The organism is Acinetobacter sp. V89_4 (assembly GCF_029967875.1).
GTDB classification, from domain to species: domain Bacteria; phylum Pseudomonadota; class Gammaproteobacteria; order Pseudomonadales; family Moraxellaceae; genus Acinetobacter; species Acinetobacter oleivorans.
In genome coordinates this window covers 57,672-115,342 of the sequence record NZ_JASCAI010000019.1, presented here as the reverse complement: position 1 = coordinate 115,342, position 57,671 = coordinate 57,672, and the positions used below count along the sequence as shown (strand labels likewise).

Annotated in this window: 51 protein-coding genes and 1 pseudogene (1 of these 52 only partly in view); 38 read left to right on the top strand and 14 right to left on the bottom strand. The window is 37.9% G+C overall.

Annotated elements, in window-relative coordinates:
- Window positions 1–28: 28 nt before the first annotated feature.
- The 3 genes from QLG01_RS07420 to ubiG form a co-directional block, all read right to left on the bottom strand.
- Entirely contained in the window at window positions 29–775 is a 747-nt protein-coding gene (locus QLG01_RS07420; RefSeq protein WP_004795498.1) for a YciK family oxidoreductase, read from the bottom strand.
- Between the two features lie 68 nt (window positions 776–843).
- Entirely contained in the window at window positions 844–1,545 is a 702-nt protein-coding gene (locus tag QLG01_RS07415; RefSeq protein ID WP_282496150.1) for an HAD-IA family hydrolase, read from the bottom strand.
- Window positions 1,542–2,255 (bottom strand): bifunctional 2-polyprenyl-6-hydroxyphenol methylase/3-demethylubiquinol 3-O-methyltransferase UbiG, encoded by a 714-nt coding sequence (ubiG, locus tag QLG01_RS07410; protein WP_282496149.1) that lies wholly within the window; start codon window positions 2,253–2,255, stop codon window positions 1,542–1,544. Before ubiG ends, QLG01_RS07415 begins: the two co-directional genes overlap by 4 nt.
- Before the next feature lie 180 nt (window positions 2,256–2,435).
- Between ubiG and QLG01_RS07405 the strand changes: the two genes are divergently transcribed.
- Window positions 2,436–3,053 (top strand): thiol:disulfide interchange protein DsbA/DsbL, encoded by a 618-nt coding sequence (locus QLG01_RS07405; RefSeq protein ID WP_013199277.1) that lies wholly within the window; start codon window positions 2,436–2,438, stop codon window positions 3,051–3,053.
- A gap of 80 nt (window positions 3,054–3,133) precedes the next feature.
- Here QLG01_RS07405 and QLG01_RS07400 read toward each other — a convergent pair whose 3' ends face one another.
- Together QLG01_RS07400 and QLG01_RS07395 are read right to left on the bottom strand one after the other, a co-directional pair.
- A complete protein-coding gene (locus QLG01_RS07400; RefSeq protein ID WP_005308928.1) occupies window positions 3,134–3,781 on the bottom strand; it encodes a TetR/AcrR family transcriptional regulator in 648 nt (215 codons plus the stop codon).
- 137 nt (window positions 3,782–3,918) lie between these two features.
- The gene (locus QLG01_RS07395) at window positions 3,919–4,557 is read right to left on the bottom strand and encodes a TetR family transcriptional regulator (protein ID WP_005308931.1); all 639 of its coding nucleotides are present in this window, start codon (window positions 4,555–4,557) and stop codon (window positions 3,919–3,921) included.
- Between the two features lie 173 nt (window positions 4,558–4,730).
- On the opposite strand from QLG01_RS07395, the gene QLG01_RS07390 reads away from it, so the two are divergent.
- From QLG01_RS07390 to QLG01_RS07365, 6 genes are all read left to right on the top strand, one after another.
- Entirely contained in the window at window positions 4,731–5,756 is a 1,026-nt protein-coding gene (locus tag QLG01_RS07390; RefSeq protein ID WP_282496148.1) for a ferredoxin reductase, read from the top strand.
- A gap of 33 nt (window positions 5,757–5,789) precedes the next feature.
- Complete coding sequence (locus tag QLG01_RS07385; RefSeq protein WP_013199275.1) at window positions 5,790–6,953, top strand: acyl-CoA desaturase; 1,164 nt, start codon at window positions 5,790–5,792, stop codon at window positions 6,951–6,953.
- 124 nt (window positions 6,954–7,077) lie between these two features.
- Window positions 7,078–7,794, top strand: a complete 717-nt coding sequence (gene rph / locus QLG01_RS07380; protein ID WP_004795487.1) for a ribonuclease PH — start codon at window positions 7,078–7,080, stop codon at window positions 7,792–7,794.
- Window positions 7,795–7,926: 132 nt separating this feature from the next.
- A complete protein-coding gene (locus QLG01_RS07375; protein ID WP_262409250.1) occupies window positions 7,927–8,061 on the top strand; it encodes a hypothetical protein in 135 nt (44 codons plus the stop codon).
- A 21-nt stretch (window positions 8,062–8,082) separates the two neighbouring features.
- Window positions 8,083–10,251, top strand: coding sequence for a phospholipase C, phosphocholine-specific (locus tag QLG01_RS07370; RefSeq protein ID WP_151827659.1), 2,169 nt, complete (start codon window positions 8,083–8,085; stop codon window positions 10,249–10,251).
- A 177-nt stretch (window positions 10,252–10,428) separates the two neighbouring features.
- Window positions 10,429–10,596 carry a hypothetical protein gene (locus tag QLG01_RS07365; protein ID WP_004640355.1) on the top strand — a complete coding sequence of 56 codons (168 nt, stop codon included), beginning with the start codon at window positions 10,429–10,431 and terminating at the stop codon, window positions 10,594–10,596.
- Here the strand turns inward: QLG01_RS07365 and nadC are convergent.
- Window positions 10,593–11,438 (bottom strand): carboxylating nicotinate-nucleotide diphosphorylase, encoded by an 846-nt coding sequence (gene nadC, locus QLG01_RS07360; RefSeq protein WP_282496147.1) that lies wholly within the window; start codon window positions 11,436–11,438, stop codon window positions 10,593–10,595. The two genes, QLG01_RS07365 and nadC, sit on opposite strands and share 4 nt — an antisense overlap.
- Before the next feature lie 171 nt (window positions 11,439–11,609).
- On the opposite strand from nadC, the gene ampD reads away from it, so the two are divergent.
- Window positions 11,610–12,179 carry a 1,6-anhydro-N-acetylmuramyl-L-alanine amidase AmpD gene (gene ampD, locus QLG01_RS07355; protein WP_282496146.1) on the top strand — a complete coding sequence of 190 codons (570 nt, stop codon included), beginning with the start codon at window positions 11,610–11,612 and terminating at the stop codon, window positions 12,177–12,179.
- A 72-nt stretch (window positions 12,180–12,251) separates the two neighbouring features.
- Window positions 12,252–13,802, top strand: a complete 1,551-nt coding sequence (gene murJ / locus QLG01_RS07350) for a murein biosynthesis integral membrane protein MurJ (RefSeq protein WP_171056862.1) — start codon at window positions 12,252–12,254, stop codon at window positions 13,800–13,802.
- Window positions 13,803–13,849: 47 nt separating this feature from the next.
- Here murJ and QLG01_RS07345 read toward each other — a convergent pair whose 3' ends face one another.
- The 5 genes from QLG01_RS07345 to QLG01_RS07325 all read right to left on the bottom strand — a co-directional run bounded on the left by QLG01_RS07345 (window position 13,850) and on the right by QLG01_RS07325 (window position 19,245).
- Window positions 13,850–14,545 (bottom strand): FKBP-type peptidyl-prolyl cis-trans isomerase, encoded by a 696-nt coding sequence (locus QLG01_RS07345; protein ID WP_005308951.1) that lies wholly within the window; start codon window positions 14,543–14,545, stop codon window positions 13,850–13,852.
- A gap of 47 nt (window positions 14,546–14,592) precedes the next feature.
- Window positions 14,593–15,318: an FKBP-type peptidyl-prolyl cis-trans isomerase gene (locus QLG01_RS07340; RefSeq protein WP_049838324.1), complete on the bottom strand. Its 726-nt coding sequence runs from the start codon at window positions 15,316–15,318 to the stop codon at window positions 14,593–14,595.
- A 191-nt stretch (window positions 15,319–15,509) separates the two neighbouring features.
- The gene (locus QLG01_RS07335; RefSeq protein ID WP_282496145.1) at window positions 15,510–17,693 is read right to left on the bottom strand and encodes a polysaccharide biosynthesis tyrosine autokinase; all 2,184 of its coding nucleotides are present in this window, start codon (window positions 17,691–17,693) and stop codon (window positions 15,510–15,512) included.
- An 18-nt stretch (window positions 17,694–17,711) separates the two neighbouring features.
- Window positions 17,712–18,140: a low molecular weight protein-tyrosine-phosphatase gene (locus QLG01_RS07330; protein WP_282496144.1), complete on the bottom strand. Its 429-nt coding sequence runs from the start codon at window positions 18,138–18,140 to the stop codon at window positions 17,712–17,714.
- Window positions 18,141–18,144: 4 nt separating this feature from the next.
- Entirely contained in the window at window positions 18,145–19,245 is a 1,101-nt protein-coding gene (locus QLG01_RS07325) for a polysaccharide biosynthesis/export family protein (protein ID WP_282496143.1), read from the bottom strand.
- A 338-nt stretch (window positions 19,246–19,583) separates the two neighbouring features.
- On the opposite strand from QLG01_RS07325, the gene tviB reads away from it, so the two are divergent.
- From tviB to galE, 19 genes are all read left to right on the top strand, one after another.
- Window positions 19,584–20,858 carry a Vi polysaccharide biosynthesis UDP-N-acetylglucosamine C-6 dehydrogenase TviB gene (tviB, locus tag QLG01_RS07320; protein WP_282496142.1) on the top strand — a complete coding sequence of 425 codons (1,275 nt, stop codon included), beginning with the start codon at window positions 19,584–19,586 and terminating at the stop codon, window positions 20,856–20,858.
- 18 nt (window positions 20,859–20,876) lie between these two features.
- The gene (locus QLG01_RS07315; protein ID WP_282496141.1) at window positions 20,877–21,902 is read left to right on the top strand and encodes an NAD-dependent epimerase/dehydratase family protein; all 1,026 of its coding nucleotides are present in this window, start codon (window positions 20,877–20,879) and stop codon (window positions 21,900–21,902) included.
- On the top strand, window positions 21,895–23,085 hold the full coding sequence (locus tag QLG01_RS07310; protein ID WP_282496140.1) for an oligosaccharide flippase family protein: 1,191 nt from the start codon (window positions 21,895–21,897) through the stop codon (window positions 23,083–23,085). The genes QLG01_RS07315 and QLG01_RS07310 overlap by 8 nt, the downstream gene beginning before the upstream one ends.
- Window positions 23,082–24,377, top strand: coding sequence for an O-antigen ligase family protein (locus QLG01_RS07305; protein WP_282496139.1), 1,296 nt, complete (start codon window positions 23,082–23,084; stop codon window positions 24,375–24,377). Before QLG01_RS07310 ends, QLG01_RS07305 begins: the two co-directional genes overlap by 4 nt.
- On the top strand, window positions 24,370–24,906 hold the full coding sequence (locus tag QLG01_RS07300; protein ID WP_282496138.1) for an acyltransferase: 537 nt from the start codon (window positions 24,370–24,372) through the stop codon (window positions 24,904–24,906). The genes QLG01_RS07305 and QLG01_RS07300 overlap by 8 nt, the downstream gene beginning before the upstream one ends.
- The gene (locus QLG01_RS07295) at window positions 24,903–26,057 is read left to right on the top strand and encodes a glycosyltransferase (protein ID WP_282496137.1); all 1,155 of its coding nucleotides are present in this window, start codon (window positions 24,903–24,905) and stop codon (window positions 26,055–26,057) included. Before QLG01_RS07300 ends, QLG01_RS07295 begins: the two co-directional genes overlap by 4 nt.
- Before the next feature lie 11 nt (window positions 26,058–26,068).
- Complete coding sequence (locus tag QLG01_RS07290) at window positions 26,069–27,166, top strand: glycosyltransferase family 4 protein (RefSeq protein ID WP_282496136.1); 1,098 nt, start codon at window positions 26,069–26,071, stop codon at window positions 27,164–27,166.
- Complete coding sequence (locus QLG01_RS07285) at window positions 27,166–28,200, top strand: polysaccharide biosynthesis protein (RefSeq protein ID WP_282496135.1); 1,035 nt, start codon at window positions 27,166–27,168, stop codon at window positions 28,198–28,200. The genes QLG01_RS07290 and QLG01_RS07285 overlap by 1 nt, the downstream gene beginning before the upstream one ends.
- Before the next feature lie 2 nt (window positions 28,201–28,202).
- Window positions 28,203–29,312: an NAD-dependent epimerase/dehydratase family protein gene (locus tag QLG01_RS07280; protein ID WP_282496134.1), complete on the top strand. Its 1,110-nt coding sequence runs from the start codon at window positions 28,203–28,205 to the stop codon at window positions 29,310–29,312.
- A 12-nt stretch (window positions 29,313–29,324) separates the two neighbouring features.
- A complete protein-coding gene (gene wecB / locus QLG01_RS07275; protein WP_282496133.1) occupies window positions 29,325–30,455 on the top strand; it encodes a UDP-N-acetylglucosamine 2-epimerase (non-hydrolyzing) in 1,131 nt (376 codons plus the stop codon).
- Window positions 30,456–30,458: 3 nt separating this feature from the next.
- A complete protein-coding gene (locus QLG01_RS07270) occupies window positions 30,459–31,676 on the top strand; it encodes a glycosyltransferase family 4 protein (protein ID WP_206219200.1) in 1,218 nt (405 codons plus the stop codon).
- Window positions 31,669–32,283, top strand: coding sequence for a sugar transferase (locus QLG01_RS07265; protein WP_282496132.1), 615 nt, complete (start codon window positions 31,669–31,671; stop codon window positions 32,281–32,283). The genes QLG01_RS07270 and QLG01_RS07265 overlap by 8 nt, the downstream gene beginning before the upstream one ends.
- A complete protein-coding gene (locus tag QLG01_RS07260) occupies window positions 32,280–32,930 on the top strand; it encodes an acetyltransferase (protein WP_282496131.1) in 651 nt (216 codons plus the stop codon). Before QLG01_RS07265 ends, QLG01_RS07260 begins: the two co-directional genes overlap by 4 nt.
- Before the next feature lie 25 nt (window positions 32,931–32,955).
- A complete protein-coding gene (locus QLG01_RS07255) occupies window positions 32,956–34,131 on the top strand; it encodes a DegT/DnrJ/EryC1/StrS aminotransferase family protein (protein ID WP_282496130.1) in 1,176 nt (391 codons plus the stop codon).
- A 141-nt stretch (window positions 34,132–34,272) separates the two neighbouring features.
- Entirely contained in the window at window positions 34,273–36,147 is a 1,875-nt protein-coding gene (locus QLG01_RS07250; protein ID WP_282496129.1) for a nucleoside-diphosphate sugar epimerase/dehydratase, read from the top strand.
- An 11-nt stretch (window positions 36,148–36,158) separates the two neighbouring features.
- Window positions 36,159–37,034, top strand: a complete 876-nt coding sequence (gene galU, locus QLG01_RS07245; protein WP_282496128.1) for a UTP--glucose-1-phosphate uridylyltransferase GalU — start codon at window positions 36,159–36,161, stop codon at window positions 37,032–37,034.
- A 117-nt stretch (window positions 37,035–37,151) separates the two neighbouring features.
- The gene (locus QLG01_RS07240) at window positions 37,152–38,414 is read left to right on the top strand and encodes a nucleotide sugar dehydrogenase (protein WP_282496127.1); all 1,263 of its coding nucleotides are present in this window, start codon (window positions 37,152–37,154) and stop codon (window positions 38,412–38,414) included.
- Window positions 38,411–40,081: a glucose-6-phosphate isomerase gene (gene pgi / locus QLG01_RS07235; RefSeq protein WP_282496126.1), complete on the top strand. Its 1,671-nt coding sequence runs from the start codon at window positions 38,411–38,413 to the stop codon at window positions 40,079–40,081. Before QLG01_RS07240 ends, pgi begins: the two co-directional genes overlap by 4 nt.
- Entirely contained in the window at window positions 40,074–41,090 is a 1,017-nt protein-coding gene (gene galE / locus QLG01_RS07230; protein WP_282496125.1) for a UDP-glucose 4-epimerase GalE, read from the top strand. Before pgi ends, galE begins: the two co-directional genes overlap by 8 nt.
- A gap of 43 nt (window positions 41,091–41,133) precedes the next feature.
- On the opposite strand, the gene QLG01_RS07225 is transcribed toward galE, so the two are convergent.
- Window positions 41,134–42,504 carry a phosphomannomutase CpsG gene (locus QLG01_RS07225; protein ID WP_282496124.1) on the bottom strand — a complete coding sequence of 457 codons (1,371 nt, stop codon included), beginning with the start codon at window positions 42,502–42,504 and terminating at the stop codon, window positions 41,134–41,136.
- Between the two features lie 373 nt (window positions 42,505–42,877).
- Between QLG01_RS07225 and lldP the strand changes: the two genes are divergently transcribed.
- From lldP to dld, 4 genes are all read left to right on the top strand, one after another.
- Complete coding sequence (gene lldP, locus QLG01_RS07220; protein ID WP_171056861.1) at window positions 42,878–44,545, top strand: L-lactate permease; 1,668 nt, start codon at window positions 42,878–42,880, stop codon at window positions 44,543–44,545.
- A gap of 19 nt (window positions 44,546–44,564) precedes the next feature.
- Window positions 44,565–45,317, top strand: coding sequence for a transcriptional regulator LldR (gene lldR, locus QLG01_RS07215; RefSeq protein ID WP_002120807.1), 753 nt, complete (start codon window positions 44,565–44,567; stop codon window positions 45,315–45,317).
- On the top strand, window positions 45,314–46,459 hold the full coding sequence (gene lldD, locus QLG01_RS07210) for an FMN-dependent L-lactate dehydrogenase LldD (protein ID WP_002050500.1): 1,146 nt from the start codon (window positions 45,314–45,316) through the stop codon (window positions 46,457–46,459). The genes lldR and lldD overlap by 4 nt, the downstream gene beginning before the upstream one ends.
- Before the next feature lie 460 nt (window positions 46,460–46,919).
- Window positions 46,920–48,626 (top strand): D-lactate dehydrogenase, encoded by a 1,707-nt coding sequence (gene dld / locus QLG01_RS07205; protein WP_282496123.1) that lies wholly within the window; start codon window positions 46,920–46,922, stop codon window positions 48,624–48,626.
- Window positions 48,627–48,674: 48 nt separating this feature from the next.
- Here the strand turns inward: dld and QLG01_RS07200 are convergent, their stop codons facing one another.
- On the bottom strand, window positions 48,675–49,889 hold the full coding sequence (locus tag QLG01_RS07200; protein ID WP_013199242.1) for an amino acid aminotransferase: 1,215 nt from the start codon (window positions 49,887–49,889) through the stop codon (window positions 48,675–48,677).
- A gap of 335 nt (window positions 49,890–50,224) precedes the next feature.
- Window positions 50,225–50,359, bottom strand: a pseudogene (locus QLG01_RS07195) (hypothetical protein).
- Between the two features lie 45 nt (window positions 50,360–50,404).
- On the opposite strand from QLG01_RS07195, the gene QLG01_RS07190 reads away from it, so the two are divergent.
- From QLG01_RS07190 to QLG01_RS07165, 6 genes are all read left to right on the top strand, one after another.
- The gene (locus QLG01_RS07190; protein ID WP_001153627.1) at window positions 50,405–51,115 is read left to right on the top strand and encodes a GntR family transcriptional regulator; all 711 of its coding nucleotides are present in this window, start codon (window positions 50,405–50,407) and stop codon (window positions 51,113–51,115) included.
- Window positions 51,108–51,992, top strand: a complete 885-nt coding sequence (gene prpB, locus QLG01_RS07185) for a methylisocitrate lyase (RefSeq protein WP_282496122.1) — start codon at window positions 51,108–51,110, stop codon at window positions 51,990–51,992. Before QLG01_RS07190 ends, prpB begins: the two co-directional genes overlap by 8 nt.
- A gap of 66 nt (window positions 51,993–52,058) precedes the next feature.
- Entirely contained in the window at window positions 52,059–53,216 is a 1,158-nt protein-coding gene (prpC, locus tag QLG01_RS07180) for a 2-methylcitrate synthase (protein WP_282496121.1), read from the top strand.
- Entirely contained in the window at window positions 53,216–55,822 is a 2,607-nt protein-coding gene (gene acnD / locus QLG01_RS07175; RefSeq protein ID WP_282496120.1) for a Fe/S-dependent 2-methylisocitrate dehydratase AcnD, read from the top strand. Before prpC ends, acnD begins: the two co-directional genes overlap by 1 nt.
- Window positions 55,823–55,898: 76 nt before the next feature.
- Complete coding sequence (locus QLG01_RS07170) at window positions 55,899–56,822, top strand: DUF1837 domain-containing protein (protein WP_282496119.1); 924 nt, start codon at window positions 55,899–55,901, stop codon at window positions 56,820–56,822.
- Window positions 56,822–57,671 carry the 5' end (the start) of a DEAD/DEAH box helicase gene (locus QLG01_RS07165; RefSeq protein WP_282496118.1) on the top strand. 1,235 nt of this gene lie beyond the right edge of the window, so 850 of the gene's 2,085 nt are visible here — the first part of the coding sequence; it begins with the start codon at window positions 56,822–56,824; its stop codon lies beyond the right edge, outside the window. Before QLG01_RS07170 ends, QLG01_RS07165 begins: the two co-directional genes overlap by 1 nt.

Sequence of the window (57,671 nt, the reverse complement as noted above, 5' to 3'; positions counted from 1 at the left end):
ATTTTCTTTAGCTTTTCATCTTTAACTTTTAATCCTGTGCATCAATACTTTGACCATTGAGCGCCAAGCTATCTTCACCCATTAAATAGAGGTAAGCAGGCAAGATCGACTCTGGCGTAGGTAGTGTTTTCGGATCTTCTTGTGGATAGGCTTTAGCACGCATTGCTGTACGCGTTGCACCTGGATTAATGCAGTTAAAACGGATATTAGGATAAGTATGTTCCGCTGCAAAAATTTTGCTCACTGCTTCAATTGCAATTTTTGAAACAGAATATGCGCCCCATAAAGCACGTGCTTCACGGCCTACACCCGAACTGGTAAATACAACAGAGGCATTTTCTGATTTTTGCAAAAGTGGTAATAATGCTTGAGTTAAAGCAAAAGGCGCGCGTAGGTTAACTGCCATGACATCATCCCAAGTTTCGGTTGGATAATGTGCTAGCTCTACGCGTTCACCTAAAATACCTGCATTATGCAAAATACCGTCTAGACGTCCAAACTGCTTTTCGAGCGTATCGACTAAAAAGTCATAATCACGGTCAGAAGCACTCGAAAGTTGTAATGGTAAAATTGCTGGTTGCGGTGCACCCAGACTTTCAATTTCATCATAAATAACTTCAAGTTTATTTAAGGTTCTACCATGCAGTACAACGGTTGCACCATGTAGGGCATAAGTCAGAGCGGCAGCTCGCCCAATTCCATCGCCAGCACCGGTGATTAAAATAATTCGATCTTTGAGTAGATCCGGACGAGGTTGGTATTCTGAATATTTCATTGGTAAACCTCCTTCTTTTTATATTGATAAAACAAACAACTGTTAAAAAAGCCTATAAAACTCTTAGCTTAACTTATCATACGCTGATTTTCCTGTAGAGCAGGAAGCTTTTGACGTAACATATGGTGTAATTCTGTCACCGTATTTACAATCGAGTCGGCCTGCCATGCAGCGAGATCATCACGATGTTCGATTGGTAAATAGCCATATGCAGCCAAAATAGTATACATATTGGCATTGCGACCAGCATCAATATCACGTGGATGGTCACCCACATAAATAATTTCATTTGCTGGGATATTCAGCTGTTTAGCCGCCAAATACATTGGTTCTGGATCTGGCTTGGTTTTACTGACATCTTCAGGACACACTAAAACCGCACAGCGTTCGGTCAGATTTAACTTTTCTAAAAGAGATTCACTTAATCCGCGTGGTTTATTGGTCACAATACCCCACGGAACTTGCTGAGCTTCTAACTCTTCTAAAAGTGGATACATACCTTCAAACAGGTCTGTATCAACCACAATATTATTGCCGTAAATATCTAAAAAGTTTTGACGATGTGCCAAGAAAATTGGATTGGCGACATCCAGCTCTGGATAGACCAATTTAACCATCGCACGTGCACCTTCAGAAACCTGAGTGCGAATGAGGTCGGCATCAACAATTGGGCGTCTTTCATCACGGCACATTTGCTGAATAATACGAATGAAGTCGGCAGCCGTATCGATAAGAGTACCGTCTAAATCAAATAAAACAGCTTTCATCATGCACCTGTATTTATCGTGTGAACCATATAATTAACGTCAACATTTGGCGCTAACCAGTAATGCTTGGTCAGTGGGTTGTAGTGCAGTCCTGTCATTTCTTTTAGAGTAAGACCTGCATTACGAATGTCATGTGCCATTTCAGATGGTCGAATAAATTTATGATAATCATGTGTACCTTTTGGCAACATGCGTAGTACGTATTCTGCGCCAATAATGGCAAATAAATAAGATTTTGGGTTACGGTTAATGGTTGAGAAGAACACATGGCCACCCGGTTTAACCAAAGCCTGACAAGCTCTTACAATAGATGCTGGATCTGGAACATGTTCCATCATTTCCATGCAAGTGACCACATCGTATTGACCCGCTTGTTCTTGTGCTAATTCTTCTACAGGAATTTGGCGATATTCAATATTTTGAATATTGTCTTGCTGAGCATGCAAACGGCCAACAGCTAGCGGTGCTTCACCCATATCAATACCAAGTACATCTGCTCCTCGACGTGCCATGCTCTCTGCCAAAATACCGCCACCACAACCGACATCAAGTACTTTTTTACCAGCAAGGCCGCCTGCACGCTCATCAATCCAGTTTAAACGTAGTGGATTAATTTGATGAAGTGGGCGAAATTCAGAATGTTGATCCCACCATTTGGCAGCAAGTGCTTCAAACTTTGCGATTTCTTGTAAATCAACATTCAATTGCGACATGGTGCTACCTCTAAACTTGGGTTATCTTTTTGGATATAGTTCGCCGTTAGTGTAGCGATTATTGGGAAAAAAGCGATAAACCCAATAAAAAACTTCACAGAAGCAAAACGAATTTAGCATATTTGTTTTATATTTAGAGCATAAGCTAATGCATAACAACTTAGAGGAAAAGCTGTAGCAATGAAAAAATTGGTTTTGGGTGGTTTAAGCGCAGCAATTATGGCCGTATCGGGTAGTGCAATGGCAGCAGATTTTGTTGCTGGTAAAGACTACACCGTGATTGCCAATCCAGGCAAAGTGGAAGTTCCGGGGAAAATCGAAGTTCGAGAGTTCTTTTGGTATGGATGTCCACACTGTTTTAAACTTGAACCGCATATGCAAACGTGGTTAAAACAGATTCCTAACGATGTGCGTTTTGTACGTACACCAGCTGCAATGAATAAAATGTGGGAGCAAGGGGCGCGTACCTATTATACATCTGAGGCATTAGGTGTACGTAAACGCACGCATTTACCGTTGTTCCATGCGATTCAGGTGAATGGTCAGCAAATTTTTGATCAGGCTTCTGCGGCGAAGTTCTTTACTCGTTATGGCGTGCCTGAACAGAAGTTTAATAGCACTTACAACTCATTTGCCGTGACTGCAAAAGTTGCCGAGTCAAATAAACTTGCTCAACAGTACCAATTAACAGGTGTTCCTGCGGTTGTCGTTAATGGTAAATATGTTGTACAGGGTGAAGATGGTAAAGTTACTCAAGTTCTTAATTATTTAATTGAGAAAGAACGTAAAGCAAAATAAGTTGTTTAGGCTTTACTTCAAAAATGGGCTTCATATGAAGCCCATTTTTATATTGAGTTAATTATCACGAAATATTTCAATTAATTTTGCTTATTTTCATCTTCAATTTGAAAATTTAAAACATCAAAATTAACAGTTTGAGTTGGCAGCGATAATGCCTGATTAATATATAAATTAATTAATTTTTGGCGAGAACCGATAGAGCGCTGATAATACGTAGAATTTAAAAGCAGTGATGCACCATAAGTCAGTGACCAGATATAAGACAAATAATCACGAATTGACATGTCGTAATTTAATGATTTTAAATAATTTTCTGTAATATCTTTAATTGCTAAAATACGCTGTTGGCGGATTTCATAAAGCTCTTCGAAAAGATGCTTCAACTTAGACTCTGTCATTGTCAGATTTTCTTCAAGTTGATGCAATAAAATGGTTTTTCCAGGTGTAAGCAAATGGTGAAGCATGTAATGAGGGGCATACTCTTTGAAATCTGTATTATATTTTTTAGAAATTTCTAAAATTTGCTTTTCATTTTGAATAATGAGCTCAAGTAGAAGCTCATTTTTGCTTCTAAAGTGTTTATAAAGTGTGCCTTTAGCAATATCTAGCTCGGCCACTAACTCATCTAGAGTAATTTCCTGATTGTTTTCTAGTAACAACTTTTCTGCCACGCTCAGAATTTTTTCTTTGCGCATCAAAAACTGTGTATGACGATCAAGATTCATAGGTATTCCCACACCAGTTTGGCCTAACTAATAATTTACTTCCTGTAAAAAGAAAAAGACTTTTCTCGAAATTTTTAGCCTTTTTCTTTCTCTCTTTACGTATTACCACATAACCTGTTTTTTGTCATTTGCCGCTTCTACCGTTCCCAGTTTGCAATCCCTCTAAACAGTAAGCGAACTTGTGTAGAAGCATTTTCAATAAAGGCAGTTTGTTGCAGCTTGAGTTGTTCACCTTGATATTGTTTTGATAGGTTGAGCCACGTCATTGCCCATGTAAATGACATGTTGGTCAAAATAGTGGATAGGACATTTAAGTCTTGAGGTTGTTGAATATGTTTAAAATTTTCGAGTTTAGTCAGATCAGTTGTTAGATCTTCAATTAGAAATTCGATTTCTCTAGCAATGGCTGCCCGAACCGTTTCTGAACCGCCCCAACGCTCGGAAATCATAAATTGCCACTGCTTAGGGCTATGATTTACCGCCTGAACAAATAGCTCAATGCTGGTCTGTGTTTTGGTCGATTTATGTTGTAAATAACTTTGACCCAATTGATGTAAAACACTTTTTAAATGTAGGGCAACTTGGTCAACCAATTCCTTACCGAGTTCATCCATGTCTTGAAAATGACGATAGAACGCTGTCGGTACTAAACCAACTTCACGTGCAACTTCACGCAAACTGATACTACTGAACGAACGCCCAGACGTGCTCAGATGCAAGGCTGCATCTAGAAGTGCCTGACGACTTTGCTGTTTTCGTTCATCCCGTATCGACATTAAAAGAACCTATTTAAACCGTGAGCCAGAGTCTAACAAAAAAGAGCAAACTTTCATAAAAAAAATAGTGAACAAGTGTTGACTGAGTGAACAGTTATAAATATAGTGTACATATGTTCACTATACGAACATGTGTTCACTCAAATAAATAGCCAGATACAAAAGAGGAACGTATGAACGCAACACTCAGTTATCAGCCACATTTGGTTCGAGAAGATTTCGTTGATTTTGTTTTGCAGAAAATTAACGTGACTTGGGCTTGGAAACGTGTACTTGCAGAAGTTATCGCAGTTCAGTCTCTACATACTGATATGGTGCTTATTAAGCTTAAACCGAATCGTAATTTTAAGTTCGATCAGGTACGTGCTGGGCAAAGCATTCTATTAACGCTACTTATTGATGGAGTTTACCAACAGCGCAGTTATTCAATTATTAAAGTAACTCCTCAAGGTGAAATCTCTTTAGGTATTAAAGTACAAGGCTTGGTGTCTAGTGCAGCTCAACGATTGCATGTTGGGGAGTGCATTGAGATTTCACAGCCACAAGGTGAGTTTACTTTGCACCAAGGCCAGCAACCCGCGATTTTAATTGCGTCAGGTAGTGGTATTACTGCAATTTATTCACTTTTGCAGCAAGCTTTGAAGCAGCAGCTTAAACAGATTCATGTCATTTATTTTAATCGTGCAGAAATTTTTCATGCTGAACTAAAAGCTTTGGCAGAAAAGCATCCAGAGCTTCACTATCATTTTTTTAATACCGCCGAGCAAAAGCAGCATTTAACTGAAGACCTATTGCAAAAGTTGGTTCCTGATTACGCACAGACCGCAACGTATGTGTGTGGACACCATGGCATGATGCAACAGGCAAATGAAATTTATGCGCAGCAAAGTGCTCAGTCGCAGCTTCATCAAGAGTTTTTCATGCCTGTTCAAGTCGAACAGTCTAATGAAGCACAACCCATCGTATTTCGTCGCTCGCAACAAAACTTTATTGCCACGACAACATTATTAAGCAGTGCAGAGCAAGCTGGCTTACGTCCACAGCATGGTTGCCGTATGGGTGTATGCAACCAATGTACGTGTACCAAAGTCAGTGGTGTCACCCAGAATATATTAACAGGTGAAATTGACGATCAACCAAATCGTGCAATTAAGTTATGTGTGAATCAGGCATTAAGCCCAGTCACTATTGATCTATAAAAACAAACATAAAAGAGATTTGAGGATACCATTATGAATATGGCAGTAGAACTTAAAGCAACATCAAAATCGGTACATTTAACCCCAGAGCAAACAGAAGCTTTTGGTCGCCGTATTGAAGAAATTCGTCTTGAAGTGATGAAAGATCTCGGTGAAAAAGATTCAAAATATATTTATAAAGTACGTAATTTTGTACGCTACACCGAAATTGCATCACGTGGCATGTTGATGTTTGGTGGTTGGATTCCACCAGTATGGTTGTTAGGTACGGCTATGCTAGGTGTATCTAAAATCGTTGAAAACATGGAACTCGGTCATAATGTGATGCATGGTCAGTTTGATTGGTTAAATGACCCGACGCTTAACGGTGCAACCTATGACTGGGATACGGTGTGTACTGGTGAAGACTGGAAATATACCCATAACTATAAGCATCATACTTATACCAATGTGTTTGGCATGGATCATGATATTAGCGGTTATGGTGTGATGCGCATGAGCCGTGAGCAAAAGTGGGAAACCCGTTTTTTATTCAACGTGCCAATGGGTTTTGTATTGTCAACGGGTTTTGAATGGCTATTAGCTTTGCAACGTCTAGAGATGGAAAAAGTGTTGTTTGATGGCACCAAAACTTGGAAAGAAGTATATGTAGAATCTAAAAATCTACGTAAAAAAATGGTACGTCAGTTTGGTAAAGATTATGTGCTGTTCCCACTAATTGCAGGACCAATGTTTCTGCCAGTATTGGCTGGTAACTTTTTTGCTAACTTGATCCGTAATTACTGGGCATCGACCGTGATTTATTGTGGCCATTTCACAGAAGACTCTGAAATTATCACTGACAATATTGATAATGAAACTAAAGCAGAGTGGTACTTACGTCAGATTCGTGGTTCAGCAAACTTTACTGGCGGTAAAATCATGCATTTCTTGAGTGGTAACTTGAGTCATCAAATCGAACATCATTTGTTTCCTGATGTACCTGCCAACCGCTATCAAGAGATGGCACCTAAAGTACGTGAAGTTTGTGCAGAGTTCGGTCAACAGTACAATACCGCACCCTTTGGATCTCAAATTGTGAGTGTGTATAAACGTCTGGCTGTTCACTCTTTGCCTGACAATGTGGTTGATCGTTTGGTGGCGACTAAGCGGACCTTTGTTGAGGCAGTGAAAGGCATGTTTGGCAAAGCTGCTTAATAAAGATAGAGCATTGTTTGAGTCATTAAGCGATGCTCTTTACCAATAAGTAAAAGGGAAAGTACGTGTAATTGAGATATACTACGGTGCAATTATATTTGTGCCATTGTTTTAAGGAATCATTATGCGTATTGACCAAAGAGCATTAGACCAGTTACGTGAAGTGAAAATCACACGTAACTATACCCGTTACGCAGAAGGTTCAGTTCTGGTTGAATTTGGTCATACCAAAGTATTGTGTACTGCAAGTATCGATAATTCGGTTCCACGGTTTTTAAAAGGAAAAGGACAGGGCTGGGTCACTGCTGAATATGGCATGTTACCGCGTTCAACACATTCACGTTGCGACCGTGAAGCAGCGCGTGGTAAACAGTCAGGCCGGACACAGGAAATCCAGCGCCTAATTGGACGTAGCTTACGTGCTATGGTCGATTTGAAAAAGCTTGGCGAAAACACAATTACCATCGACTGTGATGTGATCCAAGCTGATGGTGGTACGCGTACCGCTTCAATCACTGGCGCGGCTGTAGCGTTAGTTGATGCGATGAATGTTTTATTGTCTCAAAAGAAAATTAAGCATGATCCACTTAAAGGGTTAGTTGCTGCAATTTCTGTAGGTATGTATCAAGACGAAGTATTGCTTGATCTTTGCTATGAAGAAGATTCGAACTGTCAAACTGACTTAAACGTGGTAATGACACAAGCAGGCGAATTTATTGAAATTCAAGGTACAGCTGAAGATAAACCATTTACTCGTGCACAAAGCAATGACATGTTAGAAATGGCTGAAAAGGGAATTGCCGAGCTCATTAAAAAGCAACAAGAAGCTTTAGGCTGGTAATTTTACGCTGTCTAAAAACGCATCTTCGGATGCGTTTTTTTATGCCTTCATCAAATCGACATAAAAACATCACTTGCCTGTCACTTTTTCACTTTATTAGTAGTTCGCATTTAAACCGTTTGGAAAAAACCAATGCGAAAACTTTCACTTCTATTAATTACGTCTTTAGCACTTTTGCTCAGTGCTTGTAACGATGATAACGACTCAGATAATTCATCGCCAACAACACCGCCAACCAGTAATTGCAAAATGCACTGTGCACCATAATAAGAACTTAGGATAGAACTAATGAATCGTCGCGAATTTCTTTTAAATTCTACAAAAACCATGTTTGGAACCGCTGCTTTAGCGAGTTTCCCTTTGAGTATTCAAAAAGCGCTGGCTATTGATGCCAAAGTTGAAAGTGGAACTATTCAAGATGTTAAGCACATCGTGATTTTGACTCAGGAAAACCGCTCATTCGATAATTATTTCGGAACACTCAAAGGGGTGCGTGGTTTCGGTGACCGCTTTACTATTCCAATGACGGAAAGTCGAAAGGTTTGGGAGCAATATGATGCCAAGAAAAATAAAGTATTGCCGTACCATCTCGACAGTCGTTTAGGGAATGCTCAGCGTGTTTCAGGAACTCCTCACTCATGGTCTGATGGTCAAGCAGCTTGGGATAATGGTCGCATGAGCGATTGGGTGGCTTATAAAAAACCGCAGTCGATGGGCTACTACAAAAAACAGGAAGTCGAATATCAGTTTGCCTTAGCCAATGCTTTTACGATTTGTGATGCTTACCACTGCGCTATGCATGCGGGAACTAACCCGAACCGTAAATTTATCTGGACGGGTACTAATGGCCCGACAGGCGCAGGTGTTGCAAGTGTGGTAAATGAATTTGATGGGATTGGACCATCAACAGAAGGTTATGAATGGACGACTTATCCTGAGCGCTTACAGCAGGCTGGGGTGACATGGAAAGTTTATCAAAACATGCCGGATAACTTTACAGATAACCCGCTTGCAGGCTTTAAACAATATCGCCGTGCAAATGAACAATCGGGTCAACCTGTCAGTAACGACACGCCAACATGCCCTGCATACGATGAAAAAATCGATGCGACTCAACCACTTTATAAAGGTATTGCCAATACCATGCCAGACGGTGGTTTTTTAGGAACTTTTAAAGCTGATATTGCGCAAGGTAAATTGCCGCAAGTGAGTTGGTTAGTCGCTCCTGCAACTTACAGTGAACATCCTGGACCATCTAGTCCTGTGCAGGGGGCCTGGTATATTCAGGAAGTATTAAATGCATTAACTGAAAATCCTGAGTTGTGGAGCCAAACCGTTTTATTGGTGAACTTTGATGAGAATGATGGTTTCTTCGACCATGTTCCTTCACCAAGTGCGCCCTTTAAAGATATAAACGGTGTCGTATACGGAAAAACGACTCTAAGTGATCAGCAAGTATCTTATGAGTATTTTAACCATCCAGCAGTAGCGACTTCAAAATCTCAACCCGCTACAGACGGACGGGTGTATGGGCCGGGGGTACGCGTTCCTATGTATGTGATTTCACCGTGGAGCCGTGGAGGATGGGTGAATTCACAAGTCTTTGACCATACCTCTATTTTACAATTCTTAGAAAAACGTTTTGGTGTGCAAGAGCCAAATATTAGTCCATATCGCCGTGCTGTGTGTGGTGATTTAACGACAGCTTTCGATTTTAAAACACCGAATACTTTGCCTGTCGCTGAACTAGAAGGGAAAAAAACAAAAGCTGAAGCTGATGCTATTCGTGTTGCTCAAGCCTTATTGCCACAAGTTCCTGTTCCGAGTCAGCAACAATTTCCTCAGCAGGAAATGGGAATTCGACCATCGCGTGCTTTACCTTATATTTTGCACACCAGTGCCAAAGTCGATGCAGCACAAAAGACTGTAAAGCTGATGTTCTCAAATACGGGCAAGCAGGCAGCTGTTTTTCATGTGTATAACCGATTAGATCTTACGGTAGCTCCTCGTCGCTATATGGTTGAGGCGGGTAAACAGCTTGATGACGTATGGACTACTATAAATGGACAGTACGATTTATGGGTACTCGGTCCAAATGGTTTCCACCGCGCGTTTAAAGGTAATTTGATCCAAGCCAATCAAACTCAAGCATTACCAGAAATTAGAGTCTGTGTGGAAGAGTGTGATGCGAATTTGTATTTAAAAGTTCGTCACGACGGCAATAAGTCAGTCAAGCTCACAGTCAAAGCAAATGCTTATCGTCCAAATAAGACATGGACTATAGAAACGAATAGTTCTGAAAAAGAACTGGTTTGGGATATGTCTGAATTTGGAGGTTGGTACGACTTCACTGTGACTTTAGCTGATGATGCTACTTTCAGCCGCCGTTTCGCAGGCCGTATAGAAACTCAAGAGGATTCAATTTCTGATCCGTATATGGGTTATGTAGAGTCTTAGGTTCTATAAAAGTATGTGCAAGAAAAACTCTTTCTTGCACATTTTAAAAATTATTAAAAATCATAGAGATCAACAAAAAAATGAATATGACTACGTTCTGTAACAGAATCTCCTAAGCCTCGTCATATTTATCTTTTACCTTGAAACCCTGATTTTTTAAAGTAATGGGGAAAATTTATGCTACAAGGTTTTATTGTATTACTAGCAGTAGTTACATTTGTTTTAATGGCTGCCGACCCACGAGATAACGGGGCACAAGCGACTCAGTCAGCATGGCAGAAAACACAAGCAGCAGACATGACCAAGTCGCAAAAAAATACGAATAACGATGTGGACTTTATTTAAGCATTAAAACGCATTGATAAATCAACAGCTCTAACGTCTTTGGTCAGTACACCCATAGAAATGTAGTCAACACCAGTAGTGGCAACTTCGCGCAAGTTTTCAATGGTGATATTGCCTGATGCTTCGAGTTTACAACGGCTTGCAACATGTTTTACAGCATCGATCATTTGCTGTTGACTGAAGTTGTCGAGCATAACAATGTCTGCACCAGCTTCAAGCGCTTGATTTAGCTCATCCCAAGTTTCAACTTCGACTTCAACAGGTTTACCCGGTGCAATTTCATGTGCTTTTTCAATTGCCTGAGCAATACCACCCGCCGCCATAATATGATTTTCTTTAATTAAGAAAGCATCAAATAAACCAAGACGATGGTTCTGTCCACCACCAATAGCCACAGCATATTTCTGTGCAATACGTAAGCCTGGTAAGGTTTTACGCGTATCGAGAAGTTTTGTATTTAAACCTTCAAGATGTTGAACATATTCAGCAGTTTTTGTTGCAACAGCAGACAAAGTTTGAATAAAGTTTAAAGCAGGGCGCTCTACAGTAAGTAAGCTACGTGCAGAACCAGCAAGTTTTAAAAAGGCTTCATTTGCAGCAACACGGTCACCTTCTTGTTTTAACCAAGTTACCTGTACAGTATTGTCATAAGCTGAGATGAGTGCATTGACCCAAGGCTGGCCAGCTAAAACCATATCTTCACGGCTAATAATGGTTGCGGTTGCCTGCTCATCTTCAGGTGTGAGCATAGCGGTAATATCACCGTCCCCAATATCTTCTTGTAATGCTTGTTGAATATTGATTTGAATTGATTGTTCAAGCAAAGACTGAGGTATGCTCATACGGTTTCCATTTTGTAGATGACCCTAAAACTTGCGATATATTAGCACCGTCGACTTTAAAAATAAGCTGTTTTATGAGATTAATCGCGATAAACAATCGCATTTACTGCTTTGAAAAGTAGATAACTGCTTTAAACTAAAACAATTGGCAAGCAATTTATTGGCATCTCAATGAAGCAAATCACACCGTATGAAGTTATAGATGGACAATTAAAAGGGGCGAGACAAATCCCTTCTCCAAATTTTAACCAGCGGCCGACTGGTACCGAAATTCAAATGATCGTCGTTCATAATATTAGCTTGCCACCGTCTCAATTCGGAGGTGGATATATTGAGCAGTTTTTTCAAAATAAATTAGATTGGTCAGTGCATCCTTATTTCCAGACCATTGAAGGCATGCAAGTTTCTACACATCTGTTAATTTTACGAACAGGTGAAGTCCTACAGTTTGTTAATTTTAATGATCGGGCATGGCATGCAGGACGTTCGAGCTATTTAGCCAAAGTAGAATGCAATGATTATTCAATTGGGATAGAGCTTGAAGGAAGTGATGATTTACCATTTGACGAAGTACAATACGAAGTATTAACCGATGTGGTTAACGCTATTCGTCAGGCTTATCCTGAAATTAAAAATCATATTGCAGGGCATTCGGACATTGCGCCAGGCCGAAAAACCGATCCGGGACCTTATTTTAAATGGCAGTACTTTAGACAACTGTTAGTTCAGAAAAAAAGTTGAGTTCATTCATCATTTCACAACGAAAAGATTTTCTAGTTTCATTACAATAGCGTCTTTCGAATATAGCTGTAGGTGAGTACGATGGCATTGTGGCGATCGACTTTTATTGTCAGTGCAATGACGATGTTGTCACGAGTGTTAGGGCTTGTGCGTGACGTCGTATTGCTCAATGTGTTTGGTGCAGGTAAAGATTTTGATACCTTCGTCGTCGCTTTTCGTATTCCCAACTTCTTTCGACGATTGTTTGCCGAAGGTGCCTTTTCTCAAGCCTTTATTCCAGTATTAACTGAATATAAAACAGGTCGAGCACACGCTGAAGTACAGATCTTGATTAGTCGAGTATTTGGTTGCTTGCTAACAGTGATGACCTTACTGACTTTTGTGGCTATGGTTTTAGCACCCGCGATCATTTATATGTACGCACCGGGTTTCCATAGTGATCCTGAAAAGTTCGATTTAGCAGTCAGCATGTTCCGCCTGACCATCCCTTATTTATTATTTATGTCACTAACTGCTTTTGCTAGCAGTATTTTAAATAGTTATGGTTCGTTTGCTTCACCAGCTTTTTCACCCGTTTTACTAAATGTCGCGATGATCGCAGGTGCATGGTGGCTTACGCCGTATATGGCTGAACCCATCAAAGCCTTAGGTTGGTCAGTGGTCGTGGCAGGGATATTACAGTTAGCTATACAAATTCCTGAATTGTGGCGTAAAAACCTACTGATTCCACCTAAAGTTGATTTTAAACATGAAGGTGTAGAACGTATTTTAAAATTAATGCTTCCAGCATTATTTGGGGTATCTGTTACCCAGATTAACCTGTTATTAAATACGATTTGGGCCTCTTTCATGCAAGATGGTTCAGTGTCTTGGCTCTATAGTGCAGAGCGTATGACTGAGTTGCCGTTAGGTTTAATTGGTGTTGCGATTGGTACAGTGATTTTACCTTCACTTTCTGCCCGTCATGCAGAACAAGATCAAGCAAAGTTCCGCGGTATGATCGACTGGGCTGCAAAAATTATTGTATTAGTTGGCTTACCAGCAAGTATTGCTTTATTTATGCTTTCTACACCGATTATTCAGGCATTATTCCAGCGTGGAGAGTTTGATCTACGTGATACACAAATGACAGCACTTGCACTGCAATGTATGAGTGCAGGCGTGATTGCGTTTATGCTAATTAAAGTCTTTGCACCTGGTTTTTATGCACAGCAAGATACCAAAACACCAGTACGTGTCGGTTTAATGTCGGTCGCAGCTAATGCTATTTTAAACGTTGTATTTATTGGTTTCTTTAAGCTGATTGATTGGCATGCAGAACATATGGCACTGGCACTGGCATCTTCAGGCTCGGCTTTGGTAAATGCGGGTCTACTCTACTTCTATTTACACAAACGTAATATTTTCCGATTTGATTCGCATTGGAAAAAATTAGGGCTTCAATATGGTTTGGCGAACCTTGCCATGATTGCAGCACTTTGGTTTGCATTAAATTGGTATAACGGTGAGCTTTCACAGTGGTTGCGTATTGCCGAAGTAGTGGGATTGTGTGTCGTCGGCGTAGTTGCTTATCTGGTCGTTTTAATCATTACCGGTTTTCGTCCTAGAGACTTAAAACACTAAAATAAAAAAAGCGATCTTAAATGATCGCTTTTTTATATCTAATGAATTTATTTTGGTAAAACTTGTAGTAATTCAATATCAAAAATTAAAGTGCTATTTGGACCAATCGTGTCACCAGCACCGACTTCACCATAAGCAAGATTGGCAGGAATAAAGAAACGCGTTTTTCCGCCTTCTTTCATGGTTTGTAGACCTTCTGTCCAACCTGCAATGACTTGGCTAAGCTGAAACTCAACTGGATGATTACGAGCAATCGAACTATCAAATACGGTTCCATCTAGTAAACGACCTTCATAATTCACTTTAACGCGAGAGGTAGCTTTCGGTTTTTGTCCATTACCTTCTTTTAACACTTGGTATTGGAGACCAGATTTAGTCGTTATCACACCAGATTTTTTTGCATTGTCAGCAAGAAATGCCGCACCTGCTTGAGCGTTTAGTTGACCTGTTTTTTGAAATTCGACGAGTTGTTTGGCTTCTAATGTTTTCTTATAGTCATTAATCGCTTTCGCCATTTCTTCATCAGTTAAGCGTGCTGTTTTACTCTGAGCACCTTCTTGGAGACCTTGGTAAAAAATATCAAGATTCAGATCTGTTAGCGCATCCGTATTATTACGACCCATTAAATAGCCGTAACTATAACTAAATTGTTCTTTTGCTGGACTTTTATTCGTTATAGGAGTTGCAGCAAAAACAGATAAACTCATTGTTGATGCTGCAATCATTAAACCGATTTTTTTCATGCTGTTTTCCAAAAAAAGAGAGTAGTGTTCTACTCTCCTGAATGTTTTTATTTCACTGAAATAAGTTCTACATCAAAAATCAGTGTACTGTTTGCTGGAATGCCAGGAACTTCCTGAGGACCATAGGCAAGATTTGATGGAATGAAGAAAGTCGCTTTACCGCCTTCTTTCATTAATTGAAGTCCCTCAGTCCAGCCTGGAATTACTTGATTAAGAGGGAACTCAACTGGTTCACCGCGTTTATAAGAACTATCAAAAACCTGACCGTTAATTAAACGCCCTTCATAATGTACTTTAACAACTGACTGAGCTGTTGGCTGCTTGCCAGTACCTTCTTTAGTAATGATATATTGCAAGCCAGAAGCTGTTGTTTTTACGCCAGCTTTTGATTTATTTTCTGCAAGGAATTGCGCATCTGCAGATTCAGGAGTAGCACCAGCAGCTTGCTCCGGTTTATTTTGTTGTTGCATTTTTTGCTGTAATTCTTTTTCATAAGCTGTTACAGCAGCTTTTAACTCTTCTTGAGTATAAGCGCTTGGTTGCTTGCTACGAGCATCATGAATCCCTTTCACAAATGCTTTTGTATCTAGCTCAGGTGGAGTTTGCTGAGCAACTTCATATCCAAGAACATAACTGATTTTTTCAATTGGAGAGGCATTTTTATTTGCCTTGCTTCCGACTTCTGTGGTCGGATGTTGGCTTGCATAATATACTGGTACAAGTGCAGCACCGCCTAAAACTACAGCGACAGCAATGGGTAAGGCTTTACTCATAAAAGGTTCCAAAAATAATCATTTGAGTCTAAAAGGCTGCTTTTGATCTTAGCATGCTTAAGCATAGAATGTTTAAGAAAAAAAACGAGTGGTTTTTTATATATTTTAGTTAGTTTTAGTAGGGATATACTTAAAAAAATCTTAAATAAAAAAACCGGATCATTTGATCCGGTTCTCTTATCACTTTACGATTAATCTTCTTTTTGTGCTTTATAAGCATAGGCATAGTTATAACCATAACCGTAGCCTGCGCTAGCACGTTGAATGTCATTGAGAATAAAGCCATTGACTTTAACACCCGCTTGTTCAAAGCGATTAAGTGTTAATTCAAGCTCTTTCATTTGTGACTTAGCATAACGGGCAACAATTAAGTTCACACCAGTATATTGCGAAATAATAATACCATCAGTTACTGCCAACACTGGCGGAGTATCAATAATGATATGGTCATATTGGCTTTGTAGCTGTTCAAGTAATTCTTTAAATTGGTTTGAGCTTAAAATCTCTGAAGGATTAGTTGGGCTCTTACCACGCGTAATCACATCAAGATTAGCAACTTGAGTTTTGTGCAGTACTTTTTGTAGATCAGCTTGCCCGCTTAATAATTCAGAAAGTCCTGGCTTAACATCAATATCAAAGTATTTATGCATATAACCACGACGCATATCTGCATCAATCAGTAATACACGTTTATCACCTTGCGCAAAAATTGTTGCTAAGTTCGTCGAAATAAACGATTTACCTACTTCTGGTGAAGGACCTGCGATCATAATGATGTTATTTTTCGCACTCGCTAATGCAAAGTGAATTGCAGTACGGATACTACGTAAGCTCTCAATTGCAATATCATCACTATTTTTAACAGCAAGAATAGGAATATTCTTTTTCTTCTTTAAAATTTTAACGCGACTTTCTTGAATTGGAGAGCGTGGAACTGTTGCATAGACTGGTAAATCCAATTCATTTTCAATTTGGCCAGAATCTTTAATTCCTGTACGTAACATATTACGTAATAAAGCAACTAAGGTTCCAAGAAAACCACCAGCAATAATGGCTAAAACTAGAACAATTAACTTTTGGGGTTTAATTGGTTCAACAGGTTCAACCGCAGTATCAACGATTCGGACATTGCCGATTTCACCGGCTTTTGCAATACGAAGTTGTTGATAAGAGTTGAGTAGAGCTGTATAGAGCTGGGTTTTTACTTCAACTTCACGATACAGCTGTAAATATTGACGTTGTACATCTGGTAATTGTTTTAAAGTACTATTGAGTTCACCAATTTGTTTATTAATAGCACCTAGCTGACCATTAATTTCACGCATTGCAGGGTGTTCAGCAGTATATTTTGCAGCCATTTCAGCCTGCTTTTGTTCAAGCTCTGCTTTCTTGGTTTCTAAAGTAATGCTTTGAGTTAAATAAAGCTCAGACTCTTTAGTCACATCAACAGTGTTGTACTGTTGACGGAACTTATTAAATTGACGTTCAGCATCATCAAGTTGTTTTTTTAGATCTGGTAATTGTTCATCCAGAAACTTTAAAGTTTGAGCCGACTCAGCTGAGCGGCGTTCAATATTTTGAGCACTATAAGTTGCTAAAATTGCATTTAAAATTTTGGTGATATGCTCTTTGTCTTGACCTTGATAATTTAAGCCTAAGACACCAGTGAGTTTACCGCGCTCTGCAACTGAATAATTTGAGCTAATAGCATTTACAGCAGCTGGTACAGATAGGTTGGTTATATTATAAGTAGCATCGAATTGATCTTTAGAAAAAATAGCAACTTTCCAAGTACCATGTGGTCCTGAAACTTGATTCAACTGATTAATTGGTACTGTTAAAATATTTTGTTCAGTACTAGGATCTGTTAATCGTAAAGATTGTTTATCAAAATTTAGAAGTAGATTCTTATCTAAATAATATGCCGGTACTTCAAATTGTCGAATTTCAAAACTTTTTAATCCATCTTTAAAAATAACTGAGTTTGTATTATATTCAGTTTTATAATTACTATCACTTAATAAACGATGGGTTAAGGTGTTTTCTGTACTAGAAACTTGTATATTTAAATGTAGGTTTTTAATGACAGAACCTAAAACCAAACGGGATTTTAAAATTTCTATTTCAGCTTGAGCAGGAGATTTTTGCTCAATCATTTGAGACAAATCTCCTAAAAGTGCAGCAGAAGCTCCTTTACTGTCCTCAACTTGAACCAAAGCATCAACCGAATAGGTGTCAGGTGTCACACGTAAATAGAGTAGTGCACATACAAGGCTCAAAATAATGCAGAGTGCAATTAATTTCCACTGAGCAATCAGTGAAAAAAACAATTCTTTTAAATCAATTGAATCTTCGGTATTGGTATTTTGGTTCATAAGCTTAAAATCTTGGCGTTAAATATAAGGTTTCCAGTCAGCAATACATTGTTGAATGAGTTGGCAGGTTTCATCAAAAACAGTTTGATCATGTTGGTAAGGATCAGGCACATTTCTGTTTTGCCAATGCCCTAAGCGATAGGTTTTTCCTTTTGCAAAGGGCCAAGTTTGTTCAATATGTTTTTGCTGGTTGTGACTCATGACCAAAATAAGGTCAGCTTTTTTAATATGTTCAGCATTTAACTTTCTTGCGATATGAGGCTGCATATCGATACCTAGTTGTTGCATACAAAGTCGGGCTTTTTCATCAGCTTGATGACCAATAAGCCCTGAAATGCCTGCAGATTCGATATTTAACTGGGGGTATTGCTGTTTTAAAAAATACTCAGCCATTGGACTACGGCAGATATTTCCAATACAAACCACTAAAATATTTTTAAACTGCATGACATTATTGTCCCAATCGATCTATATTATATAACGCGCTTGAGAACGGAATAATTTGGTTGACAACACGTTGCCAACGAGTCAAGCCGGTCGCATCGACATAGACTATATCATTACTACGTAGTCTAAACTGATTAGCTAAACCAAAGTCGCCAATGCTCATTAAGTTTAAATGATAGAGTTCGGTGGTTCGGTCATTTGGATTGGTGCGTAATACATAAATACGGCTAGCACTCGCAGATAAAGGGTTTAGACCTAAACTTTCACCTAATGCGTCACTTAGCGTCATACCCTGATCACGCATAGGTAATGCTTGGTTTTTTCCAGATTCACCCATTACATAAATTTTCTGATTTTCGCGAGTACTGACATAAAGTGTATCATTTGGCTGAACTAAGAGCTTATGCAATGAATAACCAGCTTTTTCTAAATCAATTGTGTTTAGATTATAGGTTTGACCATTTCGAATGAGTTGAATATAAGTATTATCACCCATTGTAGTAACACCGCCAGCCATACCAAGTGCTGAGTAAACACTAACAGGTTGATCACTTAAATAAAACTGTCCACCTTTTGTGACACTACCTTGCACAGAAAAGCGTTGGCCTTCGTAGGACAATACTCTTACAACAACATCAGGATTCTTCAAAAAACGAGCTAGTTGACTATGGAGCTCACGATTAACTTGAGAGAGTGATTTTCCAGCAGCTTTATAACGGCCAACTAGAGGGAATTGGATATAGCCACTCTGGTCAATTGGATATCCACTGGCCTGAATGGATTGCTCATTATTAATATTATTTACAGGAGGAGTAATTTCAGGATATGCCCAAAGTTGGATAGATAAAACATCTCCTGGACTTAGTCGGTATATAGGTTGTTGATTTTTAAATAAATTTGCATAGTCTCGTTGATAGTCAACTTGAGCAGGTTGTATCGCCGGGAGTGTTTCTTGAGAAATTTTAACCACATTAACCGTAGTTCCAAGATCAGTTTTATAAACACCTTCATTTGGAAGATCGTAAGTTTGAAAACCGGAAGTAACCGCACAACTTGCAGCACTTAAACTCAAGGTAAGAATAGAAAAAAACTGGCAATACTTCACACGCAACCCTTTGTGTATTTATCTTTAATTGATATTGTCCACTGCATAGTAACAAGTGTCTATTAAACGCAGGCTGAAATGATTCTAGCTGAAAAGAAATGAAAAAACATCGAAAAATCGTATAGCTTTGTATGTTTAATTTAAATGAAACACAATAATTATTGATAATTATTAGGAGAAGGGGGACTTACTTTAGACTTGATTATAAGTCTGTAAACACTTTTATACAATTGAAGTGTGGAGACAAAAAAAAAACTGATATAGTTACGATCGACGACATTCAGTCAACATGTATCATAATTTAAATATACAATTTGTAAGGAATAAGGCTAACTTTTATGCAACTTGCCGACTTAAAAATAGCAATTATTGGTTTAGGATATGTAGGCTTGCCATTGGCAGTTGAGTTCGGGAAAAAAGTGTCAGTAAATGGTTTTGATATTCATCAAAAACGTATTGATGAGCTTAAAAGTGGTCAAGATCATACTTTAGAAGTTACATCAGAAGAATTACAACAAGCGATTCACTTAAGTTATACAGCCAATTTAGAAGATTTAAAAGATTGTAACTTTTATATAGTAACCGTTCCAACACCTATTGACGATTATAAGCAACCTGATCTAACACCTTTAATTAAAGCATCGACTAGCATTGGACAAGTATTAAAAAAAGGGGATATTGTCGTTTATGAATCTACCGTATACCCAGGCGCTACAGAAGAGGTCTGTATTCCTGTTTTAGAAAAAGTCTCAGGATTGAAATTTAATAAAGACTTTTTTGCTGGGTACAGTCCAGAACGGATTAATCCTGGTGATAAGCTTCATCGAGTAACTAATATTTTAAAAATCACTTCAGGATCTACCCCTGAAATAGCTGAATATGTTGATGAGGTTTATAACTTAATTATTGAAGCTGGAACTCATAAGGCACCAAATATTAAAGTGGCAGAAGCTGCAAAAGTGATTGAAAATACACAGCGTGACGTCAATATTGCGCTTATAAACGAGTTAGCACTTATTTTTAATAAGTTAGATATTGATACCGAAGATGTACTTAAAGCCGCTGGTACTAAGTGGAATTTTTTACCTTTCCGTCCTGGTTTAGTGGGAGGGCATTGTATTGGTGTAGATCCGTATTATTTAACTCATAAGGCTCAAGCAATTGGATACCATCCAGAAATTATTTTAGCTGGACGTCGATTAAATGATTCAATGGGAGCCTATGTCGTTACTCAACTTGTAAAAGCGATGATAAAAAAGAAAATTCAAGTTGAAGGTGCTAAGGTTTTAGTTCTTGGTTTAAGCTTTAAAGAAAATTGTCCAGATATTCGTAATACTAAAGTTATTGATATTGTAAAAGAGCTACAAGAATATTATATGGATGTTGATGTTTATGATCCTTGGATTGATAGTGAAGAAACCCAACATGAATATGGAATTACACCAGTTAGCTCTCCAATAAGTGGTCATTATGATGCTGTAATATTGGCAGTTGCCCATGATCAGTTTAAAGAAATGGGTATTAATACCATTCGTTCCTTGGGGAAAAAAAGCCATGTTCTTTATGATCTAAAATATGTTTTCGCTCAGTTTGAGTCAGATATCCGTCTATAATATTGGTTGAGAAAAAATATGAGTCAATATGAATATATATTAAAGCAAGTTGAAGCTGAACCCAAAAAATGGTTAATCACAGGGGTTGCGGGTTTTATTGGTTCAAACTTATTAGAAACTTTATTAAAGTTGAATCAAACAGTTATTGGTTTGGATAACTTTTCTACAGGTCATCAATATAATTTAAATGAGGTGCAAAGTTTAGTTACTAGTGACCAGTGGAAAAATTTTACTTTTTATCAAGGTGATATTAGAAACTTTGAAGACTGTCAAAAAGTATGTGTGGATATCGACTATGTATTACATCAAGCAGCACTAGGCTCAGTACCTCGTTCAATTGCTGATCCTATACTAACGAACAGTGCAAATATTACTGGTTTTTTAAATATGTTAGTGGCGGCTAGAGATGCTAAAGTAAAAAGTTTTACTTATGCTGCTAGTAGTTCTACTTATGGTGATCATCCGGCTTTACCAAAAATAGAAGAAAATATAGGAAAGCCCCTTTCCCCTTATGCAGTTACGAAGTATGTAAATGAACTGTATGCAGAAGTTTTTGCACGAACTTATGGATTCAAAAGTATAGGATTAAGATATTTTAACGTTTTTGGAAAACGTCAAGATCCTAATGGTGCATATGCTGCGGTAATACCAAAGTGGACAGCAGCTATGATACAGGGCGAGGAAGTGTTTATTAATGGAGATGGTGAAACAAGTCGAGATTTTTGCTTTATTGAGAATACGATCCAAGCAAATATCTTAGCGGCTACTGCAAAAGATGAATCCAAAAATAAAGTTTATAATGTTGCAATGGGTGATAGAACAACATTAAATGACTTGTTTTCTGCTATTAAAACTGCATTAGATGACAATGAAATTAAATACAATAAACAGCCAGTATACCGTGAATTTAGAGCAGGTGATGTAAGACACTCACAAGCAGATGTTAATAAGATATCTACTAATTTAGGCTACAATGGCTTATATGATGTCTTTGAAGGTGTCAGAAAAGCAATGCCATGGTATATTCATTTCTTAAATGTTTAAATTAATTTTTTCACTTGCAGCTGTAACTACTTTAGCACAAGTATTACAGCTTATATCACAGCCACTATTGACACATTTATATACCAAAGAAAGTTTTGGTTATTTGTCAATAGTGGTTTCAATTGTCAGTTTTGGTTCAATTGTTTGCAATTTTCAATTTAATAATCTTGCTTTAATTGAGAAAAAAAATGTAGATAATATTTTTTTATCTGGATTGTTTTTTTCTTTAATTCTAGAGTTAATGTTTTTATTATTATTAGTATTATTTTCTTATCATATTTTTAAAGAAAATTTATTTTATTTTATTTTATTTACAATGCTATATTTGGCTTTTTATTGTTTTAATGCTTTATTTCGTGCTGTTCTCCTGAAAAAACAAAAAAATAAACTTTACTCTTGGGGAATTTTGATAAGAAGTTTTGTAGTAATAATTTCTCAAGTTCTATTTTCATTTTATTATAATTATTTTGGTCTAATTATCGGAGTGGTAATTGGTGAATTTTTATTAATGATTTTGGGATTATTGTTAGCAAAAAATATTGTTAAAATAAGATCTTTAGAAATAAAAAAAATTGCTGTTCCATTCCTAAGAAATAAAAAGTTTTTAATAATTGGTACTATTCAAGAACTATTCTCTACAAGCATGTTTATAGCTCCACTGCTATTGATCACTTATAACTTTTCTTATGCAATTGGTGGTGAATTTTCGGTCGTACATAAATTGTCTTGGGGGCCAGCTTTTTTATTAACACAAGTTGTTTCACCTGTGCTTCTTCAATTTATCTCAAATAAAGATTTTAAAGATACTTTTTTATATGATTATAAAAAATCAGTTTTATTTTTCATGTTTTTTTCAACTTTAATATATTTTACTTCTGAGTATGTATTTAAATTTTTTCTTGAACATGATTGGTATGAAGCTATTTGGATGTCTAAATATATTTTAATCTGGGTGGTTTCATTTGTTATGGCTCTTCCTTATAGAGTTCTACTTCGAGCAGAGGGAAAACAAATAATTCAGTTATATGTGGATATATTTATATTATTAGTTTTTTTATCTATTTTCATTTTTCATTTTTCATTTCATAACTATATCTATCTTATTTTTATATTTGGAGTTATAGGAAATTTTTTAATTATGTTTGCTGCGAATAAGTCTGTAAGAAGTAGAGGGTGGGTATGAAATATTTGGTGTTTTTAATACTTATATGCATGCTTTTTTTTATAAAAAATGCTGCAACTTCTTTATTAATATATGGTTTTTTTGCTGCTGATAGAGATGGCTATAGTTTTCTTGAATTTTTTTCAACTCTATATCCTAATTTTAAATTATATAGTCGGTCTTTATTCTTTGTTTTATTTGTTTATTCAATTATATATTTGTTTTTGAAAATAAGGAAATTAACAAAAGAAGAGTTTGTGAAAATTTTCTTAGCATTGATTATTTCTTTTTTAATTGTGTTTAATAGTCTGCTAAAAGATAATGACATTATATGGGCACTCTCAGTTCTCGTTTTCAATGGGATTCCTGTATATGTTATATGGTATATTATGGGGCTTCGTTATAATAATGATTATAAGTTTTTGGGATATATTTCTTTAAAAACAATTTTAGCTACTGCGGTATTGTTAATTCCTTTATTAGCTTTTTTAGATGGTAGTTTATATAAGGCAACTGAGGGTTTGTTTGTTAACGAAGTCTCAGATGTGAATTTATCATTACCTACAGGAGACTCTATAAAAGGAGCTTATTCGCGTTATTCTATATATCACAATCCTAATAGTTTGGGTTTTCATTCTGTTATAGGTATTTTAATAGGGATTTATTTCTTAGTTTTTAAGAAAAGAATATTAAAAATATTTGGTCTTTTCCTAATAGGTTGTGGGTGTATTGGATGGCTAAATTCTTTAACGCGCGGCCCTATGATATTTTTAATATTAGGATTTTGTTATATAGCCCTATTAAATATCTTTTATGGGAAAAGGCAAAATTTTGAAATCAAAATTTTATTGCTTTTGTCTTTGTTAGGAGTAGGGCTAGCAATATTTTTATTATCAGATATTTCAAAATATTTAATTCCTGATTCTAATGATAATTCAGTTGTAGACCGTTTAGAAGGTTATCTTTATTCTTTTGATGTCATTAAAACTCACTTTTTGTTAGGAGTCGGGAAAAATTGGGATTGGGGGCAATTCTACCCTCATTTTATGCCATTATCCTTAACAGCTGATCATGGAATTATTGTGGGGGTGCTTGAGAGTATTTCAATATTTATGGGGGGTATATATACCATTATTAAGGCTTCTAGAAACTATTTGACAATTTCTTCAAATAGAGAGAATTCATTGTTATCAATAATGTTGGTATTTATTGTAATTGGTATTGCTGTTACTAATAATTTTACAGCACCTGTGATATTTTGGATTATGTTGGCTCAAGCTGATTTGCTAAATAAGAGGGTAATAAATGGTTAAGCGTCTAATTGGTATTCTAAAGTATATATATTTTTTTATTTTCTCTAAAGTTAATCCTATTAAATATGCTAAATCTATAGGAGTAAATATGGGAGAAAATGTAAGATTTTATGGTATGAAACCATTTATGTTTGGTTCAGAACCATGGTTAATCACTTTAGGTAATAATGTCTATATTACTAGTGGTTGCCAGTTTGTAACTCATGATGGGGGAACTCTTATTTTAAGACAAAGAGATCCAAAATTAGAGATTACTAGCCCGATAAAGATAGGAAATAATGTCTATATTGGTATAAATTCTACAATACTGCCGGGAGTTGAAATTGGTGATAATGTAATTGTAGGAGCTGGTTCTATAGTAACTAAGTCATTAGAATCTAATAATGTTTATGCTGGTATTCCTGCAAAAAAAATAAAAACTTTAGATGAGTATTATCATAAATTAAAAGAGAATTCTCTTGAGATTGGTCATTTATCTGCTATTGATAAAGAGAAAGAGTTAAAGAGGATTTTTGGTATTAAATCATGAAAAAGAAAACTATAGCATATATTGGCCCTTTTTTATTTCCGTATGGACAGGCTGCCTCTAAAAGGGTTTTAGGAAACATAATTTTACTTCAAGACCTTGGTTTTGAAGTAATTGTAGGACATGGAGGTGATATAAAAGAAAGTGAATTTCATAATGATGAAACTAATATAAAGTGCTATGGTCTTGGTGAACTTTTTAGTGGTTCAAAAAAAATAGCTAGAGTGTTTAATCTTTTATTTAGAGGGGGGAATAATACTCTTGCATGGCTAGAAGGATTAGATGAAAAACCAGACTATGTGATTGTTTATGGCGGTTATCATAAATATGCTAAGAGTATCTTAACATATTGTAAGCGGAATAATATTAAAATAATTTTTGATATTGTTGAATGGTATGAACCTTCACAAATGATAGGCGGTAAATATGGATTTTTTTACAGAAGTTTTTTAAAAGCTTTTGAAAATGTTTACCCACAAGCTGATGGTGTTATTGTAATAGGCTCTAATCTAAAAGAAGTTTTTTGCAATTCTAAAGTAGTTATAATTCCTCCTTTGGTTTCCACTACTTCAACTAATACTCCTAGTGTAAATAATGGAATTCTTTCTTTAATATATGCTGGTAATATTGGAAATAAAGATAATTTACTGCAAATTATACGAGTTGTTGATAAACTTTCATCGGATTATAAAATTAAACTTGATGTATTTGGGCCAACCAGAGAAGAAATAGAGTTAAAATATAATATTAATATAGTTAATGAAAGTATTAATATTCATGGTAAAATTAAACAAGAAGAAATAAATAGTTTTATCTCTAGAGCTGATTTTACAATTTTTACTCGACCTGATACACATTGTAATAAATATGGATTCCCTTCTAAGTTTGTAGAAAGTCTATCTTTAGGTGTGCCTGTAGCCACAAATTTAACTTCTGATATTGGATTATATTTGAAGGATGAATATAATGGCTTTATTATTTCTGATTGTTCTGAAAATGCGATAGATACAACTATTAGAAAAATGTTAATGCTTTCTCAAGCACAAAAAATAACTATGAAAGAGAATGCATTTAGGACAGCTGAAGAACACTTTTCTTCAAGATCATTATTGTTACGTGAAAATGTATCTAATTTTTTTAATAGTTTTAGCTAAGAAATCTACTCATGAAGAAAACTAAACTTTTATTAGTATCTCCACTTCCTCCTCCATATGGTGGTATTGCTCGTTGGACTGAGCAAATATTATCTTATTTAAATGCAAAAGATATTGTTGAATATATACACTTGGATATCGCTGTAAGGTGGCGTTCTGTGCATGGCGGTATTTTTTCAAGAATATTTGGTGGAATAATACAGTTATTTTCTAATTATATAAAATTTATTTTCAATTTGATTAAAGGATATAATGTTGTTCATTTAACCTCATCTGGAAGTTTTGGGCTAGTTAGAGATTTATTGTTCTCTATTACTAGCAGAGTTTTTTTTGTAAAGTTTATAATTCATATTCGTTTTGGGCGAATACCTGATATTTATAATAATAAGAATTTTGAATATTATTTGCTTAATATTATTTTTTTGTTTTCTAATAGGATTATTTGTATCGATAAAGCTACTTATAATTTTTTGTATAATTATTCGGCTAGCATTTCAAAAAAAATAGATTTGATTCCAAATTGTATTGATTATGATTTTTCTTCAGATTTGAATAATAATTTGTCAAAAAAAAATGTAATTAGTTTTGTTGGGTGGATAAAAAAAGAAAAAGGTGTAGAGGAACTAGTTGATGCTTTTTTAAGTATTAAACCTGAAGGATGGATACTTAAGCTTATAGGTCCTATTGACCAAAAATTTTATAATATACTGCAAGGAAAATATTCTATAGCGGATAATCCTAATATTATATTTGTTGGTAACTTAAATAATGAACAAGTTTTATCGGAAATTCGTGATTCTAGAGTATTTGTTCTGCCTAGTTATACTGAAGGTTTTCCTAATGTAGTATTAGAGGCCATGGCTACTAAGAACGCAATTATAGCTACTAAAGTAGGCGCCATCCCCGAAATGTTACAAGATCACGCAGGTATTTTAGTGGATGTTGCTAACCAAAAGAGTCTTGAAATAGCGCTCAAATCTTTATTAAATGCACCATCCTTACAATATTCATTAAGCCAAAATGCATTTGATCGATGCAAAAATACTTACTCTATAGAAATTATTGTTAATCAATATTTAAATATTTGGAAATCACAGGAGAACAAGTAGTGTTTGCAAATAAAGTTTTACTTATTACAGGTGGTACAGGATCTTTTGGTAACGCTGTTTTAAACCGTTTTTTAGAAACAGATATTAAAGAAATCCGTATTTTTAGTCGCGATGAAAAAAAGCAAGATGATATGCGTAAGAAGTACCATTCATCAAAACTAAAATTTTATATCGGTGATGTACGTGATTATAACAGTATTTTAAATGCCACTCGTGGTGTTGACTATATTTACCATGCAGCGGCTTTAAAGCAAGTTCCATCTTGTGAATTCCATCCAATGGAAGCAGTAAAGACGAATGTAATCGGTACGGAAAATGTACTTGAAGCTGCAATTCAAAACCATGTTAAACGTGTAGTGTGCTTAAGCACAGATAAAGCTGTTTATCCAATTAATGCCATGGGTATTTCTAAGGCTATGATGGAAAAAGTTATGGTTGCAAAATCACGTAACTTAGAAGGCCTAGATACGGTTATTTGTGGTACTCGTTATGGTAACGTAATGGCATCACGTGGTTCAGTAATTCCTTTATTTGTTGATCAAATCCGTCAGGGGAAACCTCTCACCATCACTGACCCTAATATGACCCGGTTCATGATGACTTTGGAAGATGCAGTAGATTTGGTTCTATATGCTTTTGAACACGGTGAAAATGGAGATATTTTTGTACAGAAAGCTCCCGCAGCAACAATCGCAGTCTTAGCCGAAGCACTAAAAGAATTATTGAATGTTAAAGATCATCCGATTGGTATTATGGGGACTCGCCATGGCGAGAAAGCTTTCGAAGCGTTATTAAGCCGTGAAGAAATGGTACATGCTTTTGACCAAGGTGATTATTTCCGTGTTCCAGCAGATCAACGTGATTTGAACTATGAAAAATACGTGGAAGATGGTGATTTAAAAATTACTGAGTTTGAAGATTACAACTCACATAATACTACCCGCTTAGATGTAGAGGGCATGAAACAATTACTGCTTAAACTTGATTTTGTTCGCGCATTAACAAGAGGCGAATACATTTCACCAGAGGCGTAAGCATGAAAGTTTTAGTTACCGGTTCTAATGGTTTTATTGCAAAAAACTTTATTCAGTTTTTATCAGAGAAACCTGACGTTGAGATTTTAAAAGCTCATCGTGAAACAACAGATCAAGAGTTAGAGCAATCAGTTCTAGCTTCAGACTGGATTGTACATTTAGCAGGTGTAAATCGCCCTTTAAATGAAAGTGAATTTGCCGAAGGTAATACCACTTTAACAGAAAAGATCTGTCAAATTTTGCAACAAGCGAATAAGAAAACCCCAGTTATCTTATCATCTTCTATTCAGGTCGAACGTGATAATCCTTATGGTAAAAGCAAGTTAGGCGGAGAGCAGGCACTTATAGGTTTAAACCAAACTCAAGGTAATCCTATCTATATTTGTCGTTTAGCCAACGTTTTTGGTAAATGGTCACGTCCGAATTATAACTCTGCTGTTGCAACTTTTTGCCATAATGTTGCAAATGATTTGCCCCTACAAATCCATGATGAAAATGCGATCATTCGTCTTGTTTATGTCGACGATGTTGTTGAAACATTCTGGAATATTCTGAATGGGCAACAAGTTGAACAATTTTTCCAAGTTGAACCAGAATATCAAATTACCGTAGGTAATTTAGCTAAAGTTTTAAATGGTTTTAAAGCATCACGAGATACGCTTATTACAGATAGCGTAGGAACAGGTCTTACTCGTGCACTTTATTCAACTTACTTGAGCTTCTTAAAGCCAGAGCAATTTGATTATAGTGTTCCAAAATATGGTGATGCCCGCGGCGTATTTGTTGAAATGCTGAAGACACCAGATGCAGGGCAGTTTTCTTACTTTACCGCTCATCCTGGTATCACCCGTGGTGGACATTATCACCATACAAAAACTGAGAAGTTCCTTGTTATTAAAGGTAAGGCACTATTTAAGTTTAAGCATGTTGTAACAGGTGAGTTTTATGAGCTTGAAACGCATGGTGATGAACCACGAATTGTAGAAACTGTACCTGGCTGGACACATGATATTACTAACATCGGTGAAGATGAGATGGTAGTAATGCTATGGGCAAATGAGATTTTTGATCGTAATAAGCCAGATACTTATGCGATGCAAATAACAAATTAAGAGTATAGATTTGTGAAAAAGTTAAAATTAATGACAGTAGTGGGCACACGTCCAGAAATTATTCGTTTATCTCGTGTAATGGCTGCGTGTGATGAATATTTTGATCATATTATTGTTCATACAGGTCAAAATTATGACTATGAATTGAATGAAATTTTCTTTACGGATCTAGGTATCCGTAAACCTGATCATTTCTTAAATGCAGCTGGTGCGACAGGTGCAGAAACGATTGGTAATGTAATTATTGCAGTTGATAAGATTTTAGATGAAGTTCAACCTGAAGCTTTACTTGTTTTAGGTGACACTAACAGCTGTATGGCAGTACTACCAGCAAAACGTCGTAAAATTCCAACTTTCCATATGGAAGCTGGAAACCGTTGTTTTGATATGCGAGTTCCTGAAGAAATTAACCGCCGAATTGTCGATCATACGGCTGATATAAATTTAACTTACAGTACGATTGCCCGCGATTATTTATTAGCAGAAGGTTTACCAGCTGACTTAGTAATTAAAACGGGTAGCCCAATGTTTGAGGTACTTCATCATTACAAAGCAAAAATAGAAGCTTCTGATGTACTTGAACGTTTAAATTTAAAAGAGCATGAATATTTTATTGTGAGTGCTCACCGTGAAGAAAATATTAATTCAGATCAGAATTTCTTAGATTTGGTTGAAATGTTAAATGCAGTTGCAGAGCAATATCAGTACCCTGTGATTGTATCAACACATCCGCGTACGCGTAAACGTATTGAAGAGTTAAATGTTGAGTTTCATCCTTTAATTCAATTATTAAAACCACTGGGTTTTAGCGACTACAACAAGTTACAGCTTTCAGCAAAAGCCGCATTGTCTGATAGTGGAACGATTAATGAAGAATCATCAATCTTGAATTTCCCTGCACTTAACTTACGTCAAGCGCATGAGCGTCCAGAAGGAATGGAAGAAGCTGCTGTAATGATGGTAGGTTTAAAAGCGGAACGCATTTTACAAGGTTTGGCGATTTTAGAAGGACAGTCTCGAGGCGAAAATCGTCTTTTACGTTTAGTTGAAGACTACAGTATGCCAAACGTAAGTGAAAAAGTTGTGCGTATCATTATGAGTTACACAGATTATGTAAATCGAGTGATTTGGAAAAAGTATTAAGAAATGAAAATTCTTCTTTTAACGCAGTGGTTTGATCCAGAACCTACCTTTAAAGGTTTAGCATTTGCAAAGGAATTGCAACGCCAAGGGCATGAAGTTGAGGTCCTCACAGGTTTTCCTAATTACCCTGGAGGAAAAATTTATGATGGTTATAAATTGAAGTTATATCAGCGTGAGCAAATTGATGGAATTTCTATTTTACGTGTTGCGTTATATCCCAATCATGATAGCTCTGCGTTAAAGAGAATTTTTAATTATATTAGTTTTGCTTTTATGGCAATTCTATTTGGTATTTTTGCGACTAAAAAAACTGACGTTATTTATGCTTACCATCCGCCTTTGACCGTTGGAATAGCAGCTGTTTTTATTAAATTTTTTAGAAGAACCCCGATAGTATATGATATTCAAGATATGTGGCCCGACACTTTAAAAGCAACGGGTATGTTAAATAATCAAAAGCTTTTAAATATTATTGGAAGTGTTTGTCAATTAGTTTACAAGTTCGTTGATCATATAGTTGTACTATGTCCAGGTTTTAAAAAAATATTAATAGAAAGAGCTGTTCCAGAAAGTAAGATAAGTGTCATTTATAATTGGTGCGATGAGGAAAGTTTGACTAAAACACAACCTTTAAAACTAGAATATCAGCAATTAATGGAAGATAAGTTTAATGTTGTATTTGCAGGAAATATAGGCAAAGCTCAAGCTTTAGATAAGATTCTTGATGTTGCCAAAGATATAGAGGAAATGAGAGCGATTCAATTTGTTTTTGTAGGCGGCGGTACTGAAACAGAACGACTTAAATTACGCTTAAATAATGAGAATATTAATAATGTCATTTTTATTCCTCGCATGCCAATGTCTGAGGTTGGTGGGGTATTAAACTGTGCTAGTTTACTACTGGTTCATTTGAAGAAAGATCCGTTATTTGAAATAACAGTACCTTCAAAAACTCAAGCATATATGGCTATAGGAAAGCCATTATTAATGGCGGTAGCAGGGGATGCAGCAGATATTGTTAAGCTAGCAGAATGTGGGCGTTTGGCTGTATCTGAAGATAAAGATAGTATAAGAGCTGCTATATTAGATATATATAAATTGAGTGCACTGGAGCAGCAGCAGCTAGGATTGAATGCACGTAATTTTTACAATGAAAAATTATCTCTAGAAATTGGCGTTCAACAGTTTATTGAAATTTTTAAAAGAGTGAGAAATGTTTAAACGTTTATTGGATATTGTTATTGCTTCTATTGCTCTTATTTTACTCTCGCCTTTGTATTTCTATGTTGCATATAAGGTGAAAAAAAACTTAGGTTCGCCCGTATTGTTTCGGCAAGTTCGCCCAGGTTTATATGGGAAGCCGTTTGAAATGATTAAGTTTAGAACCATGAAAGATGCAACAGATGCACATGGCAATCCTTTACCAGATAATGAGCGCCTAACGCCATTTGGTAAAATGCTTCGTTCTACCAGTCTTGATGAAATGCCTGAGCTTTGGAACGTGATTAAAGGTGATATGAGTATTGTAGGTCCAAGACCCCTACTGATGGAGTATTTGCCACTTTATAGTAAAGAACAGGCGAAGCGTCATGATGTACGTCCAGGAATGACTGGTCATGCTCAGGTTAACGGACGTAATGCAATTGGCTGGGAAGAAAAGTTTAAACTTGATACGTGGTATGTTGAGAACAGATCGCTTTGGTTGGACTTTAAAATAATGCTACAAACCGTTAAGAAAGTAATCGCTAAAGATGATATTAATGAAGCTGGTGAAGCGACAATGAGTAAATTCACAGGTTCAGAAGAGAAGGAAATTGAAAAAAAATGACAATGATTATTGGTGTTTATGGTGCTAGCGGTTTTGGTAAAGAGGTGATGCCTTTAGTGCGTCAGCAGTTCCCAACATTAAGTAAAGAACAATTCGTTTTTATTGATGATGGTCAAGCTGGAGCGACTTTAAATGGATATCCAGTACTATCCTATCTCGACTTTATTAGTAAACCAACTGAACATAAAGCTGTAACAATCGCCATAGCAAATAGTGTTGTTCGTGAGAAGTTAGTTAGCCTTTTAGAAAAAGATCATATACAGCATGTAGCGGTTCAGGCTACAAACACGGTTATTCTTGATGAGGTTGAGATAGGTGAGGGAAGCTTACTTTGTCCATTTACTTGCTTAACTTCTAATATAAAAATTGGAAAGTTTTTCCACGCTAATATTTATAGTTATGTGGCTCATGACTGTGTAATTGGAGATTATGTTACATTCGCGCCTGGCGCTAAATGTAACGGTAATATTCATATTGAAGATCATGCCTACATTGGTACTGGCGCAGTCATTAAACAAGGTACACCAGAAAAACCTTTAGTAATTGGTAAAGGTGCTGTTGTTGGTATGGGCGCTGTAGTAACTAAAAGTGTACCAGCTGGTGTAACAGTTGTAGGCAACCCTGCCAGAATTTTGGAAAGAAAGTAAGAAGTATTTTTATTAGGAAATCAAAATGTTAAACACTGCATTTGAACCATGGCCAAGTTTTACTACAGAAGAAGCTGACGCAGTCAAAAATGTATTACTATCAAATAAAGTAAATTATTGGACCGGTCAAGAATGTAGAATTTTTGAAAAAGAATTTGCCGAGTTTTCTGGTACAAAATATGCGGTCGCTTTGGCAAATGGAACCGTAGCCCTTGATGTTGCATTAAAAGCTTTAGATATTGGTGCGGGTGATGATGTTATTGTGACATCTCGTACTTTTCTTGCTTCAGCGAGTTCCATTGTAACTGCGGGCGCTAATCCTGTTTTTGCCGATGTAGAATTAGATTCTCAGAATATTTCACGACGTACGATTGAAGCTGTCATTACACCAAATACGAAAGCGATTATTTGTGTACATTTAGCTGGTTGGATGTGCGATATGGATCCGATTATGCAACTTGCTGCTGAGCGTGGTATCTATGTTATTGAAGATTGCGCACAGGCTCATGGTGCAAAATATAAAGGTAAAGCTGCAGGATCAATCGGTCATATTTCTGCTTGGTCTTTTTGCCAAGATAAAATTATGACAACTGGTGGTGAGGGCGGTATGGTCACCACAAATGATGAAGCACTTTGGAAAAAAATGTGGTCATATAAAGACCATGGGAAAAGCTACGATAGTATTTATAATAAACAACATCCTCCAGGTTTCCGCTGGTTGCATGACTCATTTGGTACTAACTGGCGCATGATGGAAATGCAAGCTGTTATTGGTCGAATTCAGTTAACACGTATGACTGAATGGACAAAAAAACGTACTGAAAATGCTGGAAAGATTTTAAAAGCGTTTGAAAACTCTCCTTATTTTAATGTTCATGTCCCTTCTGATGACTATGTACATGCATATTATAAATGTTATGTACAAGTGAATTTAGAGATGTTACCAGAAGGTTGGACACGTGATCGTATAATGCAAGAAATTAATGCCCAAGATGTGCCTTGTTTTAGTGGTTCTTGTTCTGAAGTTTATTTAGAGCATGCTTTTGATGGTACTCCATGGCGTCCAGAAAAACGTTTGGAAAATGCACAGCAATTAGGTGACACAAGCTTGATGTTCTTGGTGCATCCGACTTTAAGCCAAGATAGTATAGAAAAGACAATTAGTGCAATTAATGCAGTTAGTAGAGCTATACAATCATAAAAATGTGAAGCTATTCACATAGCTTTCTTTTGAATTATGATCTGATTTAAAGTTATGTAACCGCTGCGTAAATTTTATTTCTAGTTATATGAGAAATGAGTATAAATACCGCACGGTTACTAGAACGATTAGAAGAGTATTGTGAAAAAGATTATTTATCAGTTTGCGTCTGCCCCAAGACTTGCTAAACAATGTTTTTTGGTTCTTGTAGACCTTTTTGCATTTCCTGTTATTTTGTGGCTATGTTACGCCATTCGACTGTTTGATTTAGGCGCTGAAGTTATCCCAGGCATTAACTATGGAGTAGCGATCGTTACTATCGTTGCTATTTTAAGTTTAATGCTAACAGGAGTATATCGCTTTATTGTACGTACTTTTAATGAAGCCTTTATTGCAAAATTAGCGCTTGCTGTTGCCCTGATGGTGGTTGTTTTATATAGCCTAAATGCATTCTCGGCAGCTTTTGTTCCGACTTCAATTCCATTAATGTTTGGTTTCTTAATGTTTAGTTGGGTTTGGTGTAGCCGTGCATTTATTCGTTTTATTGTAAAGGCTACATTACTCACAGGGGAAGAGAGAAAGCGTATCGCAATTTATGGGGCAGGTGATGCTGGTCAGCAAATTGCAGCTGTGCTTTATCGTTCTGGTAACCATTTACCTGTTTTCTTCATCGATGATAATAGCTCTTTGCAAGACCATATGGTTGGCGGTTTAAAAGTACTCTCTTTAGAAAAAGCCTTACAACGGTTTGAAAAGTATAAAACTGATGAAATTTTATTAGCATTACCTTCAGTAGGTCGCGTACGTAAAAGTGAAATTATCCAACAGCTAGAACCTGCACATCTTAAAATTACTGAACTTCCTGGCCTTACTCAACTTGTTGATGGCGAGCTAAAAGTTGCAGATATTCGTGAAGTCGACATTATTGATTTGCTGGGACGTGACCCAGTACCCCCTGTAGACCATTTACTTGCAAAAAATATTAATAATAAAATCGTGATGGTAACAGGTGCCGGTGGTTCAATTGGCTCCGAGTTGTGTCGACAAATTATTAAAAATCAGCCTAAAATATTGATTATTTATGAAATTACTGAATTTGCTCTTTACAGTATTGATAGAGAATTACGTCTAACCGCTCAATGTGAAATTGTTCCAATTTTAGGTACTGTTCAGGATCAACAAAAATTAGAGCGTATTATTGAGCAATACAGTGTACAAACTGTTTATCATGCCGCTGCTTATAAACATGTACCTTTAGTAGAATGTAATCCAATTGCAGGATTAAAGAACAATGCAATTGGAACAGCGAATAGTTTAAATGCAGCTGTGAAAAAGGGTGTGGAGACGTTCGTTCTCATCTCGACTGATAAAGCAGTACGTCCAACCAATGTTATGGGCGCCTCAAAACGCATGGCTGAACTTTATTGTCAGGCGATGGCTGAAGCTCAAAAGCAAACTCAAATTAGTATTGTACGTTTTGGTAATGTATTAGGTTCTTCGGGTTCTGTAGTGCCGTTATTTAAACATCAGATCGCAAAAGGTGGTCCGATTACTGTGACTCACCCTGACGTAACGCGCTACTTCATGACTATTCCTGAAGCATCTCAGTTGGTTATTCAAGCTGGAGCTCTAGGTAGAGGTGGAGATGTCTTTTTACTTGATATGGGTGAGCCTGTTCGTATTCAGGATTTAGCTCGACAAATGATTTCTTTAAGTGGCTTAACTGTTCGTGAAAAAGACTCAGTTCAAGGGGATATTGAAATTCGCTATAGCGGATTACGCCCAGGAGAAAAACTTTACGAAGAATTATTAATTGATCAAGAAAATACTGAATATACCGAGCATAGTAGAATTCTTCGATCATTTGAAAAGTTCTACCCACTCACTGAAATTCAAGAAGTTTTTGATCGAGTTAATAATATGACTGCTGTTCAAAAAGATATTGATTGGGCTCTTTGTCAACTCGAACACTATGTTGATGGTTATAAACGTAGTAAAGATATTATGGTTAATTAGAGAGTGAATGTGTGATTAAAAAGGCAGTTTTACCTGTAGCTGGATTAGGTACACGTTTTTTACCAGCAAGTAAATCAATTCCCAAAGAAATGGTTACAGTGGTTGATCGTCCTGCAATTGAATATGTAGTGCGTGAAGCTGTAGAGGCTGGAATTGAGCAAATTATTTTGGTAACTCATTCATCTAAGGCATCAATTGAAAATTATTTTGATCGAAACTTTGAACTTGAAACGACTCTAGAGCAAAAGAAAAAGTTTGATTTACTTGAAGAAATTACGCAGATTATTCCATCTCATGTAAGTGTGGTAAGTGTAAGACAACCCCAACCTTTGGGTTTGGGGCATGCTGTTTTATGTGCAAAAAGTATTATTGGAAAAGATGATTTTGCTGTGTTGTTGCCAGATGTATTGGTTCAAGATAACTCAGGAAAAAACGATTTATCGCGTATGATTTCACGCTATGAATCGAGTCAAGCTGCTCAAATCATGGTTGAGGCAGTACCAGACCATCTTGTAGATCAATATGGAATTGTTGATGTAAAGCAGAGCCCAAATGAGGGTGAAAGTATTGCTATGCAGGGAATTATCGAAAAACCTGCTATAGGTTCTGCACCTTCTAATTTATCTGTGGTGGGTCGTTATATTTTACCTGCTAAGATTATGCAGCTTTTGGAAAATACTCCGAAAGGCGCGGGCAATGAAATTCAGTTAACTGATGCTATTGCGATGCTTCAAGAAACTGATACCGTTGAAGCCTATCGAATGCAAGGTCAAACTTTTGACTGTGGCAGTAAGCTCGGTTATTTGAAAGCTGTACTACACTATGGGGTTGCACACCCTAAGTTAGGATTGGAATTTAAACAGCTGATTCAAGAACTTAAATTATAAAGTTTTGTAGTTCTGCTTAAGTATTTGTAAAAACTACTGAAGATAGTAGCTGGGCAGTATATTCTCTTCCTGTAACGGGAAGAGAAATCTATAAAATACGAAAAAATCAGGTGTGCAATGAAAATCGCAGTATTTGGAACAACGTTACATGCCGGTGTGATGGCAGCGTTATTAGCTGAATATGGTAATCAAATTTACTGGTGTACAAGTGTCACCTGTGAAGAAAATATTTCTGTACTTTCGTATCAAGATCAAGACGTAAATAATTATTTAAATAAGCAGCGAAAAGCGGGTTTTTTAAAAGAGAGCCCTTTTTCGGAGATTCCTTCAGATATTGAAGTTTATTTATTCTGTTTTAGTCCAACACAAATTGAACTTGCATTAAAAACAGTTGAGAAGTTGAGCGAACGACCTATTGTTCATCCGCGATTAATGATTAATGGCTCTACTTTTGGTTTGCATGGTACAGAGAAATTAAAACAGCATTTACCAAAAGATGAGTGGGTTTATTTTCCTGATGTGATTCAGGAAGGTAATGCTATCAACAGTGTATTGAATGTAAAACATGTCATTGTTGGTGTTGAATCTAGGGATGCAAGTGAAACCATGCAAGAGTTATTGCGCCCTTTTTTCCAATTTAGTTATCAATATTTATTTATGCCGATTTTAGATGCTGAGTTCACCAAACTGAGTATTTCAGGCATGTTGGCTACCCGCATTAGTTATATGAATGACTTGGCTATGGTGGCTGAAAAATTGGGTATTGATATTGCGAATGTAAAGCATGGTATCGCTGCTGACACACGTATTGGCGCTGCATATTTATCGCCGGGTGTAGGATTTGGCGGTGAGAACTTTTCGCATGATATTTTAACACTTTCGAGTACTGTGTCTGAAACTGGAACAAAAAGTCGCCTTTTGGAACAGGTTTGGGCGATTAATGAGCAGCAGAAAGAAATTTTATTTCGTAAGTTATGGAATTATTATCACTGTAGCCTAAATGGTAAAACAGTTGCGATTTGGGGTGCTTCTTTCAAAGAAAATACTTCGAATATACATAACTCACCGATTCATATTTTATTAGCCGCATTATGGGCACAGGGGGTAATAGTACGTCTGCATGACCCTCAAGCTTTAGATGAAATAGCTGCAACTTATGGGCATCGTGAAGATTTAATTTTATGCACGGACCAATATGAGGCGGTAAGAGATGCTCATGCGCTATGTTTAGTCACGGCATGGAAGCAATATTGGAGCCCTGACTTTAAGCAACTACAACAGTTAATGAAGCATCCTTTAATTTTAGATGGACGTAATATTTATGATCCTGCGTATGTAAAGGCGAAAGGTTTTGCTTATGAAGGAGTAGGGCGCTTATGAGTAAATCAATTGAGCAATTTCCAAAGGAATTAGCCTCACCTTTAGCTCATCTTCAAACTCTAGGTGAAAAAAACTCAAAATTACATATAAAAGAGTTATTTGCTTTAGAGTCAGATCGTTTTCAAAATTATTCTGTAAAATTTGATCAATTATTTTTTGATTATAGTAAGCACCGCTTAACCAAAGATATTTTGGGACAATTAGTAGCTCTTGCAAATACTAAAAATTTAACCGAATGGATTAATCGCCTTTTTTCACAGAATAAAATTAATTGTACTGAGAAACGTGAAGCAATGCACTGGGCATTGCGTTTACCTGTTGACTATCCGAAGTTTCCAGATTTAACAGAACAAGTTCATAGCCAGTTACAACGCATGTATACCTTAGTGGAAAAAATCCATGCAGGGCAATATCGGGGTTCAACTGGTGAGGTGATTCAAGATGTTGTTAATATTGGGGTGGGTGGTTCTGATTTAGGACCACAAATGGTCACGCATGCTTTATCTGATTTTAAGGTAAAAACGGCTAAACCTTTGAATATTCACTTTGTGTCTACGATGGATGGTAGTCAGTTATCTGAGTTACTCCACCAACTTCGTCCTGAAACAACTTTGTTTATTATTTCATCTAAATCTTTTGGTACGATTGATACCTTATCAAATGCACAAACAGTTCGTCAGTGGCTTGAAAAGGCATTAGGAACACATGCTCGTGTATTAAAAAGTCACTTTATTGGTGTATCTACAAAATCTGACAAAATGTCAGAATGGGGAATCGCGCCTGAAAACCAGTTACTACTGTGGGACTGGGTAGGTGGGCGTTATTCTTTATGGTCTTGTATCGGTTTACCTATTGCTTTGACGATTGGTGTGGAAGGCTTCCAGCAACTTTTAGCAGGTGCTCATGCCGTCGATGAGCATTTTCAAAATACGAGTTTTGATCAAAATATCCCAGTTTTGATGGCATTATTAGGAATCTGGAATAATAACTTTTTAAATATTCAGACCCATGCAGTATTACCCTATGATGGGAGATTAAAGTATTTTGCAGCTTATCTGCAACAACTAGAAATGGAATCTAATGGGAAGTCAGTACAGCGTAATGGGTTAAAAGTTGAGCTTGATACTTGCCCTATTATATGGGGCGAAGTTGGACCTAATGCACAGCATGCTTTTTATCAGTTGTTACATCAAGGTTCTCAAGCAGTAAGCTGTGATTTTATTGCGCCAATTCAACGTTATAATTCAGATCATTTTACTTATGTTGAAAATGCAGAAGCTCTCGTTGAACAACATCATCTTGCACTTTCAAACTGTTTAGCACAATCAAGATTATTGGCCTTTGGTAATGAAGCTCTAGACCCAGCTGAATTAGAGAATTTACCAATTTATAAGCAATATGAAGGCAATCAACCAAGTTCTACATTATTATTAGATGAGCTAAACCCGTATAATCTAGGAATGCTGATCGCTTTATATGAACATAAAGTATTTGTTCAGTCTGTGATTTGGAACATTAACCCATTTGATCAATGGGGTGTTGAAAAAGGTAAACAGATTGCTGATCAGTTACTTCCGATTTTAAATGGTATTCAAAGTGATTTTTCAACACTTGATGCCTCGACTCGGGGGTTAATTAAAATATTGTTAGGAAAGGTAGATGGCTAAAATTCTAGTCACTGGAGGGGCCGGTTATATAGGTTCCCATACTTGTATTGAGTTATTAGATGCAGGATATGAAGTCATTGTTTTTGATAATCTTTCGAATAGCTCAGAAGAATCTTTAAATAGAGTTCAAGATATCACTCAAAAAAGTTTAACCTTTGTGCATGGTGATATCCGTAATGCGGATGAACTTGATCGTGTTTTCGAAAATCATTCAATTGATGCTGTTATTCACTTCGCAGGTTTAAAAGCGGTAGGTGAAAGCCAAGAAAAACCGCTCATTTATTTTGATAATAATATCGCGGGTAGCATTCAACTGGTTAAATCGATGGTAAAAGCTAAGGTTTATACACTAGTGTTTAGCTCTTCCGCTGCTGTATACGATGAAAGCAATATATCGCCTTTAAACGAACAAATGCCAACAGGTATGCCGAGTAATAACTATGGTTACACTAAGTTGATTGTTGAACAATTATTGCAAAAGTTGTCGGCATCTAATCCAGAGTGGTCAATCGCACTACTTCGTTATTTTAATCCAGTAGGTGCACATAAGAGTGGACGTATTGGTGAAGATCCACAAGGTATTCCAAATAATTTAATGCCTTATGTGACTCAAGTTGCTGTTGGTCGCCGTGAGAAATTATCTATTTATGGTAATGACTATGACACGGTAGATGGTACTGGTGTGCGTGACTATATTCATGTGGTTGACTTAGCGAATGCACATTTGTGTGCTTTAAATAACCGTTTACAATCGAAAGGTTGCCGAGCATGGAATATCGGTACAGGCAATGGTTCATCTGTTTTGCAAGTTAAAGACACATTTGAACAAGTTAATGGCATACCTGTAGCTTTTGAATTTGTAGCACGTCGAGCTGGCGATGTTGCAACATCTTTTGCAGACAATAGCCGTGCAGTTGCTGAGTTAGGTTGGCAGCCTCAATATGGCTTAAAAGATATGCTTGCTGATAGCTGGAATTGGCAGAAGCAGAATCCTAATGGATATAATTAAATAGCAATAAAAAAGGAGCTTATAGCTCCTTTTTTGTTATGAATTAGTTCTGAATCAACCCAGTCAGCTCATCTACATAATGCTGCATTGGTTGGGCTTGGCGATCCGCACGGCTTTCAATGTTGAGACGTAATAACGGTTCAGTATTTGAAGCACGTACATTAAAGCGCCATGCACCAAAGTCTAGACTTACACCATCGGTACGGTCAATTTCTGGGTTTTGCTCGGCATAAAAATCGAAAATCTTTTGAATGGTGATTTGTGTATCAGCCACTTTAAAGTTGATTTCACCACTACAAGGAAACTTGGTAATCATATTTTCAACGAGTGTTGAAAGTGATTGTCCTGTTTCAGAAAGTAGGGCAACGGTGAGTAACCATGGAATCATCCCGCTGTCGCAGTAAGCAAAGTCACGGAAATAGTGATGGGCACTCATTTCACCACCATATACGGCATTGTGTTCACGCATCACATCTTTAATGAATGCATGACCAGATTTTGACTGTACAGCGACACCTTTGTACTCATCCACGATATCAAATGTGTTCCACACTAAACGCGGGTCATGCACAATTTTTTCGCCTGACTGTTTAATCAAGAAAGCTTGAGCCAATAGACCAACAATATAGTAGCCTTCAATGAACTGTCCCTTTTCATCAAATAAGAAACAGCGGTCAAAGTCGCCGTCCCAAGCAATTCCCATATCTGCTTTATGCTCAATTACAGCATTTCGAGTACTGTCACGGTTTTCAATTAAAATTGGGTTAGGAATTCCATTTGGGAAAGTACCATCTGCTTCATGGTGAATTTTAATAAATTCAATTGGTACGTTAAGCACTTTAAATTTTTCTTCAATGGCATCAATCACATGACCCGCAGCCCCATTACCAGCATTTACCACTAACTTAAGTGGGTGGATTTTTGCAGGTTCAATATAAGTTAATAAGTGATCAACGAACTCAGACAAAATGTTATAGCTTTGAGTTGTACCTTTTTGACTAACTTCTTCAAAGTTATTGGTTTCTGCTAAAGCCTGAATTTCTTTTAAACCAGTATCTGCACTAATTGGACGAGCATTTTCTCGAACCAATTTCATGCCGTTATAGTCCATTGGGTTATGGCTCGCAGTAACTTCGATACCACCTTGCACATCTAAATGGAAAGCGGCGAAGTAAACTTCTTCAGTACCCGTCATGCCTAAATCAAGAACATTGACACTCGCATCATTTAATCCACGGATGGTCGCTTGTTTTAAAGCCTCACTGCTTAGACGAATATCACAACCTACAACCACAGTCTTTGGTTTATAGATTTGTCCGTAAGCGCGGCCAATTTTATAGGCAATTTCTTCATTCAATTCGGTGCCGAGTTTGCCTCGGATATCATAAGCTTTAAAACACGTTAAAGTAGTCATTATTCAATTCAATACATGTGGTTTGAGTTGTGTGCACATTATACATAGATCATGAAACAGGTATGTTTATAGTTTTTATATTCAAATTTTTCACTTCATTTCGGTAGTTCATATCTAAATTTATAAGAAAGATTTTTACGACTTTAGTCTAATAAATAAATTTATAAATTAGAAATAGCTTGATTTTATTCAACCATATTGGTCATACCAATTTTAATGGTTATTTAATGATTGATCTTGCTAATGTCTGTGTTTATGATGTTTCCTGTGGTTTAAGGAACAACATTTGCACTTAATTTTTAATTGGTAATACCAATTGTGTTAGATGTTTAAGAATTTAAGGTACAAAAATTCGCCCCGGCATTTCAAGGAGATGACAATGCTCAATATGTGGCAACAACTTTATGACCCTTTAAATAATATTTGGCTGTCCAGTGCGGTTGCATTAATCCCGATTATTTTCTTCTTTTTGGCATTAGCAGTTTTTCGTTTAAAAGGCAGTATCGCGGGTACGGGCACAGTCATTATTGCATTATTGATTGCTCTCTTTTTCTATCAAATGCCGGGTCAAATGGCCTTTGCGTCTATTATTTACGGTTTCTTCTATGGTCTATGGCCAATTTCATGGATCATTATTGGGGCAGTTTTTCTATACAAGATTTCGGTAAAAACAGGTCAGTTTGAAGTTATTCGCTCAAGCATTTTGTCAATTACCGAAGACCAACGTCTGCAAATGTTACTCGTTGGTTTTGCATTTGGTACTTTCCTTGAAGGAGCAGCGGGTTTTGGTGCTCCTGTCGCAATTACGGCTGCACTCCTTGTAGGTTTAGGCTTTAAGCCACTTTATGCTGCTGGTTTATGCTTGATTGTAAATACCGCGCCAGTGGCATTTGGTGCGATGGGTATTCCAATTATTGTGGCGGGGCAGGTGTCAGGCGTAGACACCATGGAAATTAGCCAGATGGTGGGTCGTCAGTTGCCATTTTTAACGCTGATCGTGTTGTTCTGGATCATGGCGATTATGGATGGCTGGCGTGGTGTTAAAGAAACTTGGCCTGCTGTATTAGTGGGTGGTGGCGCTTTTGCGATTGCCCAATATCTTACATCTAACTTTATTGGCCCTGAATTACCAGATATTACCGCTGCAATTGCTTCATTGGTCAGCCTGACTGTGTTGTTCCGTTTCTGGAAACCAAAACATATTTTCCGCTTTGAACCTGAAGCTGGCCAAACTCTAATTCAGCAACCTACAACGGTTCAACGTTACAGTATTGGGAAAATTGCTAAGGCATGGTCTCCATTTGCCATCTTAACAGTCATGGTGACCATCTGGAGTGTTAAGCCGTTTAAAGCATTATTTGCAAAAGATGGTGCTCTTGAACACTGGATTTTCAAACTTGAAGTTCCGTATTTGCATAAATTGGTCGAAAAAATGCCGCCAATTGTGGCAGAGATGAAGCCATATGAAGCGATTTATAAGTTTGACTGGTTCTCTGCAACAGGTACGGCAATTTTTATTGCTGCAATTATCACTGCTATTTTCTTGAAAATGAAAGCAAGTGAGGCAGTAACGACTTTTGGTGAAACACTCAATGAGTTGAAAACACCGATTTACTCGATTGGTATGGTGTTGGCGTTTGCTTTTATTGCGAACTATTCAGGTTTATCTGCAACTTTAGCTTTAGCTCTATCGCATACGGGTCATGCGTTTACTTTCTTCTCGCCATTTTTGGGCTGGCTTGGTGTATTCCTTACAGGTTCAGATACCTCTTCAAATGCTTTGTTCTCGGCTCTACAGGCGACTACGGCTCAGCAAATTGGTATTCCAGAAGTGTTATTGGTGGCTGCTAATACCAGTGGTGGCGTGACAGGTAAGATGATTTCTCCGCAGTCGATTGCGATTGCGTGTGCCGCAGTAGGTTTAGTTGGAAAAGAATCTGACTTGTTCCGTTTCACGGTAAAACATAGCATCATATTCACTGTCTTTGTTGGCATCATTATTACGGTTCAGGCTTATCTGGTTCCGTGGATGATTCCATAACTCCAGTGAAGGAAACGCGATGAGAATCTCCGATCAAGTGGTCATGAAATTGCAGGCATTAATTGAAGAACGTCACATGAAAAAAGGTGACCGTTTGCCTGCCGAACGCCAGCTTGCAACAAGTTTAGGGGTTTCTCGTCCATCTTTGCGTGAAGCGATTCAGCAGCTTAATAGTCAAGGTGTGCTCAGTAGCCGCCGTGGCGATGGGACTTATATTCAGCAGTTGCCTGAACAGTGGCCACAGCAACTGATTGTGAACCCGATTAGCAACCTGATTGAAGAAGATCCACTCTACCGTTTTGATGTGCAAGAGGCACGGTTATTACTTGAAGGTGGCACGGCATGGTATGCCGCATTACGCTCAACGCCTGAAGATCGCGCCAAAATTCATCATTATTTTAATGAAATTAGTCGCCATCAAAATGCAGGTGACTCGGCGCAGGCTGCAGTAGCCGATGCTGAATTCCACTTAGCGATTGCTGAAGCATCTCACAATGTGGTGCTGATTCAAATGATGCGCAGCTTGTTTGATTTGCTGCAATACAACGTCTTGTTAGGGCGTAAAAAAGTTTATAACGACCCCGTAAATGGTGACTTGCTGAGCGAGCAGCATTTTCAGGTGATGGATGCTATTGATCGTAAAGATCCCGAGGCCGCACGCCAAGCTGTCTGCGGTCATATTGAATTTGTGATTAATCATGTGCGTTCTCTGGATGAAGACGAAGCTCGCCAGAAACGTGCAAACCGTTTAAATAGAGTTGATTCAAAATGATTATTTCTTCTGGCAATGATTATCGTGCTGCGGCACAACGTCGCTTACCCCCATTTTTATTTCATTACATTGATGGTGGAGCGTATTCGGAATATACCTTAAAGCGTAACGTACAAGATTTGTCAGAAATTGCTTTGCGTCAACGTGTGCTCAATGACATGTCAGCGTTAAGTTTAGAGACAAAACTATTTAATGAAACATTGTCGATGCCAGTTGCTTTGGCGCCTGTCGGTTTAACGGGTATGTATGCACGCCGAGGTGAAGTGCAGGCCGCGATGGCAGCCGATAAAAAAGGTATTCCATTTACGCTTTCAACGGTTTCTGTCTGTCCGATTGAAGAAGTTGCACCTGCAATTAACCGTCCGATGTGGTTCCAGCTTTATGTATTACGTGACCGTGGTTTTATGCGTAATGCTTTGGAACGAGCAAAAGCAGCTGGCTGTTCAACACTTGTGTTTACTGTAGATATGCCTGTGCCAGGTGCACGTTACCGTGATGCCCATTCGGGGATGAGTGGACCAAATGCTGCAATGCGTCGTTATATGCAGTCTATGTTCCATCCACATTGGTCGTGGAATGTCGGCTTAATGGGGCGTCCGCATGACTTGGGCAATATCTCTAAATATTTAGGTAAACCAACTGGGCTTGAAGATTATATTGGCTGGTTAGGCTCGAACTTCGACCCATCCATTTCATGGAAAGACCTTGAGTGGATTCGTGAGTTTTGGGATGGCCCAATGGTAATTAAGGGTATTTTAGACCCTGAAGATGCCAAAGATGCTGTACGTTTTGGTGCAGATGGTATTGTGGTGTCGAATCACGGTGGTCGTCAGTTAGATGGCGTGATGTCGTCTGCTCGTGCATTACCTGCAATTGCCGATGCAGTGAAAGGTGATTTAGCGATTTTGGCTGACTCAGGCATTCGTAATGGCCTAGATGTGGTGCGTATGTTGGCGCTCGGTGCCGATACGGTTTTACTTGGCCGTGCATTTGTGTATGCCTTGGCAGCAGCTGGTGGGCAAGGGGTCTCGAACTTGCTTGATTTAATTGATAAAGAAATGCGTGTTGCGATGACACTTACGGGTGCTAAGTCGATTTCGGATATTAATGCGGATTGTTTAGTACAGGCGATGAAGCTCTAACATTTTCGTATTAACTTTGATGATATTGGCACGACGGAGTCTTATCGGGAAAAGTTCAATATAAGTAGCTAATTGACGTTACTTTTTTAAAAAAGTAACCAAAAACCTTTGTTTCGATGACGGTACGTCCTTGCTACCGCATCGAAACGGCGGCATCCCTGCCGCCAACGCGTAGCCAATTTGAATTAAATCTAACACCTAGAGATTAGCTGCTAGTGCTAAGCGGCACTTACAGCCTGCGTAGCATAAGCAAGGTTTTGTTTTTGCAATATAATTTGAAAAATGGATACAACGAATAGGTTCTGTAAGTGACAATGCCTTTAGTTACTTTGGGCAAAACCAAAGTAACAGAATGAGCTACTTACATAATTACTTATAAACAGTAAGACTCCGTCGTGCTGATCTAGTTTTAGCATGGATTACAGCTAGACCTTATATGGATGACCAAAAGGAAACCATCATGCAAACATTTTCTCCTCAAGCAGTGATCGAACGCTTACAAAATATTGTGGGGCATTCTTATGTTTTGACCGATGACCAAAGCACGCGTCAGTACCGCCAAGGTCGTCGTTTTGGTGAGGGGAAAGTGCTGGCTGTGGTGGTGCCGGGCTCATTGCTAGAACAATGGCAGGTGCTCCAAGCTGCAATTGACGCAGACTGTATTGTCATTATGCAGGCGGCCAATACGGGATTGACCGGTGGTTCAACCCCATATGGTGATGATTATGACCGCCCAGTGTTGGTCATGAGTACGCGCCGTTTAAAAGGCATACAAGTCATTCATGACGGTAAGCAAGTGATTTGTTTACCCGGCGCGACCTTAGACAATTTAGAACAAATTTTAAAAGGCTACGACCGTGAACCACATTCAGTAATTGGTTCATCGTGTATTGGAGCATCGGTACTTGGCGGTGTGTGTAATAACTCGGGCGGTGCATTGGTGCGCCGTGGTCCTGCGTATACTGAACTGGCGTTATATGCTCAGGTGAATGTTGCTGGACAGTTAGAACTGGTGAACCACTTAGGGGTGAATTTAGGTTCGACTCCTGAAGAAATTTTGACTCGTTTAGAGAAACAGCAATACCAACCCTTAGATATTTTAGATGATAGTGAAAAACAGGCATCTGACCATCGTTATGCCCACGATGTGACTCAAGTTGATGAAGATACACCTGCTCGTTTTAATGCAGACCCGTCACGTTTGTTTGAGGCATCGGGTTCGGCAGGTAAAGTCTGTGTGTTTGCGGTACGTCTTGATACTTATGAAAAAGTAGAAAGTAATGTTTTTTATATTGGTACGAATGATGCCGATGATTTAACAGCGATTCGTCGTTATTTACTGACCTCATTGCCAAGTTTGCCAATTGCAGGTGAATATATTCACCGAGATGCTTATTTGATTGGTGAAAAGTACGGAAAAGACACCTTCCTATTTATTGAGAAATTTGGTACAGCCAATGTTCCAAAAGCCTTCGCCATGAAAGATAAAGTCGATGGCTTTTTGGAAAGATTTAAAATTAAAGGCTTAACGGATCATATTTTACAGGCGATTACGTTCTTTTTAGCGAGTCATTTGCCTAAGCGTATGACCGAATATCGAGATCGTTATGAGCACCATTTAGTGCTACGTGTCGAAAATAATTCAAAAGCTCAAACCGAGCAATTTTTAAAAGAATATTTTGCAGTGCATCAGTTAGGTAGCTATTTCGTATGTAGCGAAGAGGAAGGCCGAAAAGCGTTCTTACACCGTTTTGCGATTGCAGGGGCGGCAATTCGTTACCGCGATACACACCGTAGTGAAGTTGAAGATATTGTGGCGCTTGATATTGCTTTACGTCGTAATGACCGTGAATGGGTAGAGCAACTGCCAGCCGAGATGGAAAAGAAAATCATCCATAAACTCTATTATGGGCATTTCTTTTGTCACGTTTTTCATCAGGATTATATTCTTAAAAAGGGCCATGACCCTTTAGAAATGGAACATCAAATGTGGAAATTACTCGATGCGCGCCGTGCTGAATATCCAGCAGAGCATAATGTTGGGCATCTCTATATTGCCAAGCCTGCCTTAGCCAATTTCTACCAAAAACTCGACCCAACCAATAGCTTTAATGTGGGGATTGGGCATACCTCAAAACTGAAGTATTGGGGCAAGACTAAATCTTAATATCGAGACATAAAAAAAGGCGCCGAAGCGCCTTTTTTAATAGATGTATTATGCCGCTTCTGTTGATTTAGCAAGCACTTCTGCAACTGCTTTAGCAACAGTGTAAACATTGTTCATGTTTAAACCTGCTACACAAATACGGCCACTACGTACTAAGTAGATTGCATATTCTTCACGCAAGATATCAACTTGCTCAGCAGTTAAACCTGTGTAACTGAACATACCTTTTTGGTTTACAAGGTAGCTAAAGTCACGGTCTGGTAGTGCTTTAGTGAGTTCGTCTTTCAAGATGCTACGCATTTTAATAATACGCTCGCGCATCTCTTTTACTTCGCCTTGCCATTGTTGGTTAAGTTCAGCGTCATTTAACACTTCATCAACTAACCAAGCGCCTGTAGTAGGAGGGCTAGAGTAAATACGGCGTACAGTCGCTTTTAACTGACCGAATGTGCACTGAGCAGCTTCTGCATCGTCACATACGAAAGTTAAGCCGCCAACACGCTCGCCATATAAAGAGAAGATTTTAGAGAACGAGTTGCTCACAATGAAGTTTAGACCCGCTTGGTCTAAAGCACGGATTGCATACGCATCTTCTTCCATACCGTCACCAAAACCTTGGTAGGCGATATCTAGGAATGGAATAAGGTTACGGTCTTTTAATACTGCAATTACTTGGTCCCATTGCGCTGGGTTTAAGTCAGCACCCGTTGGGTTATGGCAGCATGGGTGCAACAACACAATGCTTTGCTCAGGCAAAGTTTTAAGTGTAGAAAGCATACCGTCAAAATCTACACCACGCGTTTCGTTGTCAAAATATGGGTAGAAATGAGTTTTGATGCCAGCGCCATTGAAAATCGCAACGTGGTTATCCCAAGTTGGTTGGCTTACCCAAACGTCTGAATTTGGGAAATAAGTTTTTAAGAAATCTGCACCAACTTTCAATGCACCTGAACCACCAAGTGTTTGGATGGTTACAGCACGTCCAGCTTTAACTGCTGGGCTGTTTGCACCAAATAAAAGTGCTTGAATTGCTTCACGGTAAGGTTTGAAGCCTTCCATTGGCAAATAAAGTTTGGTTTTACCGTTTTTAGGCTCGATACGCTTTTGCGCTTCAATAATGGTCTCTAACTGAGGAACAATACTGTCTTCGTTATAATAAAGACCAATACTCAAGTTTACTTTTCCAGAACGAGTATCAGCGTTGAACTGTTCCATTAAAGATAAAATTGGGTCGCCTGCGTATGGGGGGATATGTTGAAACATCAAAAAAGTCCTTTCATTCAACAATATGCATAGTGCTCGGTTTTTTCTGTCTCGAAAAATACGCCACAACTATGTCGATGTTCAATAATGTATCAATAAAGCTACCGTGAAGCACCTGATAATTTCACTAATATCGATATTTTCTGGATGAAAATGATAAAAAGATTTAAAAGAAATTACGGTAAATAGATACTAATTTATAACTCATGCTTTCATTCAAGCAGATTGTCTACAATCTTGCTGTAATACATTGGTTGTAGACTAAAGTTTGAAACAAAAGTTTAATGACTAAAAAGTAACTAAGAAAGAGTCATAAAACTATAGATAAATTGAAGCTAAATTATTGTTTTATAGATATTAAATTGCAGTTGGTTTAATGGTTTAAATATAAGGTGAAACGACAGGTCAAACGATAAAAATTGACCTGATGCGTTCTATAAAGTGTCAACAATCACCTTGATTTTTTTCATTCATACCGCTATAAAACTCATAATTGATTAAAAATTGTCGACAATATGCAAGATTTGACCTTCGCACCAGAGCCATTACAAAGTCAGGGAAGAACACTGACCGAGAATGTATTTAAACAAATACAGACGGCGATTGTTTTGGGTCAAATTCCGGCAGGTAGCAAAATTTCTGAGCCTGAACTGGCGCGCACTTATGGCATTAGTCGTGGGCCATTGCGTGAAGCGATTCATCGCCTTGAAGGGCAACGTTTGGTTGAGCGAACTGCACATGTGGGCGCGCGCGTGGTTTCGCTTTCACTGCAACAGTTTAAAGAGCTTTACCAGATTCGTGCGTCTTTAGAGGGTTTGGCCTGCAAACTTGCGGCACAGCATATTGATAAAAAGCAAATCTTGGCACTACGTGATGTTTTGCGTATGCATGCCGAAGATGAAAACTTTAAAGCAGGTAAAGGATATTACTTGCAAGAAGGGCAGGACGATTTTCACTACTGCATTATCAAAAGTAGTGGCAATAAAACCCTAGAAAAAATGCTGTGTGATGAGCTTTATCACCTCATCCGTATGTACCGAATTCAGTTTTCAAACACACCCGATCGACCGAGCAAAGCTTGGGACGAACATATCCGTATTTTAGATGCAATTGCAGAAGGCGATGGTGAACTTGCCGAGCTGCTCATGCATCGACATATCAATGCTTCTTACAAAATTATTGAGCAAACACTGCTACAAGCACAAGGAGAACATAACAATGGCTAAACAATCCGCAGGTCAGCTATTTCGCGATGCAGTAGCCCAAGAAAAGCCATTACAAGTGGTTGGAACCATTAACGCCAATCATGCACTTTTGGCAAAACGTGCAGGTTATAAAGCGATTTACTTATCAGGTGGTGGTGTGGCCGCTGGTTCTTTAGGCTTACCTGATTTGGGAATTAGTAACCTTGATGATGTGTTGACCGATGTACGCCGTATTACCGATGTATGTGATCTTCCATTATTGGTCGATGCTGACACTGGTTTTGGTGCTTCTGCATTTAACATTGCGCGTACTACAAAAGCGCTCATCAAGTTTGGTGCTGCGGCAATGCACATTGAAGACCAAGTGGGTGCAAAACGTTGTGGTCACCGTCCGAACAAAGCCATTGTGACTCAAGAAGAAATGGTTGACCGTATTAAAGCTGCGGTTGATGCGCGTGGTGATGACAGCTTCGTGATTATGGCACGTACCGATGCATTGGCTGTAGATGGCTTACAAGCTGCAATTGACCGTGCAGGTGCCTACATTGAAGCGGGTGCAGACATGTTGTTCCCTGAAGCAATTACCGAGCTTGATATGTACAAGCAATTTGCTCAAAAGACAGGCGCACCAATTTTGGCAAACATCACAGAGTTTGGTTCTACGCCACTGTTTACCACTGACGAGTTAGCATCTGCTGACGTAAGCCTTGCGCTTTACCCACTTTCTGCTTTCCGTGCCATGAACAAAGCAGCCGAAACTGTGTATGAAACCTTGCGTAAAGAAGGTACGCAAAAGAACGTGGTTGATATTATGCAAACGCGTAAAGAGTTATATGAACGCATCAACTACTATGCGTTTGAAGACTACTTAGACAACGCATTTGCTAAAAAGAAATAAGAAGTAAAACACGGTACATATGCCGTGTTTCCCAAATAATTTAAATAGATAGGAAAGGACAATCTTATGAGCTCAAATGAAACAACAACAGGCTTCAAACCAAAAAAATCAGTTGCACTTAGCGGACAAGTTGCAGGCAACACAGCACTTTGTACCGTAGGACGTAGCGGTAACGACTTGCACTATCGTGGCTATGACATTCTTGACCTTGCAGCAGGTAGCCAGTTTGAAGAAGTTGCTCACTTGCTCGTACATGGCAAATTACCAAACAAAGCTGAACTCAAAGCCTATAAAGCAAAATTAAAAGCACTTCGTGGCTTACCGGCAGCACTTAAAACAGCACTTGAACAATTACCGCCGTCTGCACACCCAATGGATGTGATGCGTACAGGTGTTTCAGTGCTTGGTTGTTTAACTCCAGAACATGAAGACCACAATGAAGCTGGCGCAAAAGACATTGCTGATAAATTAATGGCAAGCCTAGGTTCAATGTTGCTTTATTGGTACCACTTCAGCAACAACGGTCGTCGTATTGAAGTTGAAACAGATGACGACTCAATTGCAGCGCATTTCTTACATTTACTTCATGGCGAAAAACCATCTGAAGAATGGATTCAAGCAATGCATACATCTCTTATTTTGTATGCTGAGCATGAGTTCAATGCTTCTACATTTACATCACGTGTAGTTGCGGGTACAGGCTCAGATATGTACTCGGCAATTACAGGCGGTATTGGTGCACTTCGTGGACCTAAACACGGTGGTGCAAACGAAGTTGCATTCGTCATTCAACAACGTTACGACAATGCAGACGAAGCAGAAGCAGATATCCGTAGCCGTGTTGAGAAGAAAGAAGTCGTAATTGGCTTTGGTCACCCTGTCTATACAGTTTCTGACCCACGTAACGAAGTGATCAAGAAAGTGGCGCACGACTTGGCACAAGCACAAGAGAATACCAAAATGTACCTCATCGCTGAGCGTTTAGAAGCAGTGATGAAAGAAGTGAAAAACATGTTCCCGAACCTCGACTGGTTCAGTGCGGTGAGCTATCACTTAATGGGTGTACCAACTGCCATGTTTACACCGTTATTCGTGATTGCACGTACAGCAGGTTGGTCAGCGCACGTGATCGAACAACGCCAAGACGGCAAAATCATTCGTCCAAGCGCGAACTACACAGGCCCTGAAAATCTCGAATTTAAACCATTGGCGGAGCGTGGTTAATGAACACAAAATACCGTAAACCGCTGGCAGGTACCCAGCTTGAATATTACGACGTGCGTCAAGCCGTTGAAGATATTCAGCCAGGCGCATACGAAAAACTGCCTTACACCTCTAAAGTACTCGCAGAGCAATTGGTACGCCGTGCCGATGCCGAGAACTTAACTGCTTATTTAACGCAGTTGATTGAACGCCGTCAGGACTTGGACTTTCCTTGGTATCCTGCGCGCGTGGTGTGTCATGACATCTTGGGTCAAACTGCATTGGTTGACCTTGCAGGTTTGCGTGATGCGATTGCTGACAAAGGCGGTGATCCATCTAAAGTTAACCCAGTTGTGCCAACACAGCTCATTGTCGACCACTCTTTAGCGGTGGAATACGGTGGTGCTGACCCAGACGCTTTTGCAAAAAACCGTGCTGTTGAAGACCGCCGTAACGAAGACCGTTTCCACTTTATTGAGTGGACTAAAACAGCATTTAAAAATGTCGATGTGATCCCTGCGGGGAACGGCATTATGCACCAGATTAACCTAGAGAAAATGTCTCCGGTTATTCAGGCGCGTGATGGCGTAGCATTCCCAGACACATGCGTAGGTACAGACTCACACACACCACATACAGACGCTTTAGGCGTAATTTCTGTGGGTGTTGGTGGCTTAGAAGCTGAAAACGTAATGTTAGGCCGTGCATCTTGGATGCGTCTACCAGACATTATTGGTGTTGAGTTTGTAGGTCAGCGTCAGGCAGGCATTACAGCAACAGATATCGTACTTGCTCTGACTGAGTTCTTGCGTAAAGAGCGCGTGGTTGGTGCTTACCTTGAGTTCTTTGGTGAAGGTGCTGACAGCATGTCTGTGGGCGACCGTGCAACTATTTCGAACATGACTCCAGAATATGGCGCTACGGCTGCGATGTTCTACATCGACCAAAACACGATTGACTACTTACGCTTAACAGGCCGTGAAGATGCTCAAGTGGCGTTGGTTGAACAGTACGCAAAAGAAATCGGCCTTTGGGCTTCTGACATGACCAAAGCAGAGTACCCACGCGTACTTCGTTTTGACCTATCAAAAGTAACCCGTAATATTGCTGGCCCATCAAACCCACATGCCCGTGTTTCAACTGCGGACCTTAAAGAAAAAGGCATTGCAGGTGTTGTTGAAAACCGTTCTGATGGCTTAATGCCAGATGGTGCAATCATTATTGCCGCAATTACTTCATGTACCAATACTTCTAACCCACGTAACACCGTGGCGGCAGGTTTGTTGGCACGTAAGGCAAATGAGCTAGGTTTAGTTCGTAAACCTTGGGTGAAATCATCATTTGCACCGGGTTCAAAAGCGGCTGCACTTTACCTTGAAGAAGCAGGTGTTCTAAAAGACTTAGAGCAACTTGGTTTTGGTATTGTGGCTTACGCTTGTACGACCTGTAATGGTATGTCAGGCGCGTTAGATCCAGTCATTCAGCAAGAAATTATTGACCGTGATTTGTACGCAACAGCAGTACTCTCCGGTAACCGTAACTTCGATGGCCGTATTCATCCATATGCAAAACAAGCGTTCTTGGCATCTCCACCGCTTGTGGTGGCGTATGCAATTGCGGGTACGATTCGTTTTGACATCGAAAAAGATGCGTTAGGTCATGACAAAGAAGGTAACCCGATTTACCTGAAAGACATTTGGCCATCTGATGCTGAAATTGATGCCTTAGTTAAAGAAGCTGTGAAGCCTGAACAGTTCCGTAAAGTCTACATTCCAATGTTTGACTTAGGTGTAACGGAAGAAGCTGAAAGTCCGCTTTATGACTGGCGTCCACAAAGTACTTACATCCGCCGTCCACCATATTGGGAAGGGGCGTTGGCTGCACCACGTACTTTAGCGAACATGCGTCCGCTTGCGATTTTGGGTGATAACATCACTACCGACCACTTGTCGCCTTCAAACGCGATTTTGATGGACTCGGCTGCGGGTGAATATCTTCATAAAATGGGCTTACCAGAAGAAGACTTCAACTCATATGCAACGCACCGTGGTGACCATTTGACTGCACAGCGTGCAACATTTGCTAACCCGAAACTCTATAACGAAATGGTAGTTCGTTCAGACGGTACCATTAAGCAAGGTTCAAAAGCGCGTGTGGAGCCAGAAGGCGAAGTGATGCGTATGTGGGAAGCGATTGAAACCTACATGAACCGTAAGCAACCGTTAATCATTATCGCGGGTGCTGACTACGGTCAGGGTTCAAGCCGTGACTGGGCTGCGAAAGGTGTACGCCTTGCAGGTGTTGAAGCGATTGTGGCAGAAGGTTTTGAGCGTATTCACCGTACTAACTTGGTGGGTATGGGCGTGTTACCACTTGAGTTTAAACCGGGTGTAAACCGCAAGACTTTAAAACTAGATGGTACAGAGCTTTATAGCGTAATTGGTAATATCGCGCCGCGTTCGACTTTAACTTTAGTGATTGAACGTGCCACAGCAGATGGTAAAGAAGAGATTCTTGAAGTGCCTGTGACTTGCCGTTTAGATACAGAAGAAGAAGTTTCTGTATATGAAGCGGGCGGTGTATTACAACGTTTTGCGCAAGACTTTTTAGAAGGCCAAGTGGCTTGATACTTTAGTTAAACATTATTGATATTGTTTGAAAAATACCCTATTTTAAAAATGGGGTATTTTTTTGGAAAGTTATATGGATTTTGATATATTAATTTCAGATGATTTTAAAAACATATGTAAAAATGACAAAATTACGGTTATAGAAAATAAAAAAGTGATATCTTTTTTAAATGATTTTGAAGGCGGGAAATGGAGAACTAGCAAATTTAGTAGTTTTATATGGGATAATATTGCGGATACAGCACTAAACTATCAAGAGCGACAGGCATTATTTGATAAAAGTCATCAAAAACTGGTTGCTGCAGCAAAAAGCTTAAGATTTGCAAATGAAAGTGATGAAATAGGTCGCGGAAGTGAAATAGCGGAAATTATGCTTTACGCAATAATGAAAAATTATTATAAAGCATTACCTGTTGTACCCAAAATTTATTATAAACAAAATAGTCAAGATAATGCCAAAGGAGCCGATAGTGTTCATCTAGTGGTTGATGGAGATGATTATAGTCTTTGGTTTGGTGAAGCAAAATTCTTTAATAGCTTAAATGATAATAATTTCTATCAAATTACTAATTCATTATATAATGCATTGCAAACAGATAAATTGAAAAAAGAAAACTCTATAATTTTAGGGTTAAGTGATCTTCAATATTTGGGATTAAATGAAAATATTGTTGAAAAAATAAGAAAAGATCTATCCCCTAGAAGCAGTATTGATAATATAAAGCCATTAATAAATGTGCCAATAATGGTTTTGCATGAATGTGAAATAACAAATAATACTACTATTTATAACGAAGAGTACTGTAATAAAATTAAAGAAATGTATAGTGATAAAATCAACTCTTATTTTTATAAACAGTATAATAAATTAAAAGATTTACACTTATATGATAATATAAAATTTCATTTAATTTTGTTTCCAGTTCCTAATAAAGAACAAATTATCAAAAAATTCGTAAAAGCTGTTGAATTTTATAAAGATGAGGCATTAGATTAATGAGCAGTTTTGAAAAATTACATATAATAAATAACTTATTAATAGAGGGTAAGGAGAATGCAGCAAGAGAAAAAATAATTCGATTAATTGATAGTCTTAATGAAGATGAAATAAGTTATATACGTCTTCCATTAAATGATTTAATAAGAAAAGTTGGACTTTATCCTTATATGGATAGAGCTACTGCAAATTGGCAAGAAAATTTTTTATTGGAATCTTTTACTGTAAATATTGGAGATAAGGAAGTTGTTCTTCATAGAGAGCAATCAAAGCTATTGTCTGGATTGTTAGAGGGAAAAAACTTAGCAGTAAGTGCTCCAACAAGCTTTGGTAAAAGTTTTATTATTGATGCTTATATTAATTTAATAAAACCAAAAAATATAATGATAATAGTTCCAACAATTGCTTTGGCTGATGAAATTAGAAGAAGGTTACAAAATAAATTTAAAGATGATTATAAAATTATTACTACAAGTGATATTTTACTAGCCGAAAAAAATATTTTAATTCTTCCACAGGAAAGAGCATTAAATTATCAGGGTAAAATTGCAGAAATTGATTTGCTTGTCATTGATGAATTTTATAAGGCAAGTAAAAAAGAAAAAGATACCAGAAGTATTAGTTTGCAAAGAGCAATGCTTGAGTTTCAAAAAATTGCTAAACAAAGATATTATTTAGCTCCAAATATTAGTGAGCTTACTGAAAATATATTTACTAAAGGTATAGAGTTTATAAGTTTTGATTGTAATACTGTAGCATTAAATATAGAGAAAACATATGAAAAAATAAATGAAAATTATAGTAAATTTGATGCTTTTATTGATATCTTAAATAAGACTAATGGAAAAA

Excerpts from the sequence above, each read along its gene's own strand:
- QLG01_RS07335 (WP_282496145.1), bottom strand. The coding sequence starts at position 17,693 with ATGAACCAAAATACCAATACCGAAGATTCAATTGATTTAAAAGAATTG.
- QLG01_RS07255 (WP_282496130.1), top strand. The coding sequence starts at position 32,956 with ATGTTAAACACTGCATTTGAACCATGGCCAAGTTTTACTACAGAAGAA.
- QLG01_RS07280 (WP_282496134.1), top strand. The coding sequence starts at position 28,203 with ATGAAAGTTTTAGTTACCGGTTCTAATGGTTTTATTGCAAAAAACTTT.
- lldP (WP_171056861.1), top strand. The coding sequence starts at position 42,878 with ATGACAATGCTCAATATGTGGCAACAACTTTATGACCCTTTAAATAAT.
- QLG01_RS07290 (WP_282496136.1), top strand. The coding sequence starts at position 26,069 with ATGAAGAAAACTAAACTTTTATTAGTATCTCCACTTCCTCCTCCATAT.
- QLG01_RS07170 (WP_282496119.1), top strand. The coding sequence starts at position 55,899 with ATGGATTTTGATATATTAATTTCAGATGATTTTAAAAACATATGTAAA.
- QLG01_RS07310 (WP_282496140.1), top strand. The coding sequence starts at position 21,895 with ATGTTTAAATTAATTTTTTCACTTGCAGCTGTAACTACTTTAGCACAA.
- QLG01_RS07240 (WP_282496127.1), top strand. The coding sequence starts at position 37,152 with ATGAAAATCGCAGTATTTGGAACAACGTTACATGCCGGTGTGATGGCA.
- QLG01_RS07300 (WP_282496138.1), top strand. The coding sequence starts at position 24,370 with ATGGTTAAGCGTCTAATTGGTATTCTAAAGTATATATATTTTTTTATT.
- acnD (WP_282496120.1), top strand. The coding sequence starts at position 53,216 with ATGAACACAAAATACCGTAAACCGCTGGCAGGTACCCAGCTTGAATAT.
- lldD (WP_002050500.1), top strand. The coding sequence starts at position 45,314 with ATGATTATTTCTTCTGGCAATGATTATCGTGCTGCGGCACAACGTCGC.
- QLG01_RS07265 (WP_282496132.1), top strand. The coding sequence starts at position 31,669 with ATGTTTAAACGTTTATTGGATATTGTTATTGCTTCTATTGCTCTTATT.
- tviB (WP_282496142.1), top strand. The coding sequence starts at position 19,584 with ATGCAACTTGCCGACTTAAAAATAGCAATTATTGGTTTAGGATATGTA.
- QLG01_RS07400 (WP_005308928.1), bottom strand. The coding sequence starts at position 3,781 with ATGAATCTTGATCGTCATACACAGTTTTTGATGCGCAAAGAAAAAATT.
- galE (WP_282496125.1), top strand. The coding sequence starts at position 40,074 with ATGGCTAAAATTCTAGTCACTGGAGGGGCCGGTTATATAGGTTCCCAT.
- prpC (WP_282496121.1), top strand. The coding sequence starts at position 52,059 with ATGAGCTCAAATGAAACAACAACAGGCTTCAAACCAAAAAAATCAGTT.
- ampD (WP_282496146.1), top strand. The coding sequence starts at position 11,610 with ATGAAGCAAATCACACCGTATGAAGTTATAGATGGACAATTAAAAGGG.
- QLG01_RS07405 (WP_013199277.1), top strand. The coding sequence starts at position 2,436 with ATGAAAAAATTGGTTTTGGGTGGTTTAAGCGCAGCAATTATGGCCGTA.
- QLG01_RS07200 (WP_013199242.1), bottom strand. The coding sequence starts at position 49,889 with ATGTTTCAACATATCCCCCCATACGCAGGCGACCCAATTTTATCTTTA.
- QLG01_RS07370 (WP_151827659.1), top strand. The coding sequence starts at position 8,083 with ATGAATCGTCGCGAATTTCTTTTAAATTCTACAAAAACCATGTTTGGA.
- QLG01_RS07395 (WP_005308931.1), bottom strand. The coding sequence starts at position 4,557 with ATGTCGATACGGGATGAACGAAAACAGCAAAGTCGTCAGGCACTTCTA.
- QLG01_RS07420 (WP_004795498.1), bottom strand. The coding sequence starts at position 775 with ATGAAATATTCAGAATACCAACCTCGTCCGGATCTACTCAAAGATCGA.
- QLG01_RS07385 (WP_013199275.1), top strand. The coding sequence starts at position 5,790 with ATGAATATGGCAGTAGAACTTAAAGCAACATCAAAATCGGTACATTTA.
- ubiG (WP_282496149.1), bottom strand. The coding sequence starts at position 2,255 with ATGTCGCAATTGAATGTTGATTTACAAGAAATCGCAAAGTTTGAAGCA.
- QLG01_RS07415 (WP_282496150.1), bottom strand. The coding sequence starts at position 1,545 with ATGATGAAAGCTGTTTTATTTGATTTAGACGGTACTCTTATCGATACG.
- QLG01_RS07260 (WP_282496131.1), top strand. The coding sequence starts at position 32,280 with ATGACAATGATTATTGGTGTTTATGGTGCTAGCGGTTTTGGTAAAGAG.
- QLG01_RS07270 (WP_206219200.1), top strand. The coding sequence starts at position 30,459 with ATGAAAATTCTTCTTTTAACGCAGTGGTTTGATCCAGAACCTACCTTT.
- QLG01_RS07345 (WP_005308951.1), bottom strand. The coding sequence starts at position 14,545 with ATGAAAAAAATCGGTTTAATGATTGCAGCATCAACAATGAGTTTATCT.
- QLG01_RS07305 (WP_282496139.1), top strand. The coding sequence starts at position 23,082 with ATGAAATATTTGGTGTTTTTAATACTTATATGCATGCTTTTTTTTATA.
- QLG01_RS07315 (WP_282496141.1), top strand. The coding sequence starts at position 20,877 with ATGAGTCAATATGAATATATATTAAAGCAAGTTGAAGCTGAACCCAAA.
- QLG01_RS07295 (WP_282496137.1), top strand. The coding sequence starts at position 24,903 with ATGAAAAAGAAAACTATAGCATATATTGGCCCTTTTTTATTTCCGTAT.
- QLG01_RS07390 (WP_282496148.1), top strand. The coding sequence starts at position 4,731 with ATGAACGCAACACTCAGTTATCAGCCACATTTGGTTCGAGAAGATTTC.
- QLG01_RS07375 (WP_262409250.1), top strand. The coding sequence starts at position 7,927 with ATGCGAAAACTTTCACTTCTATTAATTACGTCTTTAGCACTTTTGCTC.
- pgi (WP_282496126.1), top strand. The coding sequence starts at position 38,411 with ATGAGTAAATCAATTGAGCAATTTCCAAAGGAATTAGCCTCACCTTTA.
- QLG01_RS07225 (WP_282496124.1), bottom strand. The coding sequence starts at position 42,504 with ATGACTACTTTAACGTGTTTTAAAGCTTATGATATCCGAGGCAAACTC.
- rph (WP_004795487.1), top strand. The coding sequence starts at position 7,078 with ATGCGTATTGACCAAAGAGCATTAGACCAGTTACGTGAAGTGAAAATC.
- QLG01_RS07340 (WP_049838324.1), bottom strand. The coding sequence starts at position 15,318 with ATGAGTAAAGCCTTACCCATTGCTGTCGCTGTAGTTTTAGGCGGTGCT.
- prpB (WP_282496122.1), top strand. The coding sequence starts at position 51,108 with ATGGCTAAACAATCCGCAGGTCAGCTATTTCGCGATGCAGTAGCCCAA.
- QLG01_RS07330 (WP_282496144.1), bottom strand. The coding sequence starts at position 18,140 with ATGCAGTTTAAAAATATTTTAGTGGTTTGTATTGGAAATATCTGCCGT.
- lldR (WP_002120807.1), top strand. The coding sequence starts at position 44,565 with ATGAGAATCTCCGATCAAGTGGTCATGAAATTGCAGGCATTAATTGAA.
- nadC (WP_282496147.1), bottom strand. The coding sequence starts at position 11,438 with ATGAGCATACCTCAGTCTTTGCTTGAACAATCAATTCAAATCAATATT.
- QLG01_RS07190 (WP_001153627.1), top strand. The coding sequence starts at position 50,405 with ATGCAAGATTTGACCTTCGCACCAGAGCCATTACAAAGTCAGGGAAGA.
- QLG01_RS07365 (WP_004640355.1), top strand. The coding sequence starts at position 10,429 with ATGCTACAAGGTTTTATTGTATTACTAGCAGTAGTTACATTTGTTTTA.
- dld (WP_282496123.1), top strand. The coding sequence starts at position 46,920 with ATGCAAACATTTTCTCCTCAAGCAGTGATCGAACGCTTACAAAATATT.